Origin of the sequence: Pseudomonas fluorescens, assembly GCF_902497625.1 — a bacterium.
GTDB classification, from domain to species: Bacteria; Pseudomonadota; Gammaproteobacteria; order Pseudomonadales; family Pseudomonadaceae; genus Aquipseudomonas; species Aquipseudomonas fluorescens_BQ.
Genome location: NZ_CABVGX010000007.1, coordinates 115,040 through 162,622 on the forward strand (window position 1 = coordinate 115,040; position 47,583 = coordinate 162,622).

The following is a 47,583-nucleotide window of genomic DNA, read 5'->3' on the forward strand; positions in this document are numbered from 1 at the left end:
CTTCCAGGCCAGCCACGCCGTGGCCGGGATCCACACCAGGGGTGGGCCCATCGGGATCAGGCTGAGCAGGAATGTGACGATACCCAGCACCAACGCCCCCGGAACCCCGGCAATCAGGAAGCCGATCAGGGCCAGAACGGCCTGGGCAGCGGCGGTCCCGATCACTCCGTTTACCACCCGCTGCACGGTACCGGCGACCAGTTCGATGTAGTAACCGGCACGATCACCGATCAACCGCTGCAGCAGACTGTGGACGAATGCCGCCAATCGCGGCCCGTCACGGTAAAAGAAGAACACGAATACGATGCTCAGCGTCAGCTCCAGTATGCCGCCGCCAATTTGTGCGCTGCGCGCCAGCAGCCAGTTCCCCACCTGCCCCAGATAAGGTTTGAGCGAAACCATCATCGCCGCGCCTTGCTGATCGATGCTGTTCCAGATGCCAACAATCCGCTCCCCGACCAACGGAATACTGCCGAGCCAGGCCGGCGCTTCAGGCAGTCCGTCGACCTGCACATCCTTGATGAAGGCGGTGGCATCGCGTACATGGTCGGCCAGGTTGAATCCCAGCCAGACCAACGGCGCCGCCACCAGTACCATCCAGCCCATGGTCAGCAGCGCGGCTGCCAAAGATTCCCGGCCATTGAGCCATCGGGTGAGCAAGCGCATCAGCGGCCAGCTGGCAAACGCCAGCACCGCCCCCCAGAACATTGCCGACCAGAACGGCGCCATCACCCAGAAGCTCGCGCCAAACAGCACCAGGAGCAGGATTTGCACCAACAGCCGATCGTTATTGATCATCCGGTTCTCGAAAAAGATTCAGTCAGAAGGAGTAGACGAACACGGCTGGCGTGTTCGCCCGCTACAGCTTAACGCAACAGCTCGATGCGCAAGCCAGAGCCTTCGACACTGCCTGTCTCCATACGCGCCGCCCGCACGCCCTGCCCCATCAATGCCTGACGCCAGGCCTCGGCATTGGGCCCGGAAATCGCGACCCGCAAACCGGTGTCGAGATTAAGACCGCGCGAGAGCAGGCGCAGCCAGATTTCGTCCGGCGCTTGCGTGAGTTTGGGGAAATCCAGCTCGCCGGTACTTTTGAGCTCGCGCAGCAATGTTGCGGAGGTCGGCAGCACATCACCCAACGGCGCTTCGGCGTCGAATTGCTCGACGTGCAGGTAGGCTTTGCGATTGCCGCGAGTGATGCCGTAAAGCGCGACCAGCGTGTTGTCGCGCGGCGCCGCAAGCCTCAAAAGCAGATATGCCTGCTGATCATCGGCGCCGTACAGTTTGGCATTGCTGAACACTTCGTTGGCCCAGAGGCTGCTCTCGCCACAATCCCGCGCCTGACACCAGAACAGTAACTGCGCGCCTTGCTCTTGCAGCGCTTCGCGAGCAGCAGTGAATGCTGCATTCGAGGAATGCTCCGGGGGTAGCTCGTAGGTCACGGATGTGACTTGACCACGGGCGCTTACCTGCCCGTCGAAACGTAACTGACCGCTTATTTTGCGGATCGAGCCCAAGGGGTAGATCCGCTCCAGTTCAGCCACCGGCCGATAGTCGACAATTTGCGCATCGGCCATGCGCGGCACGATCGGGAGGTCCTGACTGCCGGGCACATCGGCAGCAAACAGCAGAGGAGTGAAACTGCACAATGCCATGACACCGAGAAATCGCATAGGCAGGCTCATCGGATCAGCGAGGCCTGGGCATTGAAGACGCGGGCGTCATCGATGCGATTCGGTATCGGCCATTCTGGCTGCACGGTCTTGAAATGCCGGTATTCCATGTTGTAGATACTCAAAGCATACCCTGTGCACGGCATGCCGGGCTCCTTGAGCACGATAGAGACCTTGTGGCCATTCGGGGGCGCAGCGGTGTAGAGATCTATCATGGTTGTCTCCCATTTCAACCCGCCCAGCCTCGACAGTTGCCTCGCTCAAGTCAAGGAAGTGTGAAGAAGCGTTTGAAACAGTCTGCGACAAGGCTGGCCCCTTGGTCATCATTCAAGTGCAAATGATGGCCACCTGGCAGCTGTTCCCGAGTGAAGGGGAGCCGGTCCAGCAATTCGCAATGTTTGGCGAGCATGCCGTCTGCAGCCACGATTAGAGTGGCCGGGCAACTGACTCGCGCCACGAAGGCCATCGCCTGCTCGCTGGTAAGACGCAGAGGCGAAGGCAGCGTCAGGCGGTTATCGGTGCGCCAGGTGTAACCGCTTGGCACCGGCACAAGGCCCCGCTGCGCCAACAGCTCGGCCGCCTCGCGGCTGACCGCCACCAGACCTTTCATGCGCGCTTCGATGGCGCGGTCCAGTGTGGTGTAGACCGGTTTGCGCTTGTCCCGCAGGTCCAGTTGCGCTTGCAGGGCCATGCCCATGCGCTCGGCGGCATTTTCGCCTTTGTCGGTAGGAGGGATGACTCCGTCAATCAAGGCCAGATGCGTGACGCGCTCCGGCAAAGAGCCGGCAATGATCAATGACACGATGGCGCCCATGGAGTGCCCCATCAATGCAAAACGCTGCAGACCCAGTTGCTCGGCTACTTGCAGTACGTCGTGGGCATAATCCCACATGGCGTATCCGGCACCGGTCGGTCGATGCCCGGAATGGCCGTGGCCCGCCATGTCCAGGGCGATGATGCGCAGCCCGTCGAGCTTCGGCGCCAATCGGGCAAAGCTGTTGGCATTGTCCAGCCAGCCATGCAGGGCAATCACCGGCAAGCCATCTTCGGGACCCCAAAGGTGTGCGGCCAACTCGATGTGGGGCAGATTCAACCGGACTTCTTCCACGCTGTTCATGCGCAATCCTGCTCGTGCCGCGCGTGCCAGCGAGTGAACAGGTTTTTCAACAGCGTCGCCGTTTCATGAGGACGTTCGAGGGGAAACATGTGGCCACCCGGCATGGTCAGGGATTCACCCAACGGCATGCGGCCAACGGCACTGGTGTGATGGCGCATGACAACGCGGCTTTTATGCCCGCGCACCACGGCGAGCGGCACCTGCAGCAGGCGTGCGCGGCCGGGGCTGGTATGCGGCACGCCCCGATAGATGCTGATTTCGGTGGCCGGATCGAAGCGCAGCCGCAGCGTGTCGCCAACCTTGTGCAAACCGTATTGAAGGTAGGCATCGAAACAGTCCGGATCGAAACCTCGAAACAACGTCTTGCCAGCAAAATAGCGACGGGCAGATTCCAGATCGGTGAACTCTTCACGGCGGCCCAGGGTACGGCCAGCCGGCGTCAGGCGATCGATAAAACCAAAGCGCTTCGCCGCGCGGATCACCCATTGGTCGGTGCGGGTCAGCACTGGCGAGTCGAGCATCACCACGCCGCGATACAGCTGCGGACATCGCAATGCCGCATGCAGATGAAGCACGCCGCCCAGGGAATGGCCGACACCCCAGACTGGCTGCGCCTGCTGCTCAAGATGATGGATGAGCTCATCCACCAGATTGTGCCAGTTGTCGTCGGCAGGAAAGCGCGGGTCGTGCGCGTGCTGCTCAAGATGCGTCACCTGATATTCGGGCGCCAGCGCCGCGAACAGCTTGCCGTAGGTTGCCGAAGGAAACCCGTTGGCGTGGGCGAAAAAAATCTGCTGCGACATACCGGCCATTCCATTCACGAAACAAAGACCGATTCTCCGCATGCCAGGCGCGCTGCGCAATGACCGTAACTGCCAGGAATGATGACAGTCCGGTCAGAGTGATACCGCCCAGCGCAGCTGATCGGTGCTCAGCGAGCCGGCGGATTCTCCCCCAGCGGTACCACCGCCATGGTCAGCCGTGACACGCAGCTGGCCTTGCCTTCATCACTGGTCAGGCGAATGTCCCATACATGCGTCGTACGCCCGATGTGGATTGGCTTGGCCGTTGCGGTCACGCGCCCGCTGCGCAGCCCACGCAGATGATTGGCATTGATCTCCAGACCGACACAGTAAAACTTGCTGGCATCGATGCACAGATAACTGGCCATCGAACCGACAGACTCGGCCAGCACCACCGACGCGCCGCCGTGCAGCAGGCCGTATGGCTGATGAGTGCGGTGGTCGATGACCATGCTCGCCGTCAGGGATTGTTCATCGAAGGATTCGAAGCGGATATCCAGCACTTCGCCAATAGTGTTTTTCTGAATCGCGTTCAGTTGCTCGATATTCGGTGTGGTACGCCACAGACTCATGCTGACATCCTTTGTTGTTTTTTATAGGTTTCAATCCTGCCACAGCACGGCCTCACTGCGCTCGCTCCATTCTTCGAACCGGGCGCCGTAAGCGGCTTCGATCACGTTGCGTTTGATCTTCAGGGTCGGCGTCAGGAAGCCGTTTTCCACGGCCCAGCTTTCTTTGACAATAATGAGCCGGCGCAGACGCTCATGCTTGTCCAGAGCACCATTGACTTCTTCGAGGAGTTTTTCCAGGCTCGACTGCAGGCCCGCGCGCGCCGCACCGTCCGCGTCTTGCTGGCCGAGCGCAGAGAGCACGCACAGCCCCAGTGGCGCGCTCAAACCATCGCCGACCACGCAGACTTGTTCGATCCTTGAATGCCCGGCCAGGCGATTTTCGATCGGTGCCGGCGCAACATATTTGCCCTTGCTGGTTTTGAAAATCTCCTTCAGGCGTCCGGTCAGGCGCAGGTAGCCCTGAACGTCTTGTTCGCCTTTGTCACCGGTACGCAGGAAGCCGTCTTCAGTAATCGTGTCGGCGGTTTTTTCGGGCTCCTTGTAATAGCCAAGCATGGTCGCGCCGCTGCGCACCATGACTTCGCCAGAATCGTCGATGCGCACCTCCACCTCCGGGCACGGCTTGCCGATCCAGCCGGGTTGATGCTCACCGGGCCGCCCGATGTGGGAGTACCCGCAACTCTCGGTCATGCCGTACACCTCGAGTACGTCGAGCCCAAGTTTGCGATACCACATCAGCAAGGTCTGCGGGACCGGCGCCGCACCCGACAGGGCCACCCGCAGTGCATCCAGCCCCAGCCCTGCAAGCACCTTGTGGCCGACCCGCTTGCCGATGAAAGGCAAGCTCAGGAGAAAATCGAGACGCTTCGCCGGGATCTTGCCGTATACGCCCATCTGGAATTTGGTCCAGATGCGCGGCACTCCGAACAGCGCTGTCGGGCGCGCTCGCTGCAAATCAGTGAGAAAAGTGTCGAGGCTCTCGGCAAAAAACACCGTTTGCCCGGTATAGATCGAGGCCAGCTCAACGAACATTCGCTCAGCGACATGGCACAGTGGCAGGTACGACAGCAATCGATCCTTTTCATTGAGACCGAACAGTTGCGTACCGCGAGACGTGGCAAAACCCAGATTGCCGAAGCTGTGCATCACGCCTTTGGGAATGCCGGTGGTGCCGGAGGTGTAAATGATCGTTGCCAACTGGTCGGCGCACGGCTTGGGATCATCCTGGATCGGTGAACTCGCTTGCAGGTCCGCCCAGCTGAAATCGAACGGGCCGGGTGGATGCAATGGCAGGCTGATGGTCGGCAACGTTGGGCTGACTCCGCGGGACATGCCCGGCCAGTCGTCCAGCTTGCCGATAAAGGCCAGCGCAGCCTCGGAATGCTCGAGCACTTGCGCGACCGATTCCGCAGTGAGGTTGGGGTACAATGGCACTGAAACATGCCCGGCCATCCAGATCGCCAGGTCGGCGATGATCCAGTGCGCGCAATTTTTCGAGATCAGGGCGATGTGGCTGCCCTGCGGCAGTTCTCGCGAACGCAACCAGTGTGCAGCGCATCGGGCCTGGTGGCCGACGTCCGCCCAGGTCAACGTCTCGACCTGGCCAGCACCGGTCGGTTGCACCAGGTAGCGCTGGCGCGGATGGCGGGCTTCACGTTCGTAGAAAACGTCCAGCGGCAGGCGAAAAGCGGCAGACATACGACTCGCTCCTGTTTTTGGTCTGGAGCAAGCGTAGTCAACCAAGCGATTGCTTGGTTGACTATTTGACAAAGAAAATAAACCTGCCAAGCACCGTGTTAAGCAAGGCTATCCCGCGATGACGTCACCGCGGGCGCATTTATCCACCGCAGTGATGCCATCGCGAGGGCAAGCCTTGCGCCCACAGGGATCAGGTCTCACCCCCAGGGATCAGGTGACTGCATTCAAGCTGGGTGTTTGATGCTGTTGAGTTTCATGCCGCCCGCCAGTGGAAGGTCGCCTTCCAGCTCAGCCAGACCCGCGGTTTTTACCGATTCCGGGTCCTGCACGTGGCCATGTTGAAGGTAACCGAGCAAATTACCGACCAGCGGGTTATGGCTCACCAGCAACGCATAATCCACCGACACCAGTTGCTCCGCCACTGTTTGCGGACGGTAGTCGGGTGTCAGCCAGTCGACGGTGCGGATGTCAGGCGCGAAACCCAGCGCTTCTTTGACAATCTCGGCCGTCTGCTGCGCACGCACGTAAGGGCTAGCATAAATCGCCGTAACCGACTGCCCGACCAATTCGGCCGCGATGCGCAACACTTCCTCCCTGCCATGCGCAGTCAACGCCCGCTCCGAATCGGGCCGCGTGCCGTGTGGCTCGGCTTCACCGTGCCGTAATACCCAGAGTTTCATAGTTTAGGCTCCTCATCTCGGGCCGGGTGCGGTGCCGGCGCCACCACATGCGGTGCTTCACCTTCCGGCGCACGCGGCGTCGGCCAGTCGGCGAACGGCCAAGGCTTGTGGTCGCTATGGAAGCTGCCGAAACGACCGATCTGCGCCAGGAACTGGCTCAGGCTGTCGCCAAAATTCATAAGGCTGGCGCTGGGGGCGCCGTAGATCAAACGATAGATCAACTGGACCAGCACCACCGCGCCGAGGATGAACTGCGCGACTTGCCAGACCAGCACGTAGACGATCATCCACAACACCCTGAGCAGGATGGACTCGTACCTGGCTTCCGTTTTCGGATCGTTCATGTGAAATGCCCTGCCTGCTTTGAAAACGTGGTCAGTTGAAACCACTGGTGGAAATAAAATCGACGTCGGTTTTCGGTTCGCCGCGCATTAATAGACCGATCACCTGATCCAGCGTGCGCCCTTCGAACAGGATCGCGTGCAGTCCGGCGACCAGCGGCATGTACACGCCCACTTCCTGGGCCTTGGCTTTCAGCACTTTCAACGTATTCACGCCTTCAGCGACTTCACCCAATCGTGTCACCGACTCTTCCAGGCTCAGCCCCTGACCAAGGGCAAAGCCGACCTGGTAGTTGCGACTTTTTGCCGATGAGCACGTCACGATCAAGTCGCCCACGCCCGCCAGGCCGAGAAAGGTCATAGGGTTGGCACCCTGGTTGACGGCAAACCGGGTCATCTCCGCCAGCGCACGGGTGATCAGCATGCTCTTGGTGTTCTCGCCCATGCCCAGCGCCACGGCCATGCCGGCAATGATCGCGTAGACGTTTTTCAGCGCCCCACCCAACTCGACGCCGAACCGATCAGCGCTGGCGTACACGCGAAAAGTCTTGCCGTGCAGTGCTTCCTGGACCCGTTGGCACAGTTCTTCGTCTTCGCTGGCGACCACCGTGGCGGTCAGCGCATGTTCGGCGATTTCCCGGGCCAGGTTCGGCCCTGACAGGACGCCGATGCGCGCTTGCGGAGCGATCTCTTCGAGGATTTGGCTCATCAGTTTGAAGGTATCGGCTTCGATGCCTTTGGTCAGACTCACGAGCAGCTTGCCACTCAGGCGCTCGGCATGCGGCGCGAGGACCGAACGCAGGGCGCTGGACGGCAATGCAACGAAACACAAATCGCAGCTTTCCAGCGTGGCGAGCAGGTCGGTAACCGGCTCGACCGCCGGAAGAATCTTGATGCCTTTGAGGTAACGCGGGTTTTCGCGATTGACCCGCATGGCTTCGGCCTGCTCGGGATCACGCATCCACTGTCGGACCTGATGGCCGTTCTCGGCCAGTAGATTGGCCACGGCGGTACCAAAACTTCCGCCTCCCAGGACCGCAATCGGGCGCTGTTCAGTCATATGCAATCCGTTAATCCATACCAGTGGCGATGCCGGCATTATACGGAGCGTCCCAATGGCGACCACCCCCCTGAACAATTCACGGCTTATGTAGAAAGAAGACCAACAAAACCAAGGAAAAATGCAGGCTTCGTGACTGGAAAACCTGACCGGCTCGGTTAACATGCGCGCCAATCGTTCGCTTCCAAGGCTGTCTCGTGTCTTTTGCTTTTCCGTCCTCCCGTTCGCCGCTGTTTCTGGCGCTGATTCTCAGCCCGTCGTTACAGGCAGACGATTTGTTCCTCGACAGCGAGTCACTGCCGCAAGTGCTGACCGCCACCCGACTGAAACAGTCACCGGCGGCGGTACCGGGGAGCATGACGGTGATCGACAACGAGTTGATAACGGCCAGCGGTGCCCGCGATATCAGCGAATTGCTGCGCCTGGTGCCGGGCATGATGGTCGGCAACATCAATGGCAATCAGCCAGCGGTGAATTACCACGGCACCAACGCCAGTGAAGCGCGACGCATGCAAGTACTGATCGATGGCCGCTCCGTCTATCGCGCCGGTCTGGCCACGGTGGACTGGAGCGATATTGCGGTGGCGATGGAGGACATCGAGCGCGTCGAAGTGTTTCGCGGGCCGAATACCGTCAGCTACGGCGCCAATGCGCTGATGGCGGTGGTCAACATCATCACCCGCCACCCGGCCGGCAGCCACGGCACGCGGATGAAAATCACTCGTGGCCAACGCGGCATCAATGATTTTTATGCCAGTCAGGGTCAGGGGTGGGACGGCGGCGACTTGCGCCTCTCGCTGTCCGGGCAGGAGGATGACGGATTTGATTCGGACCGCAGCGGCGCCGATTACCGCGACAGTCGCCGCTTGAACCGCTTCAGCCTCGCCGTCAGCCAGGCGCTGGACGAGCAGCAAAGCATCGACTGGCAATTGAGTGCCAAGGACGGCGCCAATCAACGCCCCTACACTTACCGGCCGGTGTTCTCGGGGATTACCGCGGCGGGGGATAATTCCGACGTCAAGGCCAAGGATTACGCAGGCTCCTTGCGCTGGAACCTCGACCTCGCCCCCGACCACAGCCTTTATATCCAAGGCTCGGCCCAGCACTGGGATCGTCAGCAAACCTGGCGCGCCTGCGACGCGGAGGTGTCGTTCAGTCCACAGTTGGCCGAGCTGTGGCAGCTCAACCCGGACTACACCGAGCGCCTGGCCCGTAATATCGAACGGTTCACCGGGCCCGGGGCGCCGGCCGGCACACCGGCAGAGCAGGCACTGGCTGCTCAGGCGCTCGGACAATGGCGTGACGGCGCCCGCCAGACACTGTGCGGCGATATCGACCAGAGCGCCCGGGAGTCGCGTTACGACCTCGAACTGCAGGACACCCTCAGCCTGTCAGACAGCCTGCGTCTGCTCAGCGGTTTGAACTATCGTTACGACCGGGCCGATTCCGAAACCTATTTCAACGGCACGCTGGATGACACCACCTGGAGAGCGTTTGGGCAGTTCGAATGGCGCGCCAGTGAGCACTGGTTGCTGCAGGGCGGCGCAATGTTCGAAGACACTCAGTTGATCGGCAGCTCGCTGACCCCGCGAATAGCGGTCAATTATTTGATCAATCCGCGCCACGGGTTGCGCGCGGTTTACTCGGAGGCGATCCGCTCGCCGGACATGTTCGAGAACAACGTCAACTGGAGCTATCGGGTGACCAACCTGAAGCCCGGTGCCTACGGCCAGAGCAGCGCGCGCTACTTCGTCAGGACCCGTGGCCCTGGCAATCTTGATCAGGAACACATGCGCTCTCGTGAATTGGGTTACAACGGTTACTTCCCCGGGCCAGGGCTGGCGGTGGACGTGAAGGTATTCCATGACGAAATCACCGGCATGATCAGCGAGCCGCTGCGCAACAATCAGTACATCGCCAGCAATGCCAACAGCTCGCGCTTCAATGGCGCTGAGACCCAACTCGACTGGCGCATGAGTCGCGCCGACCGGTTACGCCTGACCTACGCCTATGTCGATGCCCAAGCGAGCAATCCCCTGGATGCACAACAGACCGCACGCAACAGCGGTTCTGCCGGGTGGCTGCATGACTGGGGCCATGACTGGAACAGCGCCCTCTTCTATTATGGCGACGATGCGCTCAACGGCTACCGCTTCGAACGGGTCGATTCGCGCATTGCCAAACACATCCCGCTGGGCCACGCTCAGCTGGAACTGGCGGGCGTGCTCCAACAGCGACTGGATCGGCAACCCACGACATTCATCGATAATCGCTATGATGAGCGACGAGTGATTTACTTCAGCGCAGAGCTGTCGTTCTAGGATGACGCAATCTCAGTCACGGAAGATGCCACTCCTTGGCCGCTTGCTGGCCGGGGTCTGCCTGTTGTCTGCCGGCCTGCTCACCAATGCGTCTGCCGGCGCCGCCGAGATCCTGCTGACCGGCACCGAGAACAGCCCTGGCATGCACGCCTTCGCCTCGGCACTGGGCGAATTGCGCCCGGCGGACACCGTACGTTTCCAGCCACTGGCCAGCCTGCCGGCCCCCGGTAAATTGCCCAACGCCACCCGTTTGATTCTGCTGGACATGCCAGGACTCGACTGGCGCCTGCAAGACCCTGAGGGTCCGCCCACCCTGGTGCTGCGCATCAGTCGCGTGCAGGCTCATCAGCGTTTGGGTTCGACCGTGCCATCACGCTTGAGCCTGCTCTGGAGTGACCCGCCGCTTGGGCGACAACTGCGTCTGTCGCGCATGCTCTTGCCTGAGGCTAAACGTATTGGCGTGCTTTACGACGACCACAGCGAGTTCCTCCTCAAGGAGCTGCGCCAAGCCGCCAGCCCCCTGGGCCTGGAGATTGTCAGCGAACGCTGGGATGACACCAGCGAAAGCCGCCCGCTGCAACACTTGCTGAAAAACAGCGACGTGTTACTGGGAATCGACGATCCCGACCTGTACAACCCCAAAACCGCGAAGAACCTGCTGCTCAGCAGCTATGCGCGGCAGACTGCGCTGATCGGTCCCAACGCCGCCTTCGTCAAGGCAGGTAGTCTGGCCAGTACCTACAGCGATCAGGCCGACTGGCTGGCTATCCTCGACACCCTGCTCGACCGACCACCTGCGACCTGGCCGCGCACGTACTACCCGCACCGCTTCAAGGTTTCATGTAACCCGCAAGTCGCCCGTTCATTAGGTATGGAACAGATGAATGAAGCATCTGTCGCCTCACTGTTGGCCGAAGGAGAACGCCGCCCATGACCTTCCGTCGTCGCTGGGACATCAATACCCGTACCCAGATCATCAGCCTCGGCCCGGCCCTGTTATTGACCTTGCTGTTGATCAGTTTCTTCACCTTCGTACGAATTCAGGATTTGCGTCAGGAGCTCAACCATACCGGTCAGTTGATCGCTAACCAGCTGGCCCCGGCGACGGAATACGGAGTGATATCAGGCAACAACGAGGTTCTGGAAAGTCTGCTCAAGGCCACCCTGGCCACACCCAATGTGCGCTTCCTTGAGGTTCAGGACAGCGCCGACCGAATTCTCGTGTACGTCGAGCATCCTGCGGAAAGCCACTCCCGCTCCCGTCAGGTCGAGGTGTTTCAGGCGCCGGTCAGGCTTCAGCGCATCGCGCTCAATAATGATTTTTTCCAGAACACCAAGGCGGCCGGCACAGCGCCCGCCGAAGACTACCTGGGTCGGGTGATCGTCGGTCTGTCGAGCGACGCGTTCAACAAACGTCAGCAGGAAATTCTCCTCAAGGCCGCCGTGCTCGCCTTATGCGCACTGCTGTTCACCTTTTTGATTGCGCGACGCCTGGCCAGCAGCCTGTCGAAACCGATCCGCGATATCGGCAATGCGGTCAAGGCCATCCAGTTGGGCGACTACAAGACGCCGCTGCCGATCGTGGACGATGCTGAACTTGGTGCGTTGTCGCAGCACATCAATAATCTTGCCCAAGGGCTTGAGCAGGCCAGTCGCGAGCAGCATCAGGCGATGGCGCAGTTGATCCAGACTCGCGAAGAAGCGGAAAAGGCCAACAACGCCAAATCCGAATTCCTCGCGATGATGAGCCATGAACTGCGCACGCCGATGAATGGCGTGCTGGGTATGCTGCAATTGCTCGAAACCACCGAGATGACCGACGAACAAATCGAGTATGCGGCGCTGGCCTCGGAGTCCACGGAACACCTGCTCAAAGTCATCAATGACATTCTCGATTTTTCGCGCATCGAGCGCTCGGAACTGGAGCTCGAGCACATTCCATTCAACCTCATGGACCTGATCAGCAGCTGCGCACAGTCGTTTCACCACAGTGCCGCGCAACGCGGGCTTGAGCTCGCGCTGTCGATTCCACAGGACATGCGCACGTTGCAGGTGCAGGGCGATCCAACGCGGATCCGGCAGATTCTGGTCAATCTGGTGGGCAATGCACTGAAATTCACCGAGCAAGGCCGCGTCAGCATCGAGCCGCAGTGGCAATCGCTGGATCATGAGTTGTTATGGTTCACCTGCACGGTGCGTGACAGCGGCATCGGTATCCCGGCCGAGAGCCTGGAACTGATGTTCGAGGCGTTCCAGCAAGCCGACAGTTCGATTTCCCGGAGATATGGCGGCACGGGCCTGGGGCTGCCGATCGCCCGTACACTGGCGGAACGCATGGGCGGCACGTTACGCGCGCAGAGCGAGGAAGGAAGCGGCTCGGTATTTACTCTGGAGATACCGCTGGCGCTCTCTAAACAGATGCCAAAGGTGTCGGCGCCGCATTCACCCTCAACGAACAGCGATGGTGCCGGACGCAACGTGTTGCTGGTGGAAGATAATCCGGTCAACCAGACTGTGATCGAGGCAATGTTGCGCAGCCTGGGCTTTACTGTGAGCGTGGCAACCGATGGCGCCCAGGCCGTACGCAGTGCCGAGAGCCTCATATTTGAAGCGATTCTGATGGACTGTCGGCTGCCGATCATTGATGGCTACGAAGCCACTCGCCAGATTCGCCAATTGCCCGGCTGTACTGACGTGCCAATCATCGCCTTGACGGCCAACGCCTTGCAGGGCGACCGCGAAGCCTGTTTATCGGCGGGAATGAACGATTACCTGGCGAAGCCGTTCAAACGTGCCGATCTGCAGCAGATTCTGCAGCGATGGGTGCAGTAGCGCAGGCCTTTCGACCATCTGCGACTGGCGTGACAAGCGAAAGTGCGGCAGTCTTAGGCACCCGAACGGGCCCGAAAAGGGGCTTGAATAAAAATTTCAGTGCACAAGTGTACATTCATGTCCTTGGCGCTGTGACTTTCACTACAACGCAATAGTCTATGAGTAGGCTGCCGGCTCGAGGCATGAACGCTTCGACGGTCGGAAGATTTGCCCCACCTGCCGCATGGGACTATTGAGGAGCTCGCATGACCAAACAAAACGCCTTTACTCGGGAAGATCTGCTGCGCTGCAGTCGCGGTGAGCTGTTCGGCCCGGGTAACGCGCAACTGCCCGCCCCGAACATGCTGATGGTGGATCGCATCACCCATATCAGCGAAGAAGGTGGCAAGTACGGCAAAGGTGAGTTGGTCGCCGAGCTGGATATCACTCCGGACCTGTGGTTCTTCGCTTGTCACTTCGAAGGCGATCCGGTGATGCCGGGCTGCCTCGGTCTGGATGCCATGTGGCAACTGGTCGGTTTCTTCCTGGGCTGGCAAGGCCTGCCAGGCCGCGGCCGTGCACTGGGTTCGGGCGAAGTGAAGTTCTTTGGTCAGGTCCTGCCGACCGCGAAGAAAGTTACGTATAACATTCAGATCAAGCGCGTCCTCAAAGGCAAGCTGAACCTCGCCATCGCTGACGGTTCGGTAACGGTTGACGGTCGCGAGATCTACACTGCCGAAGGCCTCCGGGTCGGCGTTTTCACCTCCACTGACAACTTCTAAGGGTTATCCGCATGCGCCGCGTCGTTATCACTGGTCTAGGCATCGTTTCGTGCCTGGGCAATGACAAAGAGACCGTCTCCGCTAACCTGCGTGCAAGTCGCCCTGGCATCCGGTTCAATCCGGAATATGCTGAAATGGGTCTGCGTAGCCAGGTTTCCGGCTCCATCGACCTTCCCCTCGAAGAGCTGATCGATCGCAAGATCTATCGCTTCGTCGGCCACGCGGCGGCTTACGCCTACCTGGCCATGAAAGACGCCATCGCCGACTCCGGTCTGACCGATGAGCAAGTCTCCAACCCGCGGACCGGCCTGATTGCCGGGTCCGGTGGCGCCTCCACGCTGAACCAGATGGAAGCGCTGGACATCCTGCGCGAGAAGGGCGTGAAGCGCGTTGGCCCATACCGCGTGACGCGGACCATGAGCAGCACCGTTTCCGCTTGCCTGGCCACGCCATTCAAGATCAAAGGCCTGAACTACTCCATCGCTTCCGCCTGCGCGACCAGTGCTCACTGTATCGGTACCGCCATGGAACAGATCCAGATGGGCAAGCAGGACATCGTGTTCGCCGGCGGCGGGGAAGAAGAGCATTGGAGCCAGTCGTTCCTGTTCGACGCCATGGGCGCACTGTCCAGCCAGTACAACGAAACTCCGGAAAAAGCTTCCCGTGCATACGACGCCAAGCGTGACGGTTTTGTCATTGCCGGCGGTGGCGGCATGGTCGTGGTTGAAGAGCTGGAACACGCTCTGGCCCGCGGCGCGAAGATCTACGCAGAGATCGTTGGCTACGGCGCGACTTCCGACGGCTACGACATGGTCGCCCCAAGCGGTGAAGGCGCCATCCGCTGCATGCAGATGGCGATGTCGACCGTCGACGCACCAATCGACTACCTGAACACCCACGGCACTTCGACCCCGGTCGGCGACGTCGCGGAGATGAAAGGTGTGCGGGAAGTGTTCGGCGATAAAGCTCCGGCGATCAGCTCCACCAAGAGCCTGTCCGGCCACTCCCTGGGCGCCGCCGGCGTCCACGAAGCGATCTATTGCATGCTGATGATGGAAGGCAACTTCATGGCGGGTTCCGCCAACATCGACGAACTCGACCCGGAGGTGGCCGACATGCCGATTCTGACGAAAACTCGAGAAGACGCCACCATCAACACCGTGATGAGCAACAGCTTCGGTTTCGGCGGCACCAACGCCACGCTGGTTCTGAAACGCTGGTCGGGCAAGTAATACCGCCCTGCTCCACAAGCTGCACATGAAAACGCCCCGACTGGTTCGGGGCGTTTTTTTGTGCCTTGAGAAAATGAATTCACCTCAGCTCCCGTAGCAGCTGGCGAAGCTTGCGTTCGGCGACGCAGTCGTCGTGAAATCAGCTACTTCGATGAATCAGGCAGACCGCATACACCGAATTTACGACGACTGCGTCGCCGAACGCAGGCTCTGCCAGCTGCTACAAGTCGTGCGCAACCTGCAGTTTTGTTCTTCGTGAACATGAAGCTTTTGTCATGAAACTATCGGCGCTGCGACTGAATGTCGCGGATTGCGCGGGCTGCAGGACTGCTGTGGATTTTGCACAAAACCCTTTCAGAATTCAGGCATTTACTAAGCAAGCTAACCAATCATATAAAAGAGTCCTGCACACGCCTTGGTGCAGGTAACCGAGATTGGAGCTAGCAGATGACTGTAAAAGTAACTGAACGCGACGATTCACATATGTCCCACGAAGGCGTAGCCGCCGGTGTGCGGATCTGGGATGTGCACCAGCAAGACCTGCTGGTCGGAATGTTTCACTCCGAAACCGACGCCCACAACTACCGGGCCGAACTGGAAACACTGGAACAGCAGCGGCAGCAGAACAGCGTTTGAGCAACTACAGCATTGAAAACGACAGACCCCGCCATGAGCGGGGTTTGTCGTTGTGCCATCCGTTACCGGGTTACCACATCAAATCGTCAGGGATCTGGTACGCCGCGTATGGATCATCTTCGACGGCCACTTCCTCCGTCTGCACATTCATCTGCACAATGCGTTGCGGATCGCGCTCCTGAATCTTCAGGGCCGCCTCACGGGGAATCACTTCATAGCCGCCGGCGTGGTGCACGATAGCCAGTGAACCGCTGCTGAGCTTGTTGCGCATCAGCGTGTTGACGGAAATACGCTTGACCTTCTTGTCGTCGACAAAGTTGTAATAGTCTTCTGTCGTCAGCTTCGGCAACCGCGAGGCTTCGATCAACTGCTTGACCTGCGCGGCCCGGGCCTTGGCTTCAGCCTTCTCGACCTGCTGGCGGTTCAGTTCCTGATCGCGCTTGACCTTCTCGGCCATGGCTTCCTGAGCGGCACGCTGTTGCGTGTCATCCAGTTCAATCTGGCCTTTGTGAGCCAGGCGTTGCTGCTTCTGCTTGTCTTTGCCGACCTGTTTGGCCTGCTTCTGATTGACCAGCCCTGCTTTGAGTAACTGGTCGCGAAGGGAAATGCTCATGGTGCTTATTTCTCACTTAGGCAACTGCTCAACCGCAGCTGGGCAAATTCTTTTCCTGACGTTTGGCTTCACCCCACAGGGCGTCCAACTCTTCGAGGGTGCAATCTTCCACGGGACGACCGCTATCGCGCAATGCCTGTTCGATAAAACGGAAGCGTCTGTCGAACTTGTTGTTAGCGCCACGCAGCGCCGACTCTGGATCGACCTTCAGATGACGTGCCAGATTGACCACGGAAAACAGCAGGTCGCCGACTTCATCGGCGATCGCTACCGGGTCGTTGTCGGCCATGGCTTCGAGTATTTCATCGAGTTCTTCACGAACCTTGTCCAGCACCGGCAAAGCGTCCGGCCAGTCGAAACCGGCCTGAGCTGCACGCTTCTGCAATTTGGCAGAGCGTGACAGGGCCGGCAGGGCTGCGGGCACGTCATCAAGCAAGGACAACTGTTCCGGCGCGGCAGACTTCTCGGCGCGCTCTTCGGCCTTGATCTCTTCCCAACGCAGCTTGACCTGTTCCTCACTCAAACGCGGAACGTCCACCGGCGCGTACAGATCGCCGGTCGGGAATACGTGTGGATGCCGACGTATCAACTTGCGGGTAATGCTGTCGATCACCCCGGCGAACTCGAATCGGCCTTCTTCCCGTGCCAGCTGACTGTAATAAACCACCTGAAACAATAGATCGCCCAACTCGCCCTGCAGGTGATCAAAGTCACCGCGCTCAATGGCATCGGCCACTTCGTAGGCTTCCTCGAGGGTGTGCGGGACGATGGTCGCGTAAGTCTGCCTGATGTCCCACGGGCAACCGAACTGCGGGTCGCGCAGACGGGACATCAGGTGCAATAAGTCTTCAAGGCTGTACATCAAAAATCCCATTCAAACGCAGGCTTTTTGTAGGAGCTGCCGGAGGCTGCGATCTTTTTTGTGGCGCTGCCGGTAGCCAGGATCAAAAGATCGCAGCCTTCGGCAGCTCCTACAGATCTACCAATCACGGCGCACGGTTACGCCGGGTTTCGATGATGTTCGGCAACTGCGAAATCCGTCCGAGCAATCGCCCCAACGCATCCAGCCCCGGAATTTCGATCGTCAGGGACATCAACGCAGTGTTGTCCTCTTTGTTCGAACGGGTGTTGACCGCCAGCACATTGATCCGCTCGTTGAGCAGCACTTGCGATACATCACGCAGCAGACCGGAACGATCGTAAGCGCGGATGATGATGTCCACAGGATACGTGAGCACCGGTACCGGCCCCCAGCTGACCTGGATGATCCGCTCCGGCTCGCGTCCGCCGAGTTGCAACACGGAGGCGCAATCCTGGCGATGAATGCTCACCCCGCGGCCCTGGGTGATGTAGCCGACGATGGCATCGCCCGGCAGCGGCTGACAGCAGCCGGCCATCTGCGTCATCAGGTTGCCTACGCCCTGAATCTGAATGTCGCCACGCTTGCCCGGTTTGTAGCCGGTGGCCTTGCGCGGGATCAATTCCAGCTGTTCGTTACCGCGCTCAGGCTCGACCAGTTGCTGCGCAAGGTTCACCAGTTGCGCGAGTCGTAAATCGCCGGCACCCAGCGCTGCGTACATGTCCTCGGCGGTCTTCATGTTGGCCTTGTCGGCCAGTTTTTCGTAGTCCACCGCCGGCAGACCGAGGCGACTCAACTCTCGCTCAAGCAGGGTTTTACCAGCCGCGACGTTCTGATCACGGGCCTGCAATTTGAACCAGTGAACGATCTTCGCCCGCGCCCGCGACGTGGTGATGTAGCCCAGGTTCGGGTTCAGCCAGTCGCGGCTCGGCGTGCCGTGCTTGCTGGTGATGATCTCGACCTGTTCGCCAGTTTGCAGGCTGTAGTTGAGCGGCACGATCCGCCCGTTGATTTTCGCGCCGCGGCAGTTGTGGCCAATCTCGGTGTGCACGCGGTAGGCGAAGTCCAGCGGGGTCGATCCTTTCGGCAGGTCGATCGCGTGACCGTCCGGGGTGAAGATGTACACGCGGTCCGGCTCGATATCTACGCGCAGCTGTTCGGCCAGGCCACCAATATCGCCCAGCTCTTCGTGCCACTCGAGGACCTGACGCAACCAGGAAATCTTCTCTTCGTAGTGATTCGAACCGGATTTGACGTCGGTGCCCTTATAGCGCCAGTGTGCGCAAACGCCCAGTTCGGCCTCTTCGTGCATCGAGTGGGTGCGAATCTGCACTTCCAGCACCTTGCCTTCAGGCCCGATCACCGCGGTATGTAACGAGCGGTATCCGTTTTCTTTGGGGTTGGCGATGTAGTCGTCGAATTCTTTCGGGATGTGCCGCCATAACGTATGGACGATGCCCAGCGCGGTGTAGCAGTCGCGCATTTCCGGAACCAGCACGCGCACGGCGCGAACGTCGTAGATCTGGCTGAAGGCCAGGCCTTTGCGCTGCATTTTCCGCCAGATCGAATAGATGTGCTTGGCCCGGCCGCTGATGTCGGCATCAACGCCGGTAGCCTGCAGTTCGATCTTCAGCTGGCTCATCACATCGGCAATGAAGCGCTCGCGATCCAGACGCCGTTCGTGCAACAGGTTGGCGATCTGTTTGTACTGATCAGGCTCCAGGTAACGGAAAGACAGGTCTTCCAGTTCCCACTTGATGTGGCCGATGCCGAGGCGGTGCGCGAGTGGCGCGTAGATGTCGAACACCTCGCGCGCCACGCGGTTGCGTTTTTCGTCGTCGGCGGTTTTTACCGCGCGGATTGCGCAGGTGCGCTCGGCCAGTTTGATCAGCGCTACGCGAACGTCATCGACCATGGCAACCAGCATTTTGCGCAGGTTTTCGACCTGGCCCTGGGTGCCCAGCACCATGGACTGGCGCGGGCTCAGGCTGGCGCTGATTGCCGCCATGCGCAACACGCCGTCAATCAGCTTGGCGACCACCGGACCAAATCGCTGGCTTACCGCCGGCAGATCGATCTGGCCCTCGCGCACGCCGCGGTACAGGACCGCAGCGACCAGCGAATCCTGATCCAGTTTGAGGTCGGCGAGAATCTCGGCGATCTCAAGGCCGGTGCGGAAGCTTGATGTCCCTTCGGACCACAGATTCTTTGCCGCATTGGCCTGTTGTTCGGACACGCGGGCGAATTCGCACGCGTCTTTCAAGGCTTCGCGATCCAGTGCCAGATCGACACTGACCGCATGATCGAGCCAAGCCTCGAGATTGATACTGCCGTCGGTGTTGATCGGCTGGTGTGCTCTCACCTGTACCATCTTGCTTTACCTTCCCTACGACGCAGATTCAATGCGTCAAATCGCTGACCTTCATTACCAGTACGCTCTCGTGGGGCTAGGACGAGTGCTGCGCAAGCGGGTCAGTCGGACCAGACGAGCCGTCCTGGCTCGCTTCAAATAACGCCATGGCCTCGACATGTGCCGTCTGAGGAAACATATCGAGAATCCCGGCACGTTTTAACCGGTAGCCCTGCTTGATCAATTCGACCGTGTCGCGCGCCAGCGTTGCCGGGTTGCACGACACATACACCAACCGTTTGGCGCCCATGCCCTTGAGCTTGCGCACGACCTCGAAAGCACCGTCACGCGGTGGGTCCAAGAGTACCGCAGAAAAGCCTTCGCGCGCCCATTCGCCATCGGCCAAAGGCTGGGACAAATCGGCCTGAAAAAACTGCACGTTATGCAAATTGTTGCTGACGGCATTGGCAGCCGCGCGCTCCACCATTGCCTGAACACCTTCAACCGCAACCACTTCGCGGACGGCTTTCGCCAGCGGCAATGCAAAGTTGCCCAAACCACAGAATAGATCTAGAACACGCTCGTGCCCGGCCGGCTTCAACCAGTCCAGCGCCTGGGCAATCATGGCATCATTGACCGCTGCGTTGACCTGAATGAAATCTCCCGGCCTGTACGCCAGGTCCAGGTCCCATTGCTCCAGGCGATAACCCAGCGCCTGATCAGCGTCGACCGGTTGCGGCTCGCCATTTCCATGCAGCCACAACTGAGCCTCATGGAGCGCGCAGAAATCCTTGAGAATCGTCAGGTCGGCGTCAGACAACGGCGCCATGTGACGCAACAAAACTGCCAGCGAAGTGCCGCTGAACAGTTCGACATGGCCGAGCGCTTGAGGTTTGCTCAGGCGTCGTAACATGTCCGGCAAGCGGCTGATGATCGGTTGCAAGGGCTGTACCAGCACCGGGCATTCACTGATCGCAACAATGTCCTGACTGCCTGCCGCGCGAAAGCCGACTTCAAGGTGTTTCGCCTTCATGTCCCAGCGCACTGCGACCCGGGCGCGCCGACGATAGGCGAACTCCGGACCGCTCAGTGGCGCCGCCCATTCTTCGGGCTCGACGCCGGCGACCTTGGACAATTGCTCGGCGAGCATGCGCTGTTTGAGGACAAGTTGTTCGCTGTGGGGCAGATGCTGAACGCTGCAGCCGCCACAGCGTCCGAAATGTATGCAGGGGGCAGGCCGGCGCAGCTCGCTGGCCTGGAACACGCGCTCGGTGCGCGCCTCGACCACTTTGCCATGGGCGCCCAGCACCCGCGCCTCAATTTCTTCGCCGGCAAGGGCTCCGAGGACGAACCAGGTGCGCCCTTCGAAGAACGCGATGCCGCGACCGTCATTCGCCAGGCGCTCGATGCTCAGGCGCTGCTTCTTGCCGGTCGGAATCTGTGGGGCCTTGCTGCCACCAGCGGGCTGGAAGCGCAGGCCTCTCTCATGCTTGGCCATCAGTTGGGCGCGTCGAAAATGCCGGTCGACAGGTATCGGTCGCCACGGTCGCAAATGATCGCGACGATCACCGCGTTTTCAACCTCTCTGGACAGGCGCAGCATGGCTGCCACGGCACCGCCCGAAGACACGCCGCAGAAGATGCCTTCCTCGCGGGCCAGACGTCGGGTGACGTCCTCGGCTTCGCCTTGCGCCATGTCCACGATACGGTCCACGCGCTCGGCCTGATAAATCTTCGGCAGGTATTGCTGCGGCCAGCGCCGAATGCCCGGGATCGCCGAACCTTCCATCGGTTGCAGGCCAACGATCTGCACGGTATCGCTCTGCTCTTTCAAATAGCGCGAGACACCCATGATCGTGCCGGTGGTGCCCATCGAACTGACGAAATGGGTAATGGTGCCCCCGGTCTGACGCCAGATCTCCGGACCGGTGCTGGTGTAATGCGCCTCGGGATTATCGCCATTGGCGAATTGGTCCAGGACTTTGCCACGGCCTTCGGCTTCCATTCGCTGAGCGAGGTCGCGCGCGCCTTCCATGCCTTCTTCCTGAGTGACCAGAATCAGCTCGGCGCCATAGGCGGTCATCGCCGCCTTGCGCTCGGCACTGGAGTTGTCCGGCATGATCAAGATCATCTTGTAACCCTTGATTGCAGCGGCCATGGCCAGCGCAATCCCGGTGTTACCTGACGTCGCTTCGATCAGCGTGTCACCGGCCTGGATCTGCCCGCGCAGCTCGGCGCGGGTGATCATCGACAGCGCCGGACGGTCCTTGACCGAACCCGCCGGGTTGTTCCCTTCCAGCTTGAGCAAAAGGGTATTGCTGGTGGCGCCAGGCAGGCGCTGCAAACGAACCAGCGGAGTGTTGCCGACGCAATCGGCGATGGTTGGGTACTGCAAGGTCATGGCGTATTCGCAATCCAGACTGCGGGGGCGCCTATCATACCGGCAAACGTTCGCAGGCCATATCACGCAAAGTGCGGTACTTATTGCTTATGGGAATAAGGGCACAGGCGTGGACTTTCCACGACCGACCTACTTGAACGTAGCGCCAAGCCTGCCTGCTAATGCGGCGTTACGGCCCAACACCCTCATCCGCCACCAACCGCAAATTTACCCTCAATCCCACCTTGGTATTCTCCGCCCAAAGCCGCCCCCCCTGCCGTTGCACCGCGTTCCTCGCAATGCTCAATCCCAACCCAAACCCACCATCCCCCGGACGCGAACCATCCAGCCGGATGAACGGCGAGAAAATTCGCTCCAGATCCGCCTCCGCCACGCCGCCGCCCTGATCGTCCAGCCACAGGTGCCAGTAATCGCCCTCGCGGCGTCCATTCAGGCGCACAACGCCGCCTTCAGGCGAATGACGAATGGCGTTGCGCAGAATGTTTTCCAGCGCCTGCGCCAAGGTGTTGAGATTGCCACGTACCCAGCAGGACGCATCCACCTCGCACTGCAACTGACGCTCCGGCCAGCAGGTTTCATAACAGGCGTTTTCGGTGAGCATTTCCCACAGAGCCTGGATCTGGATAGCTTCATCGGCCAGCGGCGCGCGTTCGGTGTCGAGCCAGGCCAATTGCAAGGTGTCTTCGACCAGACGCTGCATGCCGTCGACTTCACGGCCAATGCGCTCGCGCAGCGGCAGCAGTGATTGTTCGCTCTCACTGGCGACCCGTAACCGGCTCAGCGGTGTGCGCAATTCATGGGACAGGTCGCGCAGCAGTTGCTGTTGCAGGGCGACGGTCGACTGCAGGCGCTCGGACATTTGATCGAAGGCGCGAGCCAGTTCGCCGAGTTCGTCCGGGCGTTCGGTGGTATGGCTCGACAGACGCACATTGAGTTGATCGGCGCGCCAGGCGTTGGCCTGTTCGCGCAATTGGTTCAACGGCACCACCAGCAGACGGTAGAGGCCAACGCACAGCAGCAAGGTAAACAGCCCCGGAATGACGCCGTTGGTGATGACGCGCCAGAACACTCGATAGTGCCCGGGCACGAAGCGTTGCGGCAATTCGATCACCAGGCTGCCGGCTGACGGATGATTGGGAAACGGCACGCGCAACCACGGCAGGCCTTTTTTGTGAATGGGCCAGTCGAGCCCGCGCAAGAACGTCAGGCGCTCGATGTCCTTGTCCGTCAGCGGCCCGGTGCTGAGCGATTGCAGATCACCGCCAATGACGCCGACCCAGCTCTTTTCACGCTGGCGCATCGTCTGCAACCAGTCATCGACGCCCTTTCGCTGCCCTTGCTGCCAGGCCTGTTCGGCCTCGGCGGCGTAGCGCGTCAGCGTGCCGCGCGCCTCGTCCGAGAGGAACTGGTTGCGCTCCTCCATATAGCGTCCCCAGGACCAGCTCAACCAGATCATCAGCAGGCAGAACGCCATCAACAGACACGCCAGTTTCCAGAATAGTGAATGCCTGCCCGGCAGATCAGCCCATTTCATGGTCGGCGCTCAATACGTAACCCTTGCCCCACACCGTGCGCACTTCCCGTTCGGTGTAGCCGATGGCCTTCAGTTTGCGGCGGATCTGGCTGATGTGCATGTCGAGGCTGCGGTCATGAGCCGCGTAACCGCGCTGCAAAACGTGCTGATAAAGGAAGGCTTTGCTCAGCACTTCATCGCTGTTGCGGTGCAAGGTGTCCAGCAAGCGGTACTCACTGCGGGTCAGCGTCGCGCCGTGCGCGCCGAAGTAGACCTCGAAGCTTTCATCGTCGAATCGCAGACTGTCCGCCGCGACCACAGGCGACTCAGGCGCCGGTCGGCGATCGAGCGCGACGCGACGCAGGATCGCTTCGATGCGCACGCGCAGCTCGGCCATACTGAAAGGCTTGGGCAGGTAGTCATCCGCGCCGAGGCGAAAACCGCTGATGCGATCGGCCTCGGCTCCCAGCGCCGACATCAACACCACCGGTGTGGAATGGCTCTGGCGAAACTGCGTCAAGACCTTCAGGCCGTTGAGGCCGGGAAGCAGAATGTCCATCAGCACTACATCGAAAGACTGCTGACGCGCCATCGCCAAACCTTCCTGACCGTTCTGACACCAGGTCACCTGGAAGCCGCTGCGGCCCAGTTCCTCGTGGACATAGGCGCCGAGTACCAGATCGTCTTCAATGGAAAGGATTCGAGGTGTACCAACAGAGATGGGATTCATGAGTATCTGCAAATAATTCTCAGTTGGAGATTATTGAAGATTGCATCGCCTTGGGCAACCCAAGGTTTGCTCAAGACGCGAAAGCGTCGGACTGTCCGACGAATGACGACATTCAATTTACGAAGATTGCCCGCCGGCAAATCGCTACACTGCGCGAGTGGCGGGTGCCGGATGCACGCGCAGATTCATAACGGGCTGGATGCAGGAGAACGGCGTGCTGAAGAAACTGGGAATCAAAGGCCGCGTGCTGTTGCTGACCTTGCTGCCAACGAGCCTGATGGCGTTGGTGCTGGGAGGCTATTTCACCTGGACGCAGTTGACGGATCTGCAGAGCCAGCTCATGCAGCGCGGCGAAATGATCGCCGAACAACTGGCGCCGCTGGTGGCGCCCGCCCTGAGCCACAAAAACATCGCAATGCTTGAACGCGTCGCCACCCAATCGCTGGAGACCCAGGATGTGCGCGCAGTCACGTTGCTCGCTGCGGACCGCACGCCGCTGGCTCACGCCGGCCCGACCATGCTCAATCCGGCACCCGCCGGCGATGGCTCGCAATTGTTGCGGCGCAGTGGCAAGGATGCGACACGTTATCTGCTGCCAGTATTCGGAAAGCACCGTAATCTGGCCGGTGACGTGATTCCCGATGAAGCCGAGCGATTACTGGGTTGGGTGGAAATTGAACTCTCGCATAACGGCATGCTGCTGCGCGGGTATCGTAGCCTTTTCGCCAGCCTGCTGCTGATCGGTGCGGGGCTGGCCGGTGCGGCGCTGCTGGCGTTGCGCATGGGTCGTACGATCAATCGGCCGTTGAGCCAGATCAAACAGGCCGTGGCGCAACTCAAGGATGGCAATCTGGAAACCCGCTTGCCGCCGCTCGGCAGTCATGAACTGGATGAACTGGCGTCGGGCATCAACCGCATGGCCGGCACTCTGCAAAACGCGCAGGAAGAACTGCAGCACAGCATCGACCAAGCCACCGAAGACGTGCGGCAGAATCTGGAAACCATCGAGATTCAGAACATCGAGCTCGACCTCGCGCGCAAGGAAGCGCTGGAAGCGAGCCGGATCAAGTCGGAATTCCTGGCCAACATGAGCCACGAAATCCGTACCCCGCTCAATGGCATTCTCGGTTTTACGCATCTGCTGCAAAAGAGCGAGCTGACTCCGCGCCAGCTTGATTACCTGGGCACCATCGAAAAATCTGCCGATAGCCTGCTGGGCATCATCAACGAGATTCTCGATTTCTCGAAAATCGAAGCCGGCAAACTGGTCCTTGACCAAATACCGTTCAACCTGCGCGATCTGCTCCAGGACACTTTGACCATCATGGCGCCGGCGGCGCATGCCAAGCAGCTGGAGCTGGTGAGTCTGGTTTACCGCGACACGCCACTGTCGCTGGTGGGTGATCCGCTGCGGCTCAAACAGATTCTGACCAATCTGGTCAGCAACGCGATCAAGTTCACCCGCGAAGGCACCATCGTCGCCCGCGCCATGCTCGAAGACGAACACGAAGACAGTGTGCAATTGCGCATCAGCATTCAAGACACCGGCATTGGCCTGTCCAGCCAGGACGTTCGCGTGCTGTTTCAAGCGTTCAGCCAGGCCGACAATTCGCTGTCGCGGCAACCCGGTGGCACAGGTCTGGGGCTGGTGATTTCCAAACGCTTGATCGAGCAGATGGGCGGCGAGATTGGCGTCGACAGCACACCCGGGGAAGGCTCGGAGTTCTGGATCAGCCTGAAGCTGCCGAAAGCCCGCGACGATGTCGAAGACTTGCCTGGCGCGCCGCTGCTGGGGCGCCGGGTCGCGGTCCTGGAAAACCATGAACTGGCCCGTCAGGCGCTGCAGCATCAACTCGAAGATTGCGGGTTGCTGGTCACACCTTTCAACACCCTGGAAAATCTCACCAACGGCGTGACCGGGGCGCATCAGACCGATCAGGGCATTGACCTGGCGGTACTCGGTATCACCAGCAAAGACATGCCTCCCGAGCGCCTCAATCAGCATATCTGGGACCTGGAACATCTGGGCTGCAAAGTGCTGGTGCTGTGCCCGACCACGGAGCAGACGCTGTTCCACCTGTCCGTGCCCAACCCTCACAGCCAACTCCAGGCAAAACCGGCGTGCACACGTAAATTGCGCCGGGCTTTATCGGATCTGGTCAGCCCGCGCCAGCAACGCAGCGAACCCGGCGAGCCGGTTTCCAGCCGCGCGCCGAAGGTGCTGTGTGTCGACGACAATCCGGCCAATCTGCTGCTGGTGCAGACCTTGCTCGAAGACCTGGGCGCCAAAGTGCTTGCAGTGGAAAGTGGCTATGCAGCGGTAAAGGCCGTGCAGATCGAAACGTTCGACCTGGTCTTGATGGACGTGCAGATGCCCGGCATGGATGGACGCCAGAGCACTGAAACCATTCGCCAATGGGAAAGCGAACGGCACAGCACACCGTTGCCGATCGTGGCGCTGACTGCTCACGCCATGGCCAACGAGAAGCGCGCATTGCTGCAAAGCGGCATGGACGATTACCTGACCAAACCGATCAGCGAACGGCAGCTGGCGCAGGTGGTGTTGAAGTGGACCGGGCTGGCGCTGCGTGTTCAAGCGCCGGAGCGCGTTAGCGACAATTCCGGCAACAACGAGTTGCAGGTGCTTGATCACGAAGAAGGTCTGCGTCTGGCGGCGGGCAAAGCCGATCTGGCGGCAGACATGCTGGCGATGTTGCTCGCTTCGCTGGAGGCTGACCGCGAGGCGATTCGTTTCGCCCGCGACACGAACGACCACAACGCATTGATTGAGCGGGTTCATCGTCTGCATGGCGCCACCCGCTATTGTGGCGTGCCGCAACTGCGTGCCGCCTGCCAGCGCAGCGAAACCCTGCTCAAGCAACAGGATCCCCGGGCTTACAGCGCCCTGGAAGAGCTGGACCGGGCGATCAATCGTCTGGCGTCACATGCGCGGATCAATGCCTGACCGGAGTAAATGGAGAGCCGCATGCAGATCATCCTTTTCAGCAGCCAGACCTACGACCGCGACAGTTTTCTCAGTGCCGAGCTTCCCGCCGGGATCGAGATGCACTTCCAGCCAGCACGCCTGAATCTCGACACCGTTGCGCTGGCCAACGGTCATGAGGTGGTCTGTGCCTTCATCAATGACGACCTCAGCGCGCCGGTACTCGAAAATTTGGCCGCCGGCGGAACGCGCCTGATCGCGTTGCGTTCAGCCGGTTACAACCATGTTGATCTGGCGACAGCGAAGCGCCTCGGTCTGGGAATCGTCCGGGTTCCGGCCTATTCGCCGCACGCAGTGGCCGAACACGCAGTTGCGTTGATTCTGGCGTTGAACCGGCGTTTGCATCGCGCCTATAACCGCACCCGTGATGGGGATTTCAGCCTGCACGGGCTGACCGGTTTCGACCTGGTGGGCAAGACGGTTGGCGTAGTCGGCACCGGACAAATCGGCGCGACCTTTGCGAAAATCATGAACGGTTTCGGCTGCACTCTGCTGGCCTATGACCCGTATCCCAACTCCGAGGTCGAAGCGCTTGGCGCGCGATACCTGAGCTTGCCGCAGCTGTTGGCGCAGGCACAGATCATCAGCCTGCACTGCCCGCTCAATGACCAGAGCAAACACCTGATCAATCGCCAGTCCCTGCAGCACATGCAGCCCGGCGCGATGTTGATCAATACCGGTCGTGGCGGGCTGGTCGACACGCCGGCGCTGATCGACGCCTTGAAGGACGGACAGCTGGGCTATCTTGGGCTGGACGTGTACGAAGAGGAGGCTCAGTTGTTTTTCGAGGACCGATCCGATCTGCCGCTGCAGGACGACGTGCTGGCGCGACTGCTGACCTTCCCGAACGTGATCATCACCGCCCACCAGGCTTTCCTGACTCGCGAAGCGCTGGGCGCAATTGCCAGCACAACATTGCAGAATATTGCAGCCTGGGCGGCCGGCACTCCGCAGAATCTGGTCGAGGCTGGTTGAACCGGATCGAAGGTCATTTGCCCGCGCAGTGCTGGCGTGATGTCCGTGCTAGCATGCCGCGCATATTTGGAGGACCCATGGTCGAACACGATTTCCGCTATAGCCTGATGAACCCGCAACACACCCTTACTGAATGCCGCGCTCTGGTGCCTGGGCGTTATCAAGTCACCGGTAACGGCGGCTCGATTCGCAACAATGACGTGTTGGTCGTGACCCTCAAGGGCGCCAGGGACTTGTCCATGCGACTGACCGTCGAAACGGTCCGCCATCTGATCAATCCGCCAGGTCAATGGGTCGCGGTGGCGAGTGGTCCGGTGTTCGGCGAGCTGGCGATCCACAGCTGGAAGGTCAATTGCGACAGCTGCACCAAAGAGCTGAGCTTCGAATTCGCAGTGGACGCCAAGCTGGGGAACAAGGCTGAAAGACCGGCCGCCACGGCACGCATCGCCGAGTTGGGCTGGAAGTCAGTCGGTGACAAGCACCTGTGCCCGAAATGCCAGGAGCCTGCTTGATGAAGCGCTTTGTTCTGGCCGCCATGGTAAGCGCCGGCCTGCTGGGATGCGCCGCTGAACCGGTGAAGTTGCAGCAAAATCGCAGTTACATTCTGGAATGGATCGGCGAACGCCCGTTGATGGATTACAGCCATTTGACCATCACCCTGGGCGAAGACGGTCGGGCTTATGGCAACGGTGGCTGCAACCACTGGTTCGCGCCGTACACGCTGGAGGGCGACAAGTTAAGCTTCGGCAGAATCGGCAGTACCCGCAAAATGTGTGCGCCGGCGTTGATGGAGCAGGAGCAACGCTTCCTCCAGGCTCTGGAGAAGGTTCAGCGTTGGGATGTTTCGCCGATCGATCAGATGCGTTTCTGGCCGGCTGAAGGCAAGCCGTTGCGCTGGTGGCTTGAAGAGGGTTGATCATCAAGCTGAAAAGATCGCAGCCTCGCCAAGGCTCGACAGCTCCTACGGTGCGCTCGTCAGGTCAAGATGATAGTTCCCACGCCTAGCGTGGGAATAATTGTGTCATCCCCGCAGAAGCTGTCGAGCCTTGGCGAGGCTGCGATCTTTGCCTTTAATTTTTAGCCTGCAATGCCTCAAGTTTCGCCAACACCCCCGCCGCCGTCTGCTCACCCATCAACTGTTCGCGCACCTTGCCCTTGTCATCGATGATGTAAGTCACCGGCAACGCCTCACTGCGTGGCAATTCGAACACTTCTGCCGGATCCTGCGCAAGCACGGTGAATCTGATGCCCAGTTTCTCGCTGGCCTCTTTCAGTTCTGCGCCCTGCACGTTGTCGAAATTGACACCGAAGACGCCGATGTCCTTGCTCTTGAGCTGATCCGCCAGAGCGTTCAATTCCGGAATCTCGGTACGGCACGGGCCGCACCACTCCGCCCAGTAATTGAGCACCAGCCACTGTTTGTCCAGACGCTCGGCCGCGATCTTCTGACCGTTCTGATCGATGCCATAGTCATTGCCGCAGCCCCCCAGCATTAACGCCCCGATCATCGCCAATGCCGCTGCCAGTCGTCTTGTCATGTCCTGATCCCTGTGAAAAAAAGGAAACCGCTGCGACCCATTGCCTCCCAAGGTTCTGGATTACGCGTTGCACGGTTAGAATAGCCGCCACCTTACGCAAGATGCGACCCGCACATGACCGATCTGACGCTTTATCACAATCCGCGCTGCTCGAAATCCCGCGGTGCGCTCGAACTGCTGGAAGCCCGGGGCCTGATTCCGACCGTGGTGCGCTACCTGGAAACGCCGCTGAATGAAGAACAACTGCAGAGCCTGCTGAAAAAGCTCGGCATCAGCGCCCGGCAACTGCTGCGTACGGGCGAAGACGAATACAAAGCCCTCAACCTCTCCGACGCCAGCCTCGGTGAAGAGCAACTGATCGCCGCCATCGCGGCACACCCGAAGCTGATGGAGCGGCCAATTCTCGAAGTCGGCGACAAAGCCGTCATCGGCCGTCCGCCGGAAAACGTGCTGGAGTTGCTGCCGTGACTGCGCCGTACATTCTGGTCCTGTATTACAGCCGCAGCGGCTCGACCAATGAAATGGCCCGGCAAATCGCTCGCGGCGTCGAGCAGGCCGGCCTTGAGGCGCGCTTGCGCACCGTGCCGCCGATCTCTGCCGAATGCGAAGCGGTGTCGCCGGACATTCCCGACGAAGGTGCGTTGTATGCCATCCTCGATGATCTGAAAAACTGCGCCGGCCTGGCCCTCGGCAGCCCGACCCGTTTTGGCAATATGGCAGCGCCGCTGAAATACTTCATCGACGGCACCAGCAACCTGTGGCTGACCGGCGCGCTGGTCGGCAAACCGGCAGGTGTTTTCACTTCTACCGCGAGTCTGCACGGCGGTCAGGAAACCACACTGCTATCAATGATGTTGCCGTTGCTGCACCACGGCATGCTGATCACCGGCCTGCCCTACAGCGAATCGGCGCTGCTGGACACCCGCGGTGGCGGTACGCCGTATGGCGCCAGTCACCACGCTGGCGCTGACGGTAAAAGTGGCCTGGATGAACATGAAATGGCGCTGTGCCGAGCGTTAGGCATGCGGCTGGCAAAGACTGCGCAAAAGCTGGGGAACTGACGTGGCGAAGAAGCCGAAAATCCTTCCCTCCATCGAATGGCTTGAACCGCGCGTGCGGGCCATGCGCGTGATCGCGCTGCTGTGTTTCCTCGGCCTGGTGGGCTTGTTGTGCGTTTATTACCTGCTGATCGCGGACCTGCACGGCGCGCGGCCTTGGGTGATTTTGCTGATCGAACTGGTGCCGCTGCTGGTGTTGGCGCCGGGCATGCTGGCCGGAAGCGCACGCGGGCATTCGTGGATGTGTTTTGTGGTGAACCTTTATTTCATGAAAGGCGCCCTGGCGGCGTTCGACCCGAACCGGCAGCTGTTCGGCCTGCTGGAAATGGGCGCTAGCCTGGCAGTGTTCTGTTCGGCGCTGTTGTATGTGCGCTGGCGGTTTCAGCTGAATCGCAGGCTGGCGGGTGAAGGTGAGCCCTCCGTTGCCTGATTGAACAGATCACAGCGCGCGAATGTGGCGAGGCGGCTCGCCCCTGTGGGCGGCGAAGCGGTCCCGAAAACCAGAGATCAGCCCAGGATTTTGTGAGTGCTACGCACTCAAGCGGGGGCAAGCCCCCTCGCCACAACTCGCAGGCTGCGATCTTTCGAGCCGCCCATAATTTTAATGGTTGACGGTGTAGGCCAACATCATCGACAGCTGGCTCATCGGCCGCCCGCCACTTTCTTCGTGCCACTGGTTGAACACGCCTTGCACCGTTGCCAGATCGCGCAGACTGGTCGGCGCTTTGTCGACGATTTTCTGCGCATTCAGCGCAGCGACTACGTCATAACTCGGCACAAAGGTGTCCTTGCCGACCATGCGCAAAAACCGCGGTGCCGACAACCCGCCGAGTTGATGTCCGCGCTTCTTCAGATATGTCCACAACCCGACAATATCGGTCACTGGCCAGTCGGCAATCAAGGCGCCAAAACTGCCCCGTTCATGAGCCTCGTCCAGCACGAATTGCGCATTGCGAGGCACACTCTTGAGTTTGCCCAAGTGACGAATGATTCGCGCGTCCTGCATCAGGCGCTCAAGGTGCTCGGCACTCATCAGCACGACTTTCTCAGGGTCGAACCTGAAGAATACCTCTTCGAAAGACGGCCACTTGGAATCCACCAGACTGTGCTTGAGCCCGGCGCGGAAAACCCGCAGCGCCATGGTCGAGAGGTAGCGGTCGTCGCTGATCTTGCGCAGTTGAGCCGGGGTTTTCGGAACGGGCAGATGGGCTTCCAGTTTAGCCGCCGAACCAAAGCGGTTCAGGCAGTATTCGTGCAGCCACTTGTAATCTTGCATGCCCTCTCCTGAGGTTTGACAATAAAAAAACGTGCCGGGAGCTGTGGTGAGGGGGGCTTGCCTCCGTGGGCGGCGAAGCAGTCCGGCAATTGACAATAAGCCAGAGATTTTGTGAGTGCTGCGCACTCAAACGAGGGCAAGCCCCCCCTCGCCACAGATCGCGCACTCAATGGTGTTTACAGATTGACGACATTCACAAAACGCGAAGCCGCAGTTTCGTCGATTTTCAGGCGGGAGAAATCGAACAGATTGCGGTCGGCCAGTTGCGACGGAATCACGTTTTGCAGGCTGCGGAAGATACTTTCGGTGCGGCCCGGCGTTTTCAGTTCCCATTCCTGCAGCATTTCCTTGACCACCTGACGCTGCAGGTTTTCCTGGGAGCCGCAAAGGTTGCACGGGATGATCGGGAATTGCTTGAAGTCCGAGTAGGCCTGGATGTCTTTCTCGTTGCAGTAGGCCAGCGGACGAATCACCACATTGCGCCCATCGTCGGCGCGCAACTTCGGTGGCATGGCCTTCAATGAGCCGTTGAAAAACATGTTGAGGAAGAACGTTTCGACGATGTCATCACGGTGATGGCCTAGAGCCATCTTGGTCGCGCCGATTTCATCGGCGAAAGTGTACAACGTGCCTCGACGCAGGCGCGAACACAGCGAACAGGTGGTTTTTCCTTCAGGAATAAGCTCCTTGACCACCGAGTAAGTGTCTTTCTCGACAATGTGGTATTCGACACCCAGCGCTTTCAGATAGGCCGGCAGCACGTGCTCGGGAAAGCCGGGCTGCTTCTGGTCCATGTTCACGGCCACGATTTCAAACTTGATCGGCGCGACTTTTTGCAAATGCAGCAGCACGTCGAGCAGGGTGTAGCTGTCCTTGCCACCGGACAGGCAAACCATGACCTTGTCGCCGTCTTCAATCATGTTGAAATCGGCAACCGCCTCACCCGCCTGGCGGCGAATACGCTTTTGCAGTTTGTTCTGGTTGACCGTGAGAGTGCCCATGACGCGAATCCGTGAGGTGTGACGACAGGCCGGCATTTTACGCAAAAACCTGCCTATCGCGAAGTACCTGCCGATACGCGCCTGTAGCAGCTGGCGAAGCCTGCATCCCGCTACCCAAATCCCCTGTAGCAGCTGGCGAAGCCTGCGTCCCGCTACCCAAATCCCCTGTAGCAGCTGGCGAAGCCTGCGTCCGGCTACCCAAATCCCCTGTAGCAGCTGGCGAAGCCTGCGTCCGGCTACCCAAATCCCCTGTAGCAGCTGGCGAAGCCTGCGTCTGCGGCTAACGCAGGTCTCATGTAAAACACTGGGGTAGCCGACGCAGGCTTCGCCAGCTGCTACAGGGATTGCGAACTGCCAGAGCTTGCGGCGATTAGCCATGCCTTTTACAGCGCAATTTGCTCTAAGGCCCCTGCACATGCGCCGACAAGTCCTTCCTATACTGCGACATAAGGTCGCATACATATTCTGGCCTGACCCTTACTCGCCACTTTGGCCGTAGGCGCTCCACTGGGGGGCGGCGTAACAACAAGAGGAGTGACTGGCATGATCCATCACGTTGTGGGGCTCTTCACCCACCCTGACCAAGAATGGAAAGAAATCCGTGGCGACCAGGAGGAAAGCATCAGCCACATGTACCTCACCCACACATTGATTCTGGCGGCGATCCCCGCTGTGTCGGCTTTTATCGGCACCACGCAGGTCGGCTGGGTCATCGGCAACAGGCCGCCGGTGATGCTGACCATGGAAAGTGCGCTGTGGATGACGATTATGTCCTACCTGGCCATGCTCGGCGGCGTCGCCGTGATGGGCGCTTTCGTGCACTGGATGGCGCGTACCTATGATGCCAATCCGAGCCTGGCGCGGTGCGTCGCGTTCGCCACCTACACTGCAACACCACTGTTCGTCGGCGGTCTCGCGGCGCTCTATCCACATATGTGGCTTGGGATGATCGTCGGGACTGCGGCGATCTGCTATACGGTCTACCTGCTGTATGTCGGCCTGCCGACCTTCATGAACATTCCATCTGACGAGGGCTTTCTGTTTTCGAGTTCGGTGCTGGCCGTGGGTCTGGTGGTGCTGGTGGCCATCATGGCTTTTACAGTGATCGTCTGGGGACTGGGCGTGGGGCCCGTCTACACCAATTAGCGCTTTTTAAAAAATCAAGCTCTGCCAACACAGGCCGCCATCGGGCGGCCTTTCGGTTTCCGGCTCAACCATTCGGCGCCTGAGCGATTCGCAAGTGCCTGAGGTTGCGGCATACTCGGCACCTCTGGAGACCCATCAAGCATGCCCGAGCAACTCAATACCCGCGTCGAAGAGTGTTACCTGCAAGCCGAATCCTTTTTCAAACGAACCTTCAAACGCCCCGTGGTGAGCCTCAAACTGCGCGGACAGAAAGCCGGCGTCGCACATTTGCATGAGAACCTGCTGCGTTTCAATCCGCAGTTATACCGTGATAACAGCGAAGATTTTCTCAAGCAGACGGTGGCGCACGAAGTTGCGCACCTGATCGCGCACCAATTGTTCGGTGACCGCATTCAGCCGCACGGTGAAGAGTGGCAATTGATCATGCGTGGCGTGTATGAACTGCCGCCCAATCGCTGCCACACCTACGACGTCAAACGCCGTAGCGTGACGCGCTACATCTATAAATGCCCCTGCGTGGACAGTGACTTTCCGTTCTCGGCACAACGCCATGGATTGGTCCGGCAAGGGCGGCGCTATCTGTGCCGACGGTGTCGCAGCACGCTGGTGTTCAGTGGCGAAATGCGCGTCGAATGAGCTCGCACTGATCATCCCCACGCTCTGCCGCCATGGACGCGCCGCGTCCCCTGTGACGCGAAGCGTCAGCAGATGCATTCCCACCGCGGAGCATGGGAATGATCCAGATTACTAGAGAATGACCTTGGCACCCCTCAACTCGGCAATCCGCTCGACACTGAACCCCAACTCCCCCAGCACCTGATCCGTATGTTCACCCACCGCCGCGCCAATATGCCGCGGCGCCGGCAGACCATCGGAAAACTTCAGCGCACAGGCCAATTGCGCCTGCGTCGACCCATCGCCACGCGGCACGTCAGTCACCAGCTCTCGCGCCTTGAACTGCGGATGGCGCACCGCCTCGCCCACCGTCAAAACCGGTTCGACACACGCATCGAGCTCGGCAAACAGCGCAGACAATTCATCGAAATCGTGTTTCTCGAACTCGACCTTCAACGCATCCTTGAGCTTCCTCTGTTGCTCTGGCTGCGGTGACAAGCCCAGCGAGGCCAGTTCCTCCAGACCCAACGCCGTGCACAGTTGCTTCATGAAAGGCGGCTCCAGACTGCCCACCGACAACCAGCGGCCATCCCGTGAACGGTAATAATCGTAAAAGCTGCCACCGTTGAGTATTTGCGTTTCCCGGCCCGGCTCTTCGCCGCAGGCCAGGTAACCGGCAGCAGCCATGGCGTTCAGGCTGAACGCGCAATCGGTCATGCTCACATCCAGATGCTGTCCCTGGCCCGTCTGCTGCCGGGCAATGACCGCCGCGAGCAGACCTATCACCCCATGCAGCGAGCCACCGGCAACATCCGCTACCTGCATGCCCAGGGGCAGTGGTCCGCTATCCGCGCGGCCGGTGTAACTGGCCAGTCCTGCCAGCGCCAGATAGTTGATGTCATGCCCGGCGCGATCCTTATAAGGACCGGTCTGACCATAACCGGTGATCGACACGTAGATGAGCTTCGGGTTGAGCGCTTTCAAGGTTTCATAGCCCAAGCCCAGTCGCTCCATTACACCGGGGCGAAATTGCTCCAGCACAATGTCGTAGTCCTGCAACAACTGCTTGATGACCTCCAGCGCCTGCGGTTGCTTAAGGTCCAGCGCCAGGCTGCGCTTGTTGCGGTTGAGGTAGGCGTGACTGGCAGAGACGCCCTGATCGTGCGGCGGCAGCACGCGCACCAGGTCGATACGGGTCGGCGATTCGATGCGCAACACCTCGGCGCCCATGTCCGCCAGCAACAACGAGGCAAATGGCCCCGGCAGCAATGTCGAGAAATCCAGAATCTTGAGTGATGCCAGTGGACCGAGCATAAATTTCCTCCAGTGCGATCCCTCAAGACTAGGCAGCCATTGGCTTGGCGGCAATCACCTTATGCATCAGTGTCGCTGACCGTTACGCTCGAATCACAGGCAGAAAAAAACCCGCCGAAGCGGGTTTTTCAAATGTTGCCAGGGTTACTTGACGCTGGCTGGAGTCGGGCCTTCGGCCACACCCAGATCGTCTTCTTCACGCTCTTCGGCAATACCGCGACCGCCGGAAGCCAGTTCAGCGTGCATCACGTCGGTGTCCAGTTCTTTCACCCACTTGGCCACAACCAGCGTCGCAACGGCGTTACCGACCAGGTTGGTCAGAGCGCGGGCTTCGGACATGAAGCGGTCGATGCCAAGGATCAGCGCCAGACCGGCGACCGGCAAGTGGCCAACAGCCGACAGGGTCGCGGCCAGTACGATGAAGCCGCTACCGGTCACGCCAGCAGCGCCCTTGGAGGACAGGAGCAACACCACCAGCAGAGTGATCTGGTGCGACAGGTCCATTTGCGTGTCAGTGGCTTGCGCAATAAACACCGCAGCCATGGTCAGATAGATGGCGGTGCCGTCGAGGTTGAACGAGTAACCGGTCGGGATCACCAGACCCACAACGGATTTCTTCGCGCCCAGACGCTCCATCTTGATCAGCATGCGCGGCAGTACCGATTCCGAAGAAGAAGTACCCAGCACGATCAACAGCTCTTCACGGATGTAGCGAATCACTTTGATTACGCTGAAGCCGTGAGCGCGAGCGATGCCGCCGAGCACGACCAGGACGAACAGCAGGCAGGTAATGTAGAAGCAGGCCATCAACTGACCCAGTTGCACCAGCGAGCCGACACCGTAGGCACCGATGGTGAATGCCATGGCACCGAAGGCACCGATTGGCGCGAGCTTCATGATCATGTTGATGATGTTGAACATCACATGGGCGAAGCGATCAATGAAATCCAGCAGCGGCTTGCCGTACGAACCCAGGCGATGCAGCGCAAAACCGAAGATTACCGAGAACATCAGCACTTGCAGGATATCGCCTGTGGCGAAGGCGCCGACGATGGTGGACGGTATGACGTTGAGCAGGAAGCCGACCACGCTTTGATCAGCACCGGCCGCTACATACTGGGCGACTTTGGAAGCATCCAGTGTCGATACGTCGATGTGCATGCCGTTGCCCGGCTGCACGATGTTGACCACCACCAGACCGACCAGCAATGCGATGGTCGAAACGATTTCGAAGTAGAGCAGTGCGTAACCGCCAGTCTTGCCGACCGACTTCATGTTCTGCATGCCAGCGATGCCGCTGACGACGGTGCAGAAGATGATCGGGGCGATGATCATTTTGATCAGTTTGATAAAACCGTCACCCAGCGGCTTGAGGGCCACACCGGTTTGCGGGTAGAAGTGACCGAGCAGGATGCCGATGGCGATCGCGACGATCACCTGGAAATACAGAGATTTGTAGATTGGCTGACGAGTCGTCATTGCAAAGTTCCTCAAGAGCGTCCGGTGACAACATCCACCTGTTGGCCAGAACACCTGAATCGCGAACCCTCCTGCACTGGAGGGATTTGTTTTTTCGAGCTGCACTGCGGCAATTCTCTGCAGGATGTATCGCAAGCACCGTGCCACGTTCGGAAGAAGCGTTGGGAGCCTTGTCCCATCGGGGCTGAAGCATTTTTTAAGAGATTTGGCGATGGGGAGACGGTGGCGGGTTTCCGCCAAGGCTGTAGGGCTCGTCCTACAATTTGGCGGATATCCGCCTTGTTGCCTGCAAGTTATGGCAGCTACCATCCACCCCCCGATTGACGGACCTGCCCGCATGCGCGAACGCACCATCGCCAGCCATTTCGCCCGCGCCGCTCTCGGCGGAGCACGGCTGCGCGGGTACGACTATTCAGAAGTCTTGCAGCAGGCGGGCATCAGCGCCGAATTGCTCGACGAGCCCCGTGCGCGTATTGCACCGGAGCAGTTCACCCGGCTGATTCAGAACCTGTGGCAGGCGCTGGACGACGAGTACCTGGGACTTGCCACGCTGCCGAGCAAGCCCGGCACTTTCGCGATGATGTGTCACGCGCTGATCCACTGTCGCAATCTGGACAAAGCCCTCCGGCGTGGCCTGCTGTTCTACAGCCTGTTTGCGAACGGTCCTGGCCTGGCCCTGACCCGCGAACACGATATGATCCGCCTGAGCCTGGACGACTCGCAATTTCGTGACCCGGACCACTTCCTCACTGAAAGCCAACTGATGGTATGGCATCGCCTCGGCAGCTGGCTGATCGGCCAGCGCATCAGGCTGGAACAGGCCACCTTCAGCTATCCGAAACCTGCGCACGGCGCCGAGTATGATTTGCTGTTTCCCTGTGCGCTGACGTTCTCTGCGGCACAGAGCAGCTTGATGTTCCACAGTCGTTACCTGGCCATGCCGTTGCTGCAGGACGAACGCACGCTCAAACATTTTCTCGAGCGCTCTCCCGCCGACTTGCTCTCGCGCCCGGATGACGGCGACAGCCTCAGCAGCCAGCTGCGTCGTTTGCTCAGTCGCGACAGTTCACCCTGGCCGGACCTGGAAACGGTGGCCGCGCACCTGCACATCAGCCCACAAACCTTGCGCCGGCATTTGCGTGACGAAGGTTGCAGTTTTCAGGAGTTGAAGGATCAGTTGCGCCGCGACATTGCGATTTATCACTTGGGCCGTGCAGATCTGTCATTGCAGCAGATTGCCGAGCAGCTGGGGTTTTCCGAGCCTTCGGCGTTTCACCGGGCGTTCAAGAAGTGGACTGGTTTGACGCCAGGGGCCTACCGCGCGCAGGAAAAATGATGCTCTACGCTGATGGTGAGTGGACCTACCGGCCTCATCGCGGACAAGCCCTGCTCCCACTGGATTCGACTGTTGTTCACAAGTGATATGCCCTGCAGGAGCCGGTTTGCTGGCGATGGTGTTGTCACGAACGCCATTGCCAGCAAGTCGGCTCCTGCAACGGTCGCGGTCAACCCAGCGGAAAATGAATCCGGAAGGCCGCCCCGCCCAGCGTTGAATCCCCCAGCGTCAAACAGGCGTTGTAACTCTCGATAATGTCCTTGACCACGGCTAACCCGATCCCCTGCCCCGGATGCTGGCGGTCCAGCCGTTCACCTCTTTGCAGAATTCGCGCGCGCTCGTCCGGTGGCACACCCGGGCCGTCATCCTCCACGCACAGCTCAATGTCCCCGGCCGTTTCCCGCACGCTGATGCGCACTTTGCCAAGGCACAGGCGATAGGCGTTCTCCAGAAGGTTACCCAGCATTTCCAGCAAGGCCCCCTGCTCGACCGGCAGATGACAGGGCTCGGGCAGATCAAAACTCGCCTGTACACGCTTGTCGCGGTAAACCTTGTCCAGCGTGTCGCACAGACTTTGCAGCACCGGGCGCAAGCGCACCTGATGGCGCACCAGGCCGCTTTTGCGCAGGCTGGCCCGTTGCAGTTGATAACCGATCTGCTGACTCATGCGCTCGATCTGGGTTTGCAGCAACCAGGCTTGATCGCGCTCCTGCGCACGCTTGGCCATGTCTTCACTGACACCTTGCAATACCGCCAGCGGCGTTTTCAGGCTGTGCGCGAGATCGTCGAGAGAGTCGCGGTAACGACTGCGCTGCTGGCGCTCGCCATGCAGCAGGCGATTGAGCGAGCCGGTCAGGCGCAGCAGTTCGCGGGGATGCTGTTCGGTGAGACTTTGGCGCTCGCCGCTTTCGATTTCATCCAGTTCCTGACTGAGACGGCGCAACGCCTTCAAACCCCAGGTCAGGCCGATCCATAACAACGCAAGCAGCACCAGCAACGCGGCACCAAAACCCAGGTAGAGATTTTCACGCAGACCTTCGAGCGTGACTTCATACTCGTGCACCGGTTGCAGGGTAACGATGCTGTAGGCCGCACTTTTGCCACCCAGCAATTTGACTTCGACGTCATAGACGAAAAATTCCTCGCCATTGGCTTCGCGGATTCTGGAGAACTCGGTACCGTGCCCGTCATAACGCGGCGTGTAGTTGAGAGGCGCTTGGCGAGTACCGTTCGAACGCCAGACCAGACGCCCTGCACGGTCATAGATGTAACCGAGCAAACGACCCGCACTGAGGTTAAAGCGCTCATCGGGCAGCTGTGCGGGCATCTGCAAATTATTGTCTTCCACGCGTGCGGCGGAAATCAGCGTGGTGACGTCCGAAGCCAGGCGCTGCTCGATTGAATCGCGCAGCGCCAGGCTGAACGCGCCTTGCATAGCTGGCAGCAATGCGAGCATGAACAACACCGCCAGTAACGTGGCAGCAAGCATCAGGCGCACGCGAAGCGAACGAATCAAGTGCAACGCTCGGTGAACAGGTAGCCGAGGCCGCGGATGGTGTCGATCGGTTTGAAACCCGAGGTCCCTTCCAGCTTGCGGCGTAATCGGCCGACGAGCACTTCGATCACGTTCGGATCGCGCTCGTCATCGTCCGGATAGAGCTGCTCCATCAGGCGGTCCTTGGCCACCACTTGCTGGTGGTGTCGCATCAGATATTCAAGGATGCGGTATTCATAGGCGGTCAGTGCCAGCGGCTGGTCTTCGAGTGAGGCCTGCTTGCGGTTAAGGTCCAGCAACAGCGGCCCGGCGACGATGGTCGACTGGGTAAAACCGCAGGAGCGTCGCAGCAAGGCATTGAGGCGCGCCTCGAGTTCTTCGAACTGGAACGGCTTGACCACGTAATCGTCCGCACCGGCGGCCAGGCCTTCGACCTTGTCCTGCCAGTTGCCGCGCGCCGTGAGGATCAGAATCGGGAAGCTCTTGCCACGCGCGCGCAACTGGCGAATCAGGTCGAGCCCGCCCATGCCTGGCAAACCGAGGTCAATCACTGCCAGGTCATGGTTGTATTGCTCGGCCTGGTACAGCGCTTCCTCTGCATTAGCCACGGACTCCACCACGTGGCCGCTGTCCGTCAGACGGGTTTGCAGGTGATGGCGCAGCAGCGCTTCATCTTCAACGACCAGCAATTTCATAACACTCCCCCAGGCCGCTCAATATCAAGGCGCCTGCAGATGTTGGCGGCTGGCAGAAAGACGCCGGATCATCCTCGCGGGTTGATCCGGCATCTCGCTGCCGCGTGGCGCTTTTCAGAAAGCGTAGTTGGCAGCCAGATAAGTCTGAGCGCTGCTGTTCAGACTCAAAGAGCCTTTCTTGCTGCCGTTGTGTACGCTCATTTCAGTACTGGCATTGCTTCGCAGGTAACGGTAACCCAGTTCAACCGAAGTGTTTCGCGAAACCTGTTGCAAAACCCCCGCCTGGCCGCCGATGGCGTAGCCGATATCCTTGTCGCGGCTGAAGCCCGATGCTTCCTGGGTCATTTTAGTCAGGCCCGCCGTCGCCCCGCCAAACAGCTTTGTGCCGGCGCCAACCGGGAAGAATAGATCGTAGCTGCCCAGCAGATTTTCCTGGCGCAGTTTGATACCGTTGTGCGAACCCGAAACGTTATCGTAAGTTGCGTAGTAGCGGCCTTGGCTGTTTTGCTGCCCCAGACGCACACCCCAGGTGTTGTCCTTTCCAATCACGCCGTCGGCATTTGGGTGATTGAGGTTATCGTTGAGGGCGTGAGACTTTTTGATTTTGTCGCTGGTTTGCCCAAACGACAGGCTGGCAAAATTAACATCGGCGGCCAGGGTCGCTGTGCTCGCGCCGAGCAAGCTGAACGCCAACAGCAGTTTCTTGAATCCAGTCATGGGAATACTCCTCGAGATTTCTTGGTTATTGTGTGGCGAGGAAAGAGTAATCAAACCGTCCTGAACCGGCCCTGAATGCCCGCTGAACCTGAGCTGAAGAGAATCGACCAGGCTGAACAAATGACTTTTGATCCGGTGCTTCGAGCATGCGCATGTATCTCGCTTTATTCCTGATAGCCGTGAGCGGGCTGACTCAGGCGGCCATCAAAACCGGAGAAATCCCCTATCAGAGCGCCGACGGCACCCAGCTGATCGGTTACTACGCCTACGACGACGCGATCAGGCTTCAGCAACCCTGATGCAGATCGCCTGGGCCATGGTGATCATGGCGGGACTGACATTGGTTACAGCAAGGTGGCAGATGAAAAATCGTGGGCGGACATGCAAAGGTTTTTCAAGAAGATTTCTGGTTGATCGGGTCGCGCGAGGCGCGGCCCTCGTGAGCAGTCCCGCAAACAGCCGTGCTGCGGTCTGACGCCAGGGCTACCCAGTTCGAAGACAACCCGGCAAAATGCCCGTCATGAATCCCGCCCCTGCCCTCCCTATCTGTTGCACCCCGCTGGATGCTCGTTGGCCGCTGCCCTTTGCGCTGGCCGATACGGTGCTGCTGAGTACCCATTTCGATACGTCACAACTCGCCCGTGATGATTTCCAGCGCAGCGCCATCGAGCCGCCGGCGAGCATCCAGCGTTCGGTCGCCAAGCGTCAGGCCGAGTTTCTCGCCGGGCGTGTGTGCGCCCGGGCGGCGTTGCTGGCGCTGGATGCGCTCGACTTCACCCCCACCATCGGTGAAGACCGCGCCCCGGTCTGGCCCGCGCATATCAGCGGCTCCATCACCCACAGCAATGGCCGCGCCGCAGCAATCGTCGCGCGCAAACGTGATTGGCGCGGTTTGGGGATGGACCTGGAAAATTTGCTCGAACCGGAGCGGGCGGAACGTCTGGCCGGTGAAATCCTTACCCCGGCGGAATTGCAACGCATGGCTGCGGGCCCGCAGGATCAGGTGGCGCTGCGGGTGACCCTGACGTTTTCGGTGAAGGAAAGTCTGTTCAAGGCACTTTATCCGATCGTTCGGCAGCGCTTCTATTTCGAACATGCGGAGGTGCTGGAATGGACCGAGCACGGCGAAGTTCGACTGCGGCTGCTCACTGACCTGTCCAGCGAATGGCGCAAGGGTACTGAACTGAATGCGCAATTCGCCGTGATGGATGGGCAGCTGTTGAGCCTGGTTAGTATCAAGGCCTGAGGTGTGTAGCAGGTGAACCGCGTTATCGTTCGTCGCGAGCAAGCTTTGACGATACGGTCAGAGGTAGCCGTCGGCGCGTAACAGGGTTTCGAGGCAGTGTTCGCTGATGTGATAGAAATCCTTCAGTTCCTGGATTTTCACCAGCAATTGCGCGGGGTCTACGGGCTCGGCGCGTTTCACCGCGAGAATCATTTTGTTTTTGTTGGTGTGGTCCAGCGAGATGAACTCAAACACTTTTGTTTCGTAACCGCAGGCCTCGAGAAACAAGGCACGCAAACTGTCAGTGACCATTTCTGCCTGCTGGCCCAGATGCAGACCGTACTGCAGCATCGGCTTGAGCAGCGCCGGGCTCTGGATTTGCAGGCGGATCTGTTTGTGGCAGCACGGCGAGCACATGATGATCGACGCGCCGGAGCGAATACCGGTATGAATAGCGTAGTCGGTGGCGATATCGCACGCATGCAATGCAATCATCACGTCCAGCTCGCTCGGCGCGACGCTGCGCACATCACCGCATTTGAACACCAGCCCCGGGTGATCGAGTTTCGTGGCAGCGGCGTTGCACAATGTGACCATGTCCTCACGCAATTCGACGCCGGTAACTTCTGCTTCGGCGTTGAGCGTGTTACGCAAGTAGTCGTGAATCGCGAACGTCAAGTAGCCCTTGCCCGAGCCGAAATCCGCGACCCGCACAGGTTTGTCCAGCGCTAGCGGCGAGGTGGTCAGGGCGTGGCTGAAGACCTCGATAAACTTGTTGATCTGCTTCCATTTGCGGGACATCGCCGGGATAAGCTCGTGCTTGCTGTTGGTCACGCCGAGGTCGGCCAGGAACGGCCGGCCGAGGTCGAGGAAGCGGTTTTTTTCGCGGTTGTGCTCGGCCGACGGCACTTCACGCAATTGCTGTGGCTTGCTCTTGAATAGAGAGGCCTTGGCCTTTTTGCTGTATTCGAGCTGGGCTTCATCGGTCAATCCCAGCAAATGCGCATTCTTGAACGTTGTCGGCAGCAGCGCCGCGATGGTTGCCACACCTTCATCCATCGGGAAATTTTTAGTGATGTCGCGGGTCTTGTAGCGGTAGACGAAGGTTAGGCAAGCCTGATCCTTTACCGTCGTTTGCTTGATTATCAACCGCTGCAGGTCGGGCTCTGTGCCGACATATTTGGCTAGCACCAGCTTGATGAACTCATTTTGTTCCAGGCTTGATTTCAGCAACTTGATGAATTGAGCGTGATGGTCCGGCGCGAGGCTGGCGGGGTTTACGGGGTTTACGGGGATGGACATGGTTAGCGGCCTCGAGCGGTGCGAGTCAGGAATGGCCGTCATTTTAAGGGAGATAGGGACGTTAGGGCACAGCGTTATTTCCAACACTCCTGATTCCCGCGCCCGTGGCCTGGTCATTCCTCATCGGCGTCAACTTTCGACCAGCCGCAGCTTGCGGTTATTCGGTGAATTGATGATGTACTTGACAATCAACCCTACTGGCACAGCCCAGGTCAGGCCATTGGCTGGATCGGTGACTACCGCGATCGTTTCCGAACTGGCGGTTATGTCCAGACGCCGTCGGTCATGGCTGGACTTGAGAATGCCATAGGCATGGCTGACCAGCTTTTCAGCCAGATGCAGCGGCACATCCACATCTCGCAGATGCTTAACCGCACGGCAAAACAGGATCTGATCGTCCAGCATCGCGTCGGTTTCATGGCGAGCCAGGAAAGCTTGAGCAATATTCAGCAGATCCTCGTTTATTTCGAAGTATTCATCCCCTGCAGTCATATCAAAGCTCCGGTGGCGTGTCTGTCGATGAAGTGCTGAGCGCAACAGGCCGGGCGGCACTTCGCAGATCAGGTCCGGCGAACGGTAAACGCACCGCCGGGTTGGGCATTCCGCTGGGCGACAGTTCGTGGGTCATTTCGAACTCGGCCCGAACCGACCATCCGCAGGCTTCCGACGTACATTGCAAATACGCCACCCGCAAAAAAATATGTCGGCCCTCACTGGTCCGAATACGCATCCGGTTGAGGCAGTGCGGGCACACCATTTTGTAGGTACTCATGCTTGACTCCCAGTGGTCATATGGTCGTAATCAACTTGATCAAACGAATATTGCTTGAAGCACTGATCGCCCGGTCCGGTCATGCGAATAACGTCTGCCGGATATACGGAATTGAATCGGCAGTCGCGGAATGAGTGCACACCAACCTTGTAGGAAATTGCCCTGATACTATTAGGAAGTTTCGTCATCGTATTCTTCTGATCCATAGTTGAAGTTTTATTACTTCAAGACAAGAGAAACTCATTTCGCATACGTTAGTTACTCAAAAAGCATGTGTCAAAAGGAAGAGGCTCAAATTGCGTAGCAAAAAATCACAAGCCGTTCTGGCTCGCCTTAAACTGGCGACAGGCACAAAAACTGACGCATCTTTGTCTTTAGCACTGAAGATCAGTCCTCAGACGCTCAGCAGCTGGAAAGGCCGTGACAGCACACCATACTCATTATGCGTAGATTTCGCTCATAGCCGCGGTATCTCCCTCGACTGGCTGCTACTCGGGGTAGGACCGATGTTACGACCCGCTGCGGGTGATCTTGCCGAAAACAACCCGGAAACTACGCCGCAGGAGAACACGATCCTTGCCCTGTGGCGGTTGCTCGATCACGACGACCGTTGCGCCATCCAATGCGCACTGGAAGAAAAACGGCGACTGCGGGATCTGGAACTCAAATTGGCCGCAATGTCTTCTGCACTCTCTGCACTCCAGCGTGGTAATGACATGTAAACCAAAACAGCAGCGTGTTTCCTTACTTCATTACATACCAAAGCACCTTCAGGTTCCCGCCGCTGCGGAATATCAGTGCGCAGGCCAGGACACTCACGCCTGCGTGCCATGGACTGACTGGCACATCTCCAAGAAGAACGTCTATGCCCGCAAGACAAAACAGGCTTCCGCATAAACTGGTAATGAGTCCGCTTCGCCAGCTGGGTCGCTGTTCGTTACGCTGATAACAGGCCAACCTGAACGCGCTCAGCAAATGTGAAAAGCCCGTTATTAAAATAAGCGTCGACATTGCCGTTGCCATCACCTTCTTCCCCTCAGATGCCGGATAATGTCGCCGATCCCGGCGCCATCGATCCATTGCATCAGCTTTATGCTGATCGGGATGACAATCAGCGCGCAGAGAAACGCCGTCACGCCCTCAGTCAGAAAAGGTGCCATGGGCAACGCGACGGGCGTAAATAAATAGCCGACACCTGCTGACAGCAGCAACGAGCCCATCCGTTGCCATGCCTTGAAATTGGCGCGCGTGGTGGTCACCAACCAGGCACCGAGTGCCGCCCCGAACAACGCTTCGCCATCAATCGCAGGCAGCGTGCCGATCCCCAGCCCCAACAAAAGCCCACCGATGTTGTTCGAGACCGAGTCAGTCATGCTCATGGTGCCCCCCCTCAGTGTTACCGCCGACTTTAATGACGCCCAGTTCGATGGCCTTGAGCAAGGCGGCACTGCGTGAGTTGACGGCAAATTTGCGGCGGATATTGGAGAAGTGGAAGTTGACGGTGGACTCGGAGCAACTTTGAATTCGTGCGATCTCCCAGGAGGTTTTCCCTTTCGAGCACCACAGCAAGGTTTGCGTCTCTTTGGCAGTCAATTGGGCGGGCACACACGCTTCGCCATCGCGCGGAGCACCACCAGAAGGATTGAGCGTTTGATGCTTTGACATGACAGAACTCCCTCCAGGCCAGAACGCCCGATCCCGGGCGCTCGTTAATGGAAAGAGATGTTGGAGACAAGCCCGTACTCAATCAACGAGCGGGATTTGTAGCGAAGAGTGTTACACCGAGCGCCGACTACTCAGCGCAGTACCACCAAACGATTGGGCAATTCATTCCTGACGTGCGTCACCGGTATGTGCAGTTTCAGCAACTCACCACACGCCTCCACGCACGTCACGAACCCCTGGAGAGTCTGACCCTGCTTCACTCGCTGGGTAAATGCCGCGACGATTGCGTCCCAATGCGCGTTTTCCAGCCGAGTGGAAATCCCCTGATCCACCAGGATTTCCACATAACGCTCGGCCTCGGAGACGAAAATCAGGATGCCGGTGCCGCCCACGGTGTGATGCAGGTTCTGCTCCAGAAACTGTCGCCGCGCCAGGTTAGACGCGCGCCAGTGACGCACCGAACGCGGGATCAGGTGAGTCGTGACCTTGGGGATTTTAAACAGCAGGCACAACACGACAAACGTGCCCCACTGCACCAGCAGCAGGCTATGCAGCGTCATCCAGCCACTGAGGTAATGCACGACACCCGGCACCACCAGCGCCAGCAGGCTGGCCCACAGCAGCGGGATATAAGCGTAGTCATCGGCGCGCGCTGCAAGCACGGTCACCAGTTCGGCGTCGGTGTCGCGCTCGACCCGGGCGATCGCCTCGGCGACCGTGCGCTGTTCCTGTTCAGTCAATAAAGCCATGATTACGGTTGCCTGTTCAATGTTGTGATC

50 protein-coding genes and 2 pseudogenes (1 of these 52 running past the window's edge) are annotated in these 47,583 nt (G+C 59.4%); 20 read left to right on the plus strand and 32 right to left on the minus strand.

Annotated features, from left to right (window positions below; all coding sequences use genetic code 11):
• The 10 genes from F8N12_RS06595 to F8N12_RS06640 form a co-directional block, all read right to left on the minus strand.
• On the minus strand, nt 1-798 hold the 5' portion of the coding sequence (locus F8N12_RS06595; RefSeq protein WP_150579733.1) for an AI-2E family transporter. Its footprint begins 258 nt before the window's first position; only the first 798 of its 1,056 coding nucleotides appear in the window; it begins with the start codon at nt 796-798; its stop codon lies off the left edge, out of view.
• 68 nt (nt 799-866) lie between these two features.
• Nucleotides 867-1,673: a DUF4892 domain-containing protein gene (locus F8N12_RS06600; RefSeq protein WP_150579734.1), complete on the minus strand. Its 807-nt coding sequence runs from the start codon at nt 1,671-1,673 to the stop codon at nt 867-869.
• Nucleotides 1,674-1,681: 8 nt separating this feature from the next.
• Entirely contained in the window at nt 1,682-1,888 is a 207-nt protein-coding gene (locus tag F8N12_RS28190) for a hypothetical protein (RefSeq protein WP_412072131.1), read from the minus strand.
• Between the two features lie 50 nt (nt 1,889-1,938).
• Entirely contained in the window at nt 1,939-2,790 is an 852-nt protein-coding gene (locus tag F8N12_RS06610; RefSeq protein WP_150579735.1) for an alpha/beta hydrolase, read from the minus strand.
• The gene (locus F8N12_RS06615) at nt 2,787-3,593 is read right to left on the minus strand and encodes an alpha/beta fold hydrolase (protein ID WP_150579736.1); all 807 of its coding nucleotides are present in this window, start codon (nt 3,591-3,593) and stop codon (nt 2,787-2,789) included. Before F8N12_RS06615 ends, F8N12_RS06610 begins: the two co-directional genes overlap by 4 nt.
• A 128-nt stretch (nt 3,594-3,721) precedes the next feature.
• Nucleotides 3,722-4,165 carry a hotdog fold thioesterase gene (locus F8N12_RS06620; protein ID WP_150579737.1) on the minus strand — a complete coding sequence of 148 codons (444 nt, stop codon included), beginning with the start codon at nt 4,163-4,165 and terminating at the stop codon, nt 3,722-3,724.
• Between the two features lie 30 nt (nt 4,166-4,195).
• Entirely contained in the window at nt 4,196-5,863 is a 1,668-nt protein-coding gene (locus tag F8N12_RS06625; protein WP_150579738.1) for an AMP-binding protein, read from the minus strand.
• Nucleotides 5,864-6,087: 224 nt separating this feature from the next.
• Nucleotides 6,088-6,543 carry a phosphohistidine phosphatase SixA gene (gene sixA / locus F8N12_RS06630; protein WP_150579739.1) on the minus strand — a complete coding sequence of 152 codons (456 nt, stop codon included), beginning with the start codon at nt 6,541-6,543 and terminating at the stop codon, nt 6,088-6,090.
• Nucleotides 6,540-6,887: a DUF4389 domain-containing protein gene (locus F8N12_RS06635; protein WP_150579740.1), complete on the minus strand. Its 348-nt coding sequence runs from the start codon at nt 6,885-6,887 to the stop codon at nt 6,540-6,542. The genes sixA and F8N12_RS06635 overlap by 4 nt, the downstream gene beginning before the upstream one ends.
• Nucleotides 6,888-6,918: 31 nt before the next feature.
• Nucleotides 6,919-7,944: an NAD(P)H-dependent glycerol-3-phosphate dehydrogenase gene (locus tag F8N12_RS06640; protein WP_150579741.1), complete on the minus strand. Its 1,026-nt coding sequence runs from the start codon at nt 7,942-7,944 to the stop codon at nt 6,919-6,921.
• Between the two features lie 197 nt (nt 7,945-8,141).
• Here F8N12_RS06640 and F8N12_RS06645 point away from each other — a divergent pair, with 197 nt between their 5' ends.
• The 6 genes from F8N12_RS06645 to F8N12_RS06670 all read left to right on the plus strand — a co-directional run bounded on the left by F8N12_RS06645 (nt 8,142) and on the right by F8N12_RS06670 (nt 15,726).
• The gene (locus F8N12_RS06645) at nt 8,142-10,265 is read left to right on the plus strand and encodes a TonB-dependent receptor plug domain-containing protein (RefSeq protein ID WP_150579742.1); all 2,124 of its coding nucleotides are present in this window, start codon (nt 8,142-8,144) and stop codon (nt 10,263-10,265) included.
• A gap of 1 nt (nt 10,266) precedes the next feature.
• Nucleotides 10,267-11,199, plus strand: coding sequence for an ABC transporter substrate-binding protein (locus tag F8N12_RS06650; protein WP_150579743.1), 933 nt, complete (start codon nt 10,267-10,269; stop codon nt 11,197-11,199).
• On the plus strand, nt 11,196-13,097 hold the full coding sequence (locus F8N12_RS06655; RefSeq protein ID WP_150579744.1) for an ATP-binding protein: 1,902 nt from the start codon (nt 11,196-11,198) through the stop codon (nt 13,095-13,097). The genes F8N12_RS06650 and F8N12_RS06655 overlap by 4 nt, the downstream gene beginning before the upstream one ends.
• A gap of 245 nt (nt 13,098-13,342) precedes the next feature.
• Nucleotides 13,343-13,858 carry a 3-hydroxyacyl-[acyl-carrier-protein] dehydratase FabA gene (gene fabA / locus F8N12_RS06660; RefSeq protein WP_017127984.1) on the plus strand — a complete coding sequence of 172 codons (516 nt, stop codon included), beginning with the start codon at nt 13,343-13,345 and terminating at the stop codon, nt 13,856-13,858.
• Between the two features lie 11 nt (nt 13,859-13,869).
• Nucleotides 13,870-15,090: a beta-ketoacyl-ACP synthase I gene (fabB, locus tag F8N12_RS06665; RefSeq protein ID WP_150579745.1), complete on the plus strand. Its 1,221-nt coding sequence runs from the start codon at nt 13,870-13,872 to the stop codon at nt 15,088-15,090.
• A gap of 447 nt (nt 15,091-15,537) precedes the next feature.
• Nucleotides 15,538-15,726, plus strand: a complete 189-nt coding sequence (locus tag F8N12_RS06670; RefSeq protein ID WP_150579746.1) for a hypothetical protein — start codon at nt 15,538-15,540, stop codon at nt 15,724-15,726.
• Nucleotides 15,727-15,796: 70 nt separating this feature from the next.
• Here the strand turns inward: F8N12_RS06670 and F8N12_RS06675 are convergent, their stop codons facing one another.
• From F8N12_RS06675 to F8N12_RS06705, 7 genes are all read right to left on the minus strand, one after another.
• Entirely contained in the window at nt 15,797-16,339 is a 543-nt protein-coding gene (locus F8N12_RS06675; RefSeq protein ID WP_028622821.1) for a DUF2058 domain-containing protein, read from the minus strand.
• Between the two features lie 28 nt (nt 16,340-16,367).
• The gene (mazG, locus tag F8N12_RS06680; RefSeq protein ID WP_150579747.1) at nt 16,368-17,201 is read right to left on the minus strand and encodes a nucleoside triphosphate pyrophosphohydrolase; all 834 of its coding nucleotides are present in this window, start codon (nt 17,199-17,201) and stop codon (nt 16,368-16,370) included.
• A gap of 124 nt (nt 17,202-17,325) precedes the next feature.
• A complete protein-coding gene (gene relA / locus F8N12_RS06685; protein ID WP_150579748.1) occupies nt 17,326-19,569 on the minus strand; it encodes a GTP diphosphokinase in 2,244 nt (747 codons plus the stop codon).
• A gap of 76 nt (nt 19,570-19,645) precedes the next feature.
• On the minus strand, nt 19,646-21,046 hold the full coding sequence (gene rlmD, locus F8N12_RS06690; RefSeq protein ID WP_150579749.1) for a 23S rRNA (uracil(1939)-C(5))-methyltransferase RlmD: 1,401 nt from the start codon (nt 21,044-21,046) through the stop codon (nt 19,646-19,648).
• Nucleotides 21,046-21,948 carry a cysteine synthase CysM gene (gene cysM, locus F8N12_RS06695; protein WP_150579750.1) on the minus strand — a complete coding sequence of 301 codons (903 nt, stop codon included), beginning with the start codon at nt 21,946-21,948 and terminating at the stop codon, nt 21,046-21,048. The genes rlmD and cysM overlap by 1 nt, the downstream gene beginning before the upstream one ends.
• A 169-nt stretch (nt 21,949-22,117) precedes the next feature.
• Nucleotides 22,118-23,482 carry a sensor histidine kinase gene (locus F8N12_RS06700; protein WP_150579751.1) on the minus strand — a complete coding sequence of 455 codons (1,365 nt, stop codon included), beginning with the start codon at nt 23,480-23,482 and terminating at the stop codon, nt 22,118-22,120.
• The gene (locus F8N12_RS06705) at nt 23,469-24,191 is read right to left on the minus strand and encodes a response regulator transcription factor (protein ID WP_150579752.1); all 723 of its coding nucleotides are present in this window, start codon (nt 24,189-24,191) and stop codon (nt 23,469-23,471) included. The genes F8N12_RS06700 and F8N12_RS06705 overlap by 14 nt, the downstream gene beginning before the upstream one ends.
• 214 nt (nt 24,192-24,405) lie before the next feature.
• On the opposite strand from F8N12_RS06705, the gene F8N12_RS06710 reads away from it, so the two are divergent.
• The 4 genes from F8N12_RS06710 to F8N12_RS06725 all read left to right on the plus strand — a co-directional run bounded on the left by F8N12_RS06710 (nt 24,406) and on the right by F8N12_RS06725 (nt 29,086).
• On the plus strand, nt 24,406-27,156 hold the full coding sequence (locus tag F8N12_RS06710; RefSeq protein ID WP_150579753.1) for a response regulator: 2,751 nt from the start codon (nt 24,406-24,408) through the stop codon (nt 27,154-27,156).
• A gap of 21 nt (nt 27,157-27,177) precedes the next feature.
• Nucleotides 27,178-28,170, plus strand: a complete 993-nt coding sequence (locus F8N12_RS06715; RefSeq protein WP_150579754.1) for a 2-hydroxyacid dehydrogenase — start codon at nt 27,178-27,180, stop codon at nt 28,168-28,170.
• 77 nt (nt 28,171-28,247) lie between these two features.
• Nucleotides 28,248-28,682, plus strand: coding sequence for a hypothetical protein (locus F8N12_RS06720; protein ID WP_150579755.1), 435 nt, complete (start codon nt 28,248-28,250; stop codon nt 28,680-28,682).
• The gene (locus tag F8N12_RS06725) at nt 28,682-29,086 is read left to right on the plus strand and encodes an META domain-containing protein (RefSeq protein WP_150579756.1); all 405 of its coding nucleotides are present in this window, start codon (nt 28,682-28,684) and stop codon (nt 29,084-29,086) included. Before F8N12_RS06720 ends, F8N12_RS06725 begins: the two co-directional genes overlap by 1 nt.
• Nucleotides 29,087-29,240: 154 nt before the next feature.
• On the opposite strand, the gene F8N12_RS06730 is transcribed toward F8N12_RS06725, so the two are convergent.
• Nucleotides 29,241-29,708, minus strand: a complete 468-nt coding sequence (locus F8N12_RS06730; RefSeq protein ID WP_150579757.1) for a TlpA disulfide reductase family protein — start codon at nt 29,706-29,708, stop codon at nt 29,241-29,243.
• A gap of 114 nt (nt 29,709-29,822) precedes the next feature.
• Between F8N12_RS06730 and arsC the strand changes: the two genes are divergently transcribed.
• Genes arsC through F8N12_RS06745 form a run of 3 tightly spaced genes read left to right on the plus strand, consistent with a single transcriptional unit; the run spans nt 29,823 to nt 31,196 of the window.
• Complete coding sequence (gene arsC / locus F8N12_RS06735; protein WP_150579758.1) at nt 29,823-30,176, plus strand: arsenate reductase (glutaredoxin); 354 nt, start codon at nt 29,823-29,825, stop codon at nt 30,174-30,176.
• Nucleotides 30,173-30,769, plus strand: coding sequence for an NAD(P)H:quinone oxidoreductase (wrbA, locus tag F8N12_RS06740; protein WP_150579759.1), 597 nt, complete (start codon nt 30,173-30,175; stop codon nt 30,767-30,769). The genes arsC and wrbA overlap by 4 nt, the downstream gene beginning before the upstream one ends.
• Nucleotide 30,770: 1 nt before the next feature.
• The gene (locus F8N12_RS06745; RefSeq protein ID WP_150579760.1) at nt 30,771-31,196 is read left to right on the plus strand and encodes a DUF2069 domain-containing protein; all 426 of its coding nucleotides are present in this window, start codon (nt 30,771-30,773) and stop codon (nt 31,194-31,196) included.
• 171 nt (nt 31,197-31,367) lie between these two features.
• Here the strand turns inward: F8N12_RS06745 and F8N12_RS06750 are convergent, their stop codons facing one another.
• Together F8N12_RS06750 and ttcA are read right to left on the minus strand one after the other, a co-directional pair.
• Nucleotides 31,368-32,042 (minus strand): DNA-3-methyladenine glycosylase I, encoded by a 675-nt coding sequence (locus F8N12_RS06750; protein WP_150579761.1) that lies wholly within the window; start codon nt 32,040-32,042, stop codon nt 31,368-31,370.
• Nucleotides 32,043-32,218: 176 nt separating this feature from the next.
• Nucleotides 32,219-33,043 carry a tRNA 2-thiocytidine(32) synthetase TtcA gene (gene ttcA / locus F8N12_RS06755; protein ID WP_150579762.1) on the minus strand — a complete coding sequence of 275 codons (825 nt, stop codon included), beginning with the start codon at nt 33,041-33,043 and terminating at the stop codon, nt 32,219-32,221.
• Between the two features lie 543 nt (nt 33,044-33,586).
• Between ttcA and F8N12_RS06760 the strand changes: the two genes are divergently transcribed.
• Together F8N12_RS06760 and F8N12_RS06765 are read left to right on the plus strand one after the other, a co-directional pair.
• Nucleotides 33,587-34,189: a Yip1 family protein gene (locus tag F8N12_RS06760; RefSeq protein ID WP_028624466.1), complete on the plus strand. Its 603-nt coding sequence runs from the start codon at nt 33,587-33,589 to the stop codon at nt 34,187-34,189.
• A 141-nt stretch (nt 34,190-34,330) separates the two neighbouring features.
• Nucleotides 34,331-34,825, plus strand: a complete 495-nt coding sequence (locus tag F8N12_RS06765) for a SprT family zinc-dependent metalloprotease (protein WP_028624467.1) — start codon at nt 34,331-34,333, stop codon at nt 34,823-34,825.
• A gap of 111 nt (nt 34,826-34,936) precedes the next feature.
• On the opposite strand, the gene F8N12_RS06770 is transcribed toward F8N12_RS06765, so the two are convergent.
• Together F8N12_RS06770 and F8N12_RS06775 are read right to left on the minus strand one after the other, a co-directional pair.
• Nucleotides 34,937-36,118 carry a CaiB/BaiF CoA transferase family protein gene (locus F8N12_RS06770; RefSeq protein ID WP_150579763.1) on the minus strand — a complete coding sequence of 394 codons (1,182 nt, stop codon included), beginning with the start codon at nt 36,116-36,118 and terminating at the stop codon, nt 34,937-34,939.
• Nucleotides 36,119-36,262: 144 nt separating this feature from the next.
• Entirely contained in the window at nt 36,263-37,597 is a 1,335-nt protein-coding gene (locus tag F8N12_RS06775; RefSeq protein ID WP_150579764.1) for a dicarboxylate/amino acid:cation symporter, read from the minus strand.
• Nucleotides 37,598-37,934: 337 nt separating this feature from the next.
• Here F8N12_RS06775 and F8N12_RS06780 point away from each other — a divergent pair, with 337 nt between their 5' ends.
• On the plus strand, nt 37,935-38,933 hold the full coding sequence (locus tag F8N12_RS06780; RefSeq protein WP_150579765.1) for an AraC family transcriptional regulator: 999 nt from the start codon (nt 37,935-37,937) through the stop codon (nt 38,931-38,933).
• 169 nt (nt 38,934-39,102) lie between these two features.
• Here the strand turns inward: F8N12_RS06780 and F8N12_RS06785 are convergent, their stop codons facing one another.
• From F8N12_RS06785 to F8N12_RS06795, 3 genes are all read right to left on the minus strand, one after another.
• A complete protein-coding gene (locus F8N12_RS06785) occupies nt 39,103-40,449 on the minus strand; it encodes an ATP-binding protein (RefSeq protein ID WP_150579766.1) in 1,347 nt (448 codons plus the stop codon).
• Nucleotides 40,446-41,123, minus strand: a complete 678-nt coding sequence (locus F8N12_RS06790; protein WP_150579767.1) for a response regulator — start codon at nt 41,121-41,123, stop codon at nt 40,446-40,448. Before F8N12_RS06790 ends, F8N12_RS06785 begins: the two co-directional genes overlap by 4 nt.
• Nucleotides 41,124-41,237: 114 nt before the next feature.
• Complete coding sequence (locus tag F8N12_RS06795; protein WP_150579779.1) at nt 41,238-41,840, minus strand: hypothetical protein; 603 nt, start codon at nt 41,838-41,840, stop codon at nt 41,238-41,240.
• A 146-nt stretch (nt 41,841-41,986) separates the two neighbouring features.
• Between F8N12_RS06795 and F8N12_RS28195 the strand changes: the two are divergent.
• From F8N12_RS28195 to F8N12_RS06805, 3 genes and pseudogenes are all read left to right on the plus strand, one after another.
• Nucleotides 41,987-42,136: pseudogene (locus F8N12_RS28195) on the plus strand (dienelactone hydrolase family protein); the annotation flags it as partial.
• Nucleotides 42,117-42,254: pseudogene (locus F8N12_RS28200) on the plus strand (dienelactone hydrolase family protein); the annotation flags it as partial. The pseudogenes F8N12_RS28195 and F8N12_RS28200, both read left to right, overlap by 20 nt.
• Nucleotides 42,255-42,360: 106 nt before the next feature.
• Complete coding sequence (locus F8N12_RS06805; RefSeq protein WP_224787672.1) at nt 42,361-43,086, plus strand: 4'-phosphopantetheinyl transferase family protein; 726 nt, start codon at nt 42,361-42,363, stop codon at nt 43,084-43,086.
• A gap of 57 nt (nt 43,087-43,143) precedes the next feature.
• On the opposite strand, the gene F8N12_RS06810 is transcribed toward F8N12_RS06805, so the two are convergent.
• The 3 genes from F8N12_RS06810 to F8N12_RS06820 all read right to left on the minus strand — a co-directional run bounded on the left by F8N12_RS06810 (nt 43,144) and on the right by F8N12_RS06820 (nt 45,139).
• Nucleotides 43,144-44,367, minus strand: a complete 1,224-nt coding sequence (locus tag F8N12_RS06810) for a class I SAM-dependent methyltransferase (RefSeq protein WP_150579769.1) — start codon at nt 44,365-44,367, stop codon at nt 43,144-43,146.
• 129 nt (nt 44,368-44,496) lie between these two features.
• Nucleotides 44,497-44,859 (minus strand): hypothetical protein, encoded by a 363-nt coding sequence (locus tag F8N12_RS06815; protein ID WP_150579770.1) that lies wholly within the window; start codon nt 44,857-44,859, stop codon nt 44,497-44,499.
• Nucleotide 44,860: 1 nt separating this feature from the next.
• Complete coding sequence (locus tag F8N12_RS06820) at nt 44,861-45,139, minus strand: ogr/Delta-like zinc finger family protein (RefSeq protein WP_150579771.1); 279 nt, start codon at nt 45,137-45,139, stop codon at nt 44,861-44,863.
• 296 nt (nt 45,140-45,435) lie between these two features.
• Between F8N12_RS06820 and F8N12_RS06825 the strand changes: the two genes are divergently transcribed.
• Nucleotides 45,436-45,861: a helix-turn-helix domain-containing protein gene (locus F8N12_RS06825; RefSeq protein WP_150579772.1), complete on the plus strand. Its 426-nt coding sequence runs from the start codon at nt 45,436-45,438 to the stop codon at nt 45,859-45,861.
• Between the two features lie 22 nt (nt 45,862-45,883).
• Here the strand turns inward: F8N12_RS06825 and F8N12_RS06830 are convergent, their stop codons facing one another.
• From F8N12_RS06830 to F8N12_RS06845, 4 genes are all read right to left on the minus strand, one after another.
• Nucleotides 45,884-46,219, minus strand: coding sequence for a phage holin family protein (locus F8N12_RS06830; RefSeq protein ID WP_318189648.1), 336 nt, complete (start codon nt 46,217-46,219; stop codon nt 45,884-45,886).
• Complete coding sequence (locus tag F8N12_RS06835) at nt 46,162-46,518, minus strand: putative holin (protein WP_150579774.1); 357 nt, start codon at nt 46,516-46,518, stop codon at nt 46,162-46,164. Before F8N12_RS06835 ends, F8N12_RS06830 begins: the two co-directional genes overlap by 58 nt.
• Nucleotides 46,505-46,804, minus strand: a complete 300-nt coding sequence (locus F8N12_RS06840) for a helix-turn-helix transcriptional regulator (RefSeq protein WP_150579775.1) — start codon at nt 46,802-46,804, stop codon at nt 46,505-46,507. The genes F8N12_RS06835 and F8N12_RS06840 overlap by 14 nt, the downstream gene beginning before the upstream one ends.
• Nucleotides 46,805-46,935: 131 nt before the next feature.
• Nucleotides 46,936-47,553 carry a TPM domain-containing protein gene (locus tag F8N12_RS06845; protein ID WP_150579776.1) on the minus strand — a complete coding sequence of 206 codons (618 nt, stop codon included), beginning with the start codon at nt 47,551-47,553 and terminating at the stop codon, nt 46,936-46,938.
• Nucleotides 47,554-47,583: the final 30 nt, after the last annotated feature.

Excerpts from the sequence above, each read along its gene's own strand:
- F8N12_RS28190 (WP_412072131.1), bottom strand. The coding sequence starts at position 1,888 with ATGATAGATCTCTACACCGCTGCGCCCCCGAATGGCCACAAGGTCTCT.
- F8N12_RS06615 (WP_150579736.1), bottom strand. The coding sequence starts at position 3,593 with ATGTCGCAGCAGATTTTTTTCGCCCACGCCAACGGGTTTCCTTCGGCA.
- sixA (WP_150579739.1), bottom strand. The coding sequence starts at position 6,543 with ATGAAACTCTGGGTATTACGGCACGGTGAAGCCGAGCCACACGGCACG.
- F8N12_RS06820 (WP_150579771.1), bottom strand. The coding sequence starts at position 45,139 with ATGAGTACCTACAAAATGGTGTGCCCGCACTGCCTCAACCGGATGCGT.
- F8N12_RS06765 (WP_028624467.1), top strand. The coding sequence starts at position 34,331 with ATGCCCGAGCAACTCAATACCCGCGTCGAAGAGTGTTACCTGCAAGCC.
- F8N12_RS06610 (WP_150579735.1), bottom strand. The coding sequence starts at position 2,790 with ATGAACAGCGTGGAAGAAGTCCGGTTGAATCTGCCCCACATCGAGTTG.
- cysM (WP_150579750.1), bottom strand. The coding sequence starts at position 21,948 with ATGACCTTGCAGTACCCAACCATCGCCGATTGCGTCGGCAACACTCCG.
- F8N12_RS06810 (WP_150579769.1), bottom strand. The coding sequence starts at position 44,367 with ATGTCCATCCCCGTAAACCCCGTAAACCCCGCCAGCCTCGCGCCGGAC.
- arsC (WP_150579758.1), top strand. The coding sequence starts at position 29,823 with ATGACCGATCTGACGCTTTATCACAATCCGCGCTGCTCGAAATCCCGC.
- F8N12_RS06835 (WP_150579774.1), bottom strand. The coding sequence starts at position 46,518 with ATGAGCATGACTGACTCGGTCTCGAACAACATCGGTGGGCTTTTGTTG.
- F8N12_RS06620 (WP_150579737.1), bottom strand. The coding sequence starts at position 4,165 with ATGAGTCTGTGGCGTACCACACCGAATATCGAGCAACTGAACGCGATT.
- F8N12_RS06775 (WP_150579764.1), bottom strand. The coding sequence starts at position 37,597 with ATGACGACTCGTCAGCCAATCTACAAATCTCTGTATTTCCAGGTGATC.
- ttcA (WP_150579762.1), bottom strand. The coding sequence starts at position 33,043 with ATGGGCACTCTCACGGTCAACCAGAACAAACTGCAAAAGCGTATTCGC.
- F8N12_RS06625 (WP_150579738.1), bottom strand. The coding sequence starts at position 5,863 with ATGTCTGCCGCTTTTCGCCTGCCGCTGGACGTTTTCTACGAACGTGAA.
- F8N12_RS06640 (WP_150579741.1), bottom strand. The coding sequence starts at position 7,944 with ATGACTGAACAGCGCCCGATTGCGGTCCTGGGAGGCGGAAGTTTTGGT.
- F8N12_RS06675 (WP_028622821.1), bottom strand. The coding sequence starts at position 16,339 with ATGAGCATTTCCCTTCGCGACCAGTTACTCAAAGCAGGGCTGGTCAAT.
- F8N12_RS06700 (WP_150579751.1), bottom strand. The coding sequence starts at position 23,482 with ATGAAATGGGCTGATCTGCCGGGCAGGCATTCACTATTCTGGAAACTG.
- F8N12_RS06790 (WP_150579767.1), bottom strand. The coding sequence starts at position 41,123 with ATGAAATTGCTGGTCGTTGAAGATGAAGCGCTGCTGCGCCATCACCTG.
- fabB (WP_150579745.1), top strand. The coding sequence starts at position 13,870 with ATGCGCCGCGTCGTTATCACTGGTCTAGGCATCGTTTCGTGCCTGGGC.
- rlmD (WP_150579749.1), bottom strand. The coding sequence starts at position 21,046 with ATGGCCAAGCATGAGAGAGGCCTGCGCTTCCAGCCCGCTGGTGGCAGC.
- mazG (WP_150579747.1), bottom strand. The coding sequence starts at position 17,201 with ATGTACAGCCTTGAAGACTTATTGCACCTGATGTCCCGTCTGCGCGAC.
- F8N12_RS06840 (WP_150579775.1), bottom strand. The coding sequence starts at position 46,804 with ATGTCAAAGCATCAAACGCTCAATCCTTCTGGTGGTGCTCCGCGCGAT.
- fabA (WP_017127984.1), top strand. The coding sequence starts at position 13,343 with ATGACCAAACAAAACGCCTTTACTCGGGAAGATCTGCTGCGCTGCAGT.
- F8N12_RS06650 (WP_150579743.1), top strand. The coding sequence starts at position 10,267 with ATGACGCAATCTCAGTCACGGAAGATGCCACTCCTTGGCCGCTTGCTG.
- F8N12_RS06795 (WP_150579779.1), bottom strand. The coding sequence starts at position 41,840 with ATGACTGGATTCAAGAAACTGCTGTTGGCGTTCAGCTTGCTCGGCGCG.
- F8N12_RS06780 (WP_150579765.1), top strand. The coding sequence starts at position 37,935 with ATGCGCGAACGCACCATCGCCAGCCATTTCGCCCGCGCCGCTCTCGGC.
- F8N12_RS06770 (WP_150579763.1), bottom strand. The coding sequence starts at position 36,118 with ATGCTCGGTCCACTGGCATCACTCAAGATTCTGGATTTCTCGACATTG.
- F8N12_RS06705 (WP_150579752.1), bottom strand. The coding sequence starts at position 24,191 with ATGAATCCCATCTCTGTTGGTACACCTCGAATCCTTTCCATTGAAGAC.
- F8N12_RS06720 (WP_150579755.1), top strand. The coding sequence starts at position 28,248 with ATGGTCGAACACGATTTCCGCTATAGCCTGATGAACCCGCAACACACC.
- F8N12_RS06805 (WP_224787672.1), top strand. The coding sequence starts at position 42,361 with ATGAATCCCGCCCCTGCCCTCCCTATCTGTTGCACCCCGCTGGATGCT.
- F8N12_RS06635 (WP_150579740.1), bottom strand. The coding sequence starts at position 6,887 with ATGAACGATCCGAAAACGGAAGCCAGGTACGAGTCCATCCTGCTCAGG.
- F8N12_RS06815 (WP_150579770.1), bottom strand. The coding sequence starts at position 44,859 with ATGACTGCAGGGGATGAATACTTCGAAATAAACGAGGATCTGCTGAAT.
- F8N12_RS06730 (WP_150579757.1), bottom strand. The coding sequence starts at position 29,708 with ATGACAAGACGACTGGCAGCGGCATTGGCGATGATCGGGGCGTTAATG.
- F8N12_RS06600 (WP_150579734.1), bottom strand. The coding sequence starts at position 1,673 with ATGCGATTTCTCGGTGTCATGGCATTGTGCAGTTTCACTCCTCTGCTG.
- F8N12_RS06725 (WP_150579756.1), top strand. The coding sequence starts at position 28,682 with ATGAAGCGCTTTGTTCTGGCCGCCATGGTAAGCGCCGGCCTGCTGGGA.
- F8N12_RS06845 (WP_150579776.1), bottom strand. The coding sequence starts at position 47,553 with ATGGCTTTATTGACTGAACAGGAACAGCGCACGGTCGCCGAGGCGATC.
- relA (WP_150579748.1), bottom strand. The coding sequence starts at position 19,569 with ATGGTACAGGTGAGAGCACACCAGCCGATCAACACCGACGGCAGTATC.
- F8N12_RS06830 (WP_318189648.1), bottom strand. The coding sequence starts at position 46,219 with ATGGATCGATGGCGCCGGGATCGGCGACATTATCCGGCATCTGAGGGG.
- F8N12_RS06715 (WP_150579754.1), top strand. The coding sequence starts at position 27,178 with ATGCAGATCATCCTTTTCAGCAGCCAGACCTACGACCGCGACAGTTTT.
- F8N12_RS06670 (WP_150579746.1), top strand. The coding sequence starts at position 15,538 with ATGACTGTAAAAGTAACTGAACGCGACGATTCACATATGTCCCACGAA.
- F8N12_RS06655 (WP_150579744.1), top strand. The coding sequence starts at position 11,196 with ATGACCTTCCGTCGTCGCTGGGACATCAATACCCGTACCCAGATCATC.
- F8N12_RS06750 (WP_150579761.1), bottom strand. The coding sequence starts at position 32,042 with ATGCAAGATTACAAGTGGCTGCACGAATACTGCCTGAACCGCTTTGGT.
- F8N12_RS06760 (WP_028624466.1), top strand. The coding sequence starts at position 33,587 with ATGATCCATCACGTTGTGGGGCTCTTCACCCACCCTGACCAAGAATGG.